A 54,449-nucleotide genomic window follows, 5' to 3' on the forward strand; every position below is an offset into this window, starting at 1 on the left:
CACGATGGACACCCTTGCTCTTGGCTAGTGGTTGGCCACTACAAGCCCCCACAGCGGACTTTCACCGCCTAGTTAATCGCCATGCGTGGCGCACTAAAACGAAGACCCGCTGACAGCGAGTCTTCAAATGGACAAAATCCCGGCTTGCCGCGCCTTCATCCGACGCTTTCCGCTGCGCCCGGACTAAGTGAAGAAGGACAAAACATGCGGTGCAACCGCCCTGATTCAGTTCGGCAACGAACGCCCGTAGCTACTCTTTCACGGAGCCGAGCATAATGCCGTGAATGAAATATTTTTGCAGGAACGGAGACAAAAATAGGCCGCTATTGGCAGCAGCCTATGATTCAAATAGGTATAGGCAGGGCGACGGATCGCCCTACTCGCCGAGCAGCTTGCCGGCGCCTATCGCTATGCACTCCAGCGGCCGGTCCGCAACGAACATCGGCACATCGGTTTCCGCCTGCAGCCGGCGGTCCAGGCCGCGCAGCAGCGAGCCGCCGCCGCTCAGCATAATGCCCCGCATCATGATGTCGCCGACAAGCTCCGGCGGGCAGCGCTCCAGGCAGACGCGTATCGCGTCGATGATGCCCTTCACGAAATCTTCGAACAGCTTATAAATTTCCCGCGCATGAAGCGTCATGCTTTGCGGCAATCCGTTCACCATGCTGCGCCCCCGGATCTCCATCTTCTCCTCGGGCTCAGGCTCGACGGCCGATCCGATCGTATGTTTGATCGCTTCGGCGGTACGACGGCCGATGACCAGATTGTAGGCGTGTTTGACGAAATCGACGATGCTTTCGTCGATCGACACCCCGCCCTTGGATACGGTATGGCTGACCACGATGCCGCCTAGCGACACGATCGCCGCTTGCGATACGCCTCCGCCAATATCGATCACCATGCTGCCTACAGGCTCTTCCACGGGCATGCCCGATCCCATTGCTGCTGCGAGCGGCCCTTCGACTGTCGTCACCTTTCTGGCCCCCATCTGCATCATCGTCACTTCTACCGCGCGCCGCTTTACCGGATCGATAAAGCACGGCACGGAAATGACATATTCCGGGCGTTGCACGAAGCGCAGCGGACCGCGCGACTTCCCCATCTTTTTGGCAAAATGGCGAAGCATCGCCAGCGTCATCGGCAAATCGGCGATTACCCCGTCCTGTAAAGGCGAAACGATCTCGAGCGAGGCGGACGTTCGCCCTACCATCGCCTGCGCTTCCGCCCCGACCGCGGCGATTTCCCCATTATCTTTTCTGACGGCAACAAGAGACGGTTCCTGTAGAACGATCCCTTTGCCCTGCTCGTAAAATAGCGTGCTGCACGTTCCCAAATCGATGCCAAAGCGGAAATTCCGCCCTTTCCACACGGCAGTTCACCCCTCTCGGTTTGTTCCGGGAAGCCAGATCGTCCCCGCAGGAAAGTCACAGCATGGTACATTATTCTGGCGTTCTCCGCATTTTGAGGGGGTACCGGCGGAAACGGCATCGTGCCGCAACGCAAGGGCTTACGGTTTTCGCTTGAGCGCTAAAGCCGCTTTCACTTGCGGATTGGCCCAATAGGCCGGGAAGTAGCCGGATAACACATCAACTACATTGCGGGCTACTTTTCGTTTCAGCTCTTGCTCGGACTCCTCGGAATACCACGCGACGTGCGGGGTCACTATGACTTGCTCGAAGCTCAGCAGCGGATGGTCCGGCCGAATTGGCTCCTCCTCCAAAACGTCCAACGCGGCGCCGGCAATGAGCCCTTGCCGCAGCGCCTCGATTAGCGCTTCCTCTGCAACGACCGGACCGCGCGACGTGTTGACGAGAAACGCCTCTCTTTTCATTAGCACAAACTGTTCGCGGCCGATTAAACCTATCGTTTGCTGCGTCAAAGGAGCATGGACGGATACGATGTCGGCGGTGCGGCACAAGGTGGGCAAATCGACCAGCTCAACGGCAAACTCGGCTGCGATTTCCTTCGTTGCGTACGGATCGAAGGCGATCACCCGCATGCCGAAAGCGGCGGCTTTGCGCGCGAGGTTTTGCGGAATGCGGCCGAAGCCGACGAGCCCCAATACGCGCCCGCGGAGACGGTAAATCGGCACGCCCCGTTTATAATCCCATACTCCTCGTTTCACGCTCGCGGCCAGCAGCGCCACTTTTCTGGCCATGCTCAGCATAAGCGCCATCGCGTGATCGGCCACCTCGTCGAGGCAGTAGTCCGTGCAATTGGCGACGACGATGCCTTTTGCCGTAGCGGCCTCTACGTCGATCGTGTTCACCCCTACGCCGTACCGGGAAATCACCTTGCACCTGGTCAAGCTGTCGATGACTCGTTTGGTGATCGGCGCGTATTGGTTCAGAATGGCGTCCGCGTCGTGCGCAGCGGCGATGACCTCTTCCTCCGTCCGGCACTGAGCTCGAACGAACTCCACATTCAGTTCGCTTAAAATGTCTTCTTCGACTTGCAAGCTCTTGTATTCGTAATCCGTAATGACGACTTTATATGCGGCCATGGACGTTCGCCCATCCTCTCATAGTCATTTTGGGATTTTCTATGTCCTTTACATGATTTATCCTCCGGCGGAGAAACTAAATACTACTTTAACCGCAAGGAGAGTCGATAAGTGAACAAGCGTTTGTATATGTCAGTCGGCATCGCCGTTGTTCTTTTGACCGCCTGCAGCGGGACGCGCGCTCCGTCCGCAGGGCAGGGCGCGCAGCAGTCACCCGGTACACCCGGGGCTCCCGGCACCGTAACCGCGCAATCGGCGGCGCAGACGCCGAATTTGGCGGCTGGCCCGGAGAAGACGGTGCGCAAGCCCGAGCCGTTAACGCTCGCGGAATTGCATCAGAAATATCGCAGCACCTTTTTGTTTAACGGGCCGTCTTCCAAACGCCAGGTGGCGCTGACGTTCGATGACGTGCCCGACACCAAGTTTACGCCGCAAGTGCTCGATGTGCTGAAAAAATACGGCGTGAAAGCGACGTTCTTCGCAATGGGCAGCCGTGCTGCCGCTCATCCCGAGATTGTGAAGCGGATCGTGCAGGAAGGGCACGTCATCGGCAACCATACGTACAGCCATCCGAATTTGCCTAAAGTGAGCGACGACGTGTTCCATAACGAAGTTCTCGGCACGGAGCGCATATTGGCCGATCTCGCCGGATATTCGCCGCGCTTGTTTCGCCCGCCGTACGGCAATATCAACGAAGGACAAATCCAGTGGCTCGCCAGCCAGCACTTCTACATTACGAACTGGAACGTCGATTCGCTGGATTGGGAAGGGCTGAACGCCAAGCAGGTCATGAGCAACGTGCTCGGCCATGTCGGCGCTGGCTCGGTCGTGCTTCAGCACGGGGCCGGCGGCACCGGCGAAGATTTGACGGGAACGGTGCAGGCGCTGCCCCGCATCATTGAAAGCTTGCAAAGCAAAGGCATACGCCTCGTGACGCTCCCCGAGCTATTCGACATTCCGAAGAGCAAATGACGATTTCGGCCGGACACTTTCTGTCCCGGCCGATTGTTATGTTCAGGTCTCTCTCACGTATGTAATATAATCGACGTTGACAGGCTCGCTGCCGGCCGCGCGCAGCATCGCATTGATCTGGCCGCGGTGATATTGTCCGTGAAGCGCCAGATGGGTAAGAATGTCGCGGATGGACGTCGTGAACGATTTTCCCGTTTGATTCGTATAAGAAATGACTTCTTCCCAGCTGCCGTTTGCCGAAACTTGCGCCAAATACTCGGTCAAGCTGGCTCTGTTGCGGCTGACGAGGGTACGGCAATCGTCGGCACTCGCTTCCGGCCACAGCGGAATATGCGAGCTATCCTTGCCGAGCAAGCGCGTCAGCCATACTTCCTCGGCTTGCAAAATATGAACGAACAGCCTTATGGCTTGCTCATTCCCATTGCTTCCGCCAAACGCTGCCAAAATGCGTTCGTTAGCCCAATGCAGATGGTCAAACATGCGTGCAATCGCTTCCATAAAGTTTCGCCTCCATTCGGTTCTCCTTCCACATTACTGCGCCGTATCCGCAAATGCAACAAGAGCCGCGAACGGTTCCGCGGCCGGATGGCAGCCGGAGCGTTCGCGGCTCTGCGGAACCTAAGAAGGAAGGCTGAGAGCGGTTTGGGCGTTCGCCAAGTCAAGCCGGATTTGCTCGTCGAGGAAGTACGGGCGGTACAGCCCTTTTTGCATCATGTAGTCGGTTATTTGTCCGTGAGTATCGATCGCTTCCGCCAACTGCTTGCGCAGCACCGTCTTGATCTCGGCTGAAGCGCACTCCGTCAATGCCGCGGAATAGTTGATGATGGACGTTTTGGCCGAAACGAGAAAATCCGCAGCAATGATTTGATCGGTGAGCTTATTCATGCCGGTCAAATGCTCGAGAATCGTGTTCATACCGCTTGCCTCCTATCGGACCGCGTCGGTCAGCAGCCCGCTCAGTTCTTGAATTTGCCTGTTCGACAGCTCCGCGTCCAGGTGCAGGATATGTTTCAGGTCCGGATCGGACACGAGCGCCTGCATCGTCTTCGATTTCGTCATGCATACCGTTTTGAACACGGCAAGTTCGCGGACCTCGCACGTCTCATGCAGTCCGTATGTCTTATTCATGGCCCGTCTCCTCCCGTTTTCAACATCGTGTTACGGCTTCAGTACGACTTTGATGCAGCCGTCCAGCTTGTCGTCGAACAGCTCGTATCCGCGCTTCGCCTGGTCGAGCGGCAGCACGTGGGTTACGACGTCTCCCGGATCGATCGCGCCGCGGCTCACCATATCGTACATCTGCGGCATATAAGGGATGACAGGCGCTTGGCCGGTGCGGATATTCACGTTGCGCTGAAAAATGTCACCCAGCGGGAAGGCATTGTAACGCGCGCCGTATGCGCCGGTAATCTGGATCGTGCCGCATTTGCGCACAGCTTGGACGGCGGCAACGACCGAACCGAGCGCACCGCCTTGCAGCTTAAGCCCCGTCGCCAAAAACTCCAGCGGCGTCATCTTGCCGTCCATGCCGACGCAATCGATTACGACATCGGCGCCGCCCTTCGTTATTTCTTTCAAATAATTGCCGACATTGCTTTCGCGCTCGAAATTGACGGTTTCCACCCGGTTGGTCCGCTCCGCGTGGTCAAGACGGTAGTCGATGTAATCGACGGCGATGACCCGCTTCGCTCCCTTCAGCCAGCAAAATTTTTGCGCAAACAGTCCGACCGGCCCGCATCCGAACACAATAACCGTATCGCCGTCCTGGACGCCGGCATTGTCGACCGACCAATAAGCTGTCGACATCGCGTCGGCGATGACGGCCAGCTTTTCGTCCGGCACCTCGCAGCTTTCCGGTACGCGAAACGGCGTGAAATTGGCGAAAGGGACGCGCATGTACTCCGCTTGTCCGCCAGGATAGCCGCCGGCCGTCTCGGAATAGCCGAAGAAGCCCCCCGATTCGCCATGAGGATTCGAGTTGTCGCATTGGCTCGTCAAATTGCGCTTGCAATAAAAGCATTCGCCGCAGCTTACGTTGAAAGGCACAATGACCCGGTCGCCTTTTTTGACCTTGGTCACCTCCGGACCTGTCTCCTCCACGATGCCCACCGGCTCGTGGCCGATAATGTAGTCTTGGGGCAAGTTCGGAACCATGCCGTGAACGAGGTGCAGATCGGAGCCGCAAATGGCCGTCGCCGTCAGCTTGACGATAATGTCGTCCGCTTTTTCGATGGAAGGTTCCCGGACGTTTTTGACTTCAACGTTTTTAATGCCTTGATAGGTTACGGCCTTCATGGCGTATCCACCCCCATGTTATTGATCCGGCGTCGCAAACAGGCCCAGCCTGGACGTATGGTCCGGGAACAGTTTCATTTGGGCAATCTGCACCGTCGTTATGGCCGATTTCAGATCGAGCGCATACTGTTCGCCGAGCTCGTACGGATGCAGCCAGCCTTTGTTCATCATGAGTGCGGCAGTCTCCTCATGCAGGGCAAGCGCTTCCTCCAACATATTGCGGATGAGCGCTCGAACTTCCGGCGTCACTGCTTCCGCTAACGCGTACGCGCAGCTGCGGACTCCGGATTTGATCGTCAGCAGAAACTCGAGCGCAAGGCTACTGTCGGCCATGTCGGGCATATTGACCGCATTGATCGGGTCTAAATAGTCGCCATTCATTGAATCTCCGCCTCCGTCCCGCGAAAAGGCACCCGCTCGTATGCTTGCCGCAATGCGGCAATGGCCTGCATCGTCTGTTCGACGTCTTTTTGCATCAGCGCTTTCAGCTCCTGATCAAATACGAGACCTTGCATCATTTTCGATTTCGCCAGGCATACGGTTTTGAAGTTCAGAAGCTCGTGCAGCTCCATCGATTCGTGCGGGGCCAATGTTGGCGTGCTCATAGCCGGTCACCTCCTGATTTGATCGACAATGCTATCGTTTCCTTCGATATGCAGCCTATACCGGTTTATGGCATGGAAATCAATACCTCGGCATAAAAAAACAAGCCGGAGACTATTCGTGTAAAAGTCTCGGCTTGTTTAGCTCGCAGATGGTTTTCGGCTAACGTTAAGGTCGGGTCGGGAGCACGCGCAAGCATACCGGTTTGGCAACGTCGATCCGCTGCCCGTTCGGCTGCGGCATCCCCGTTTCGGCTGACAGGCCGAAGATAACGATCGAATCGGAGTCCTGATTGGCCGCCAGAAGGAACGGAGCGCCAGGCACGAGGGTAAAATTGCGCGGCGTCCTCCCGCCGGTGGCAACATGGCCAAGCGGTTCCAATTGGCCTTCATCCAGCACCCGAAAGACGGCGATGCTGTCGTGTCCCCGGTTCGAGCCGTAGACGAACGAGCCGGTCCGGTCGACATGAATGTCCGCGCAAGTGGTTTTGGCTGGGTCGAAGCCGTCCGGAAGCGTGCTGGCGGCATGCGCCGGGGCCAGCGTCCCTTCAGCCCGGTCGTAACGGTAAGAAGCGACCGTCGAATCCAGCTCGTTGATGACATAAACGTAGGGCTGCGTCGGGTGGAACGCCGCATGGCGCGGCCCCGCTCCCGGCGCGGTGCGGACGCGGGCGTGCTCGATCAACCGGCCTTGCGCGGCATCAAGCCGGTACACGAACAGCGTATCCATACCGAGATCCGGAACGAGCCAATACGGCTATCCGGCACATTCACGATCGAATGCGGATGCGCCCTTTCTTGCCTGTCGCTCCTTACGCTGCTTCCTTTATGCTCGATTTGTTGCGCTGCCGGGCCGAGCGTGCCGTCGGCATGGACGGGATGCACCACGACGACGCCGCTCGTGTAATTTACCGTTAGCAGCCATTTGCCGCTTGCGTCCAAGCTGACGTAGCACGGCGCCGCACCGTGCGAACGCTGGCGGCTCAGCTCCGTGATCGTTCCGGTGTCCGGATCGTAGCGGTACGAGACGACCGCCCCGTCGTTCGTTTCGCTGACCGCGAACAACAGCCGGCGCTGTTCATCGGCTGCCAGAAACGACGGATTGTCTATGCCTGACGTGCTGCCGATCCGTTCAAGCCGCCCGCATCGGTATCGAAACGAAGCAAGTGAATGCCTTGTTCGTCTGCCGGCGAATATGTACCGACAAACAGATCGCGATACGTCATGAATCGTTTCCTCCCTGAAAGGAAATGTCTTTAACGTTAACTATACCACATTTCTCCAGCTTGCATCGCATGCATTGGGAGTGCGGATAAGCTATGATTAGGAAAAATGAACAAGTTTGGAGAAAGGGGCTTGGCGATGCTCACCATGCGTACGGTCAATCATTGGGACGAAGAACTGTGGCGCCTCGCGGAGCCTATTTATACGGCGGCGTTCCCGCCCGCTGCGAGCAAGAAGCCGGGGCTGATCCGCAACATGCTGGAGCGGCGCATCTGCTTCCTGCACGTTGCGCTGCGGGATGGCCGGCCTGTGGCGATGGCCGTCACGGCCAAAGATAAGCGTTACAACGCGCTCGTCATCGACTATTTGGCGGTAGCCGCATCAGTCCGCCGTCAAGGCGTAGGGCGCGACTTTGTTGAGCACATCGCTTCATGGGCTGCCGGGGAGCAGCTGCTTGGCGGCATCATCATCGAGGTAGAGGCTGATGCTAACGAAGCGAATGCGGAGCGCATCCGGTTTTGGCAGCGATGCGGGTTTACGCCGACCGATTATGTGCACACGTACATCTGGGTGCCCGAGCCGTACCGCGCCATGTACCGCAAGCTTGCGCCAGACGCCGAACTGCCTGCGGACGGCAAGGCCTTGTTTCGGGCCGTTACCGATTTCCATCAAAAAGCCTATCGGGGGTAGCCGGAGCGTTCCCGATAGGCTTTTCCGCGTCAAAACGCCCGTTCGTACTGCCGCGGCGGCTTCGCCTGCCCCGTCAATCGGCGCAGCGCATGCAGCGCCCAATACGGGTCGCGCAGCATGCCGCGGCCGACGGCGACGAGATCGGCGTCGCCGTTTGCGACCGTCGCTTCCGCGAGCGCCGGTTCGTCGATGATGCCGACGGCGATGACCGGCACCTGCAGCGACTGCTTGAAGGCGCGCGCGAACGGCACTTGATAGCCCGGATAATTGCCGGGCTTGCGGGCGCCGGCCGGCCCTTCGCCGCCGCTGGAGACGTGGAACGCGTCGACGCCGGCTTCGCGGTAGCGGGCCGCCAGCTGCAAGCTGTAATCCAGGCCGTAGCCGCCGTCCATATATTCGACTGCGGACAGCCGCATGAGTAGCGGCATGCCTTCCGGCATGACGCTTTTGACGGCCCGGATCACTTCGACCCCGAAGCGGCCTAAATCTTGCCCGTATTCGTCGTCCCTGCGGTTGAGAGACGGCGAATGGAACTGGTGGATCAAATAGCCGTGCGCACCGTGAATTTCAATCGTATCAAAGCCGGCTTCGACGGCGCGTCTTGCAGCGTCGCGGAATTTGTCCACCATGCCGGTCACCTCGGCCGTGGTAAGGGCGCGCGGCGTTTTTTTGCCCGGTGCTTCGGCGATCGCCGACGGTGCCACGGGAACTTCGGCATCCTGCGCTTTACGTCCCGCATGGGCGATTTGGATGCCGATTTTGGCGCCGTATTTGTGCACTTCCGAGACGATGCGCCGGTAGGCCGGCACATGCTCATCCGACCAAAGCCCGAGGTCGTAGTCGGAAATGCGCCCGTCCGGCTCGACATCGGTCATTTCCATAATGATCAGCGCCGCTCCGCCGACAGCCCGCGACACGTAATGGACAAAGTGCCAATCGTTCGGCGCGCCGTCTTTCGCCTCGACGGAATACTGGCACATCGGCGGCATGACGATGCGGTTTTTCAGCTGCATGTTGCGGATCGTAAACGGGGTTGAAAGCATGGCCATCACTCGTCTCTCCTCTGCCATCCGAATTATTTTCACGGTGTAATCTCCATTTGTATTATATCGGATTGAGGGAGAGCTATCCAATTGGGACAAGACAAGCCGTCCGGCATTCGGCTCACACAGGAAAGTTTCGCAAATCTCGGCTTGCCAGCCGGTACGTGCGTTCGTCAATCCAGACGGCGCCTTCGCGAAAAACCCGTTCGCGGTCAACCGGATTATAGTAGCGCACCTCAAGCGTAAACGGAGGCGCGAAGCCGGCAAACGGCGGAATATCCCGCATCCGTTTGACTGCGTTGGCGGCGCCATTTCTTATGACATCGCATGCCTCGTCCGGTCCCAGATGATCGGCCGCCTCAAGCCCTTCGCCCCATTTGGTAACGGCGGTTTCGATTTGCGGCACGAATAGCTTCGCTTCCATAATGGCTTTGTCGTCGCCGGCGATAAAGATGGTCGGCACGCCCTGAAGGCCGGCAACGAGCGCCCTGCATCCGAATTCTCCGATATAGACGCCGTTCAACTTGTAATAGGCGATCTCGAGCGAAGAATACGTATGGCACAGCGGGGCATGGAACGTGCCCGCCATCGCATGCTGGCCGACGAACAGGACGGCATCGTAGCCGTCAAGGTCGAAATAGGCGCCGCTGTCCCGTAAGTAGGAGCCGCAGGCAATATCTTCCGCCAGCAAGCCGCCGCTGCCGTGTCCGTCCCACACATCGATAACGGCCGCAGGATCGGCGCTGCGAATCCCTTCCGCGCAAGCGGTCACTTCCCGCGCCAGCTGCTTCATTCCGGGCAATTTGCGCTGCAGGTCGTGGCCCCTTGTCTGAGTGAAAGAATCAACGCCGGCTGCGCCCTCGAGATCGGTCAAGATGAAATATCTCATCGCTCCTCCTTGATTCAGGGCTTCGGCTAAGCCCTTCAATATGTCGGCCTTCCGCTCGGTGTGCGCTTTCTCTTTCGGCGCCGCCACTTCGTGCAAGTTCTTTGTTGCTAAATGGCGTGCCTAGTCGGCGGCCCATGCTTAAACTAAATACGTGTTGATGGAGTGCATAGTCAGATCATATGAAATCCGGGTTTTGATGGTCCTTTAAATGAATGCAAAATTATTCCGGTGCCGATGCGTCTTCTCCCCACCAGCACATTACCGGTGCACCGCATACGTATTGGCCTTGGTCAAGGAGCGCAGCTTGGCGGCGGCTTCTTCGGTTAGCGGCGGGACGGCTCCCGCTTCGAGGTTGCGGATCAGCTGCTCCGTTGAGCTGGCCCCCGGTATGGCGGCAGCTACGGCCGGATGCGCCAGCGCGTAACGGATCGCCGTCGTGGTCAGTGAGCCCGCGGCGGACGCTTCGTTCAGCGTGCGTATGACTTCCGTCAGTTCGTCGCGGCTGTAATCGAGATAGCCCTCGTCCGTCACTTTGCGGCTCCCCTGCCCGGACAGCAGCCCTTTGGCCACCGAACCGCGCGCGATCAGGCCGATGCCGCGCTCGGCCAAGAGCGGCAGCACCTGTTCCTCGGGCCTGCGGTCAAGCAAGCTGTACTGACTCATGACGCTGACGATACGGGAGCGCGCTGCATATTCGCGAATGACGTTCGGGCGGATCGAGGAAATGCCGTACGAGCGGATCACCCCTTCCCGCTGCAGCTCCTCGAACGCTTCGATCGTCTCGTCGACCGGATCTTCGATCGTTCCCCCGTGCAGCTGATACAAGTCGATATAATCGGTTTGCAGACGCCTCAAGCTTTCTTTGACCGCTTCTTTGATGTACGCCTTCGACGGATCCCAGACCCAGCCGGCTTGTCCCGGCACCCGGCGGTTGCCGACCTTGGTCGCAATAATCGCGTCGGAACGGCGCCCGCGCAGCGCTTTGCCGACGAGCTCCTCATTCAGCCCTCCGTCGTAAAGATCGGCGGTGTCGAACAAATTGACGCCGCGCTCGAGCGCTTCGTGGACGATTCGCACGGCCGTCCGCTCATCCGTCCCCAGCGACATGCAGCCAAGCCCGATTTCGGTTACGTATAAGTCCGATTGCCCCAATCGATTGCGTTTCATCGCAGCCTCCTTTTTGAATTTAACATAATATTTGTTATGTTAATTCTCTATGTAATTTCTCCTGCCATTCCATTTTATTCATTTTTTGCAGAGATGTCGAAATGCGCCTCGCGCGCTCGTTATTGTAACGCGGCGCTAGTGATGGTGCACGCATAGGCGCTAATATAACAATTTTAGGAAAAACGCAAACAGGTCAAATCACGGAACACGTGGTCCGTAATTTAACCTGTTTTACGTACGTGCCGGTTGCCGGTTACGTCCGATTTATTTCGCCGGCCTGCCTCATCAGAAACTCGCGTACGGACAGTTCCGCGCTGAGCCCGATGGCTCGGCTGTAAGCGTCCCCGGCCTCCTCATATTTTCGCATCCGTTTGAATAAGTGGGCAGCAAGCGCCCAGTACGGCTGGTAGCTCTTAACCGCTTCATTCGGGATCGCTTCCAGCAGCGACCATCCCGCATCTGCGCCGCGCACCTCGGCGACGGCGGCGGCTCGTCCGACCAGCGCCCCGATCGTAGGCGCAAAGCGCACAAGCCCCTCGTACAGCAGAGCAATTTCTTCCCACTCGGTGCGTCCTGTCCATGCGCGTTGGGCGTGCACCGATTGAATCGCCGCTTCGAGCTGGAAACGCCCGATGCGGCCTGCTTGCGCGGCACTCTGCAAACAGCGCTCCGCTTCCTCCATCATCGGCCTCAGCCAAAGCGATATATTCTGCTCCGAGAGCGGTACGTAGCTCCCCTTCTCATCGCGGCGCGCGTCACGGCGCGCCTCGCAATGCAGCATGAGCGCCAGCAGCCCTTGCACTTCCGGCTCGGCCGGCATGAGCCGCGCGAGCAGCTTTCCGAGATAGATCGCCTCTTCCGCCAACCCTTTGCGGCGCGGGTCTACTCCGTCAACGTCGTCCCAGCCGCTACCGTAGGCGGCGTAAATCGCTTCGAGCACGGCGTCGAGCCGCTGCGGCAATTCGTTCGTGCCGGGCAGCTCAAACTTGAGGCGGGCATCGCGTATTTTCGCTTTCGCGCGAGTGAGCCGCTGCCCCATCGCCGACGGCTTGACGACGAACGCGGACGCTATGCGGGCAGCGTCCAGTCCGAGCACAGTCTGGAGCATGAGCGGCGTACGCACGCTGGGGTCGATCTCGGGATGGGCGCATAGAAACAGCATTTTGAGCCGTTCGTCGGGGAATGCCGCGTCGAAGTCGGCGAACCGATCGGCTTCATCCGCCATAACGGAGAGCGACCGCACTGCATGGTCGTGCACGCGGGCCCGGCGGGCGCCGTCGACGAGCCGCCGCCGCGCAGCGGTGAGCAGCCACGCTTCGGGCTTGTCCGGCACGCCGGCGCGAGGCCACGTTTCCAATGCAGCGACGAAAGCGTCGGCCAGCGCGTCTTCCGCCGCCGCGAGGTCGCGCCAGCTTACGGCCAAATAGGCGACGAGACGGCCGTAGCAATCGCGGGCCGTCCGTTCAACGGCGTTATGGGCGTTCATAGCGGTTTGTCATTTGATCGGCGGAATATTTTGCCGTACTTCCACCGCATTGTTGGGACAACGGGAAGCCCACTCCAGCGCGGTGTCCAGATCGGGCACATCGATGACGAAAAAACCGCCGAGCTGTTCCTTCGTCTCGGTAATCGGCCCATCCTGCACAAGCATCTCGCCGCCCTGCCGCCTTAAGGACGCGGCCGTCTCCGGAGGATAAAGGCCGGAGCTGCTCACGACGATGCCGGCGTCGCGCAACGCTTTCACATAGTGGGCCCAGCCCGCCATATAGTCCTGCTGCTTGAGCGGATCGTTGCGGTGCGAGAACTCCTCCGGGGTTTCATAGAACAAAAGCGTGTAATGCATCGTAATTTCCCCTCTCAAAATGTTCTGAGTGCCCTGCTTGTTCACTCGATAACAAGACGATCCGGTTGGATCAATTTCGACAACGACCCGAAAATATTTTTTGCGTGAAGAGGAAGCGGCCTAGGCCGAACCAAGCATGAACGGCTCGGCCGGTTCCCGTCATGCCGCGCATTTTCCGCCAAACGTGGCGGCGCTACGGCGCTTGCGCGTCAGTAATTAGCTATCATATATGAACCAGTCTGCGCTATGCGATTACACGATCAAAACTCGGAAAACCGGAGCGAAGACCGTTCAAAACCGCTCGAAGCTTGCGAAAACGAACATTTTCTGTAAATTGCGACTTTCGTGACGCTATTCTGGGGCAGATTTATTAAAAAATCCGTTTAACGTCCGAGAGTTCCATATACAGCGAACAAAATTCGTTGTTTTCGCACTTTAGGGCGCTAATCCACACTGTACGCCAATTTGTTCCTACAGAGCGTCTCTGCATTCTCAGCATAGCGAACTTGGACTTTAAAAGGCAACGCTCGCGCAATAACGCGGGATGCCGCATTGCGAGCCGCCTGACTGGTAGGTGCAATTGATCCGCAGATTTTCAGGCTGCCCGAGAAAGGCGGAGCTGAGGATGGGAATGTGGTTCGACGAGCGCAGTGTGCGCCTTTGAACTCGTGTTCCCGCTATGTTTTCCCTTTCGACGGAACACGAGTTCAAGGAAGCCGGAGTCTCACATTCCCGATCCGCAGTGCTGCCATACTTTCTCGGGCGGCTTTAGATTTTGAAAGCGTTGGCTTTCCTCCCGAATCAAGAAGCGGCTCGCGGAATTGTGTACTCCGCTTAGTGAAACAATGGCTATTCCCACATTAACACGTCAACCGCATCGCATGCAAAACGGTTCCGAGCACGCGCCATGCGGGAAAAAATCGTTTCAGCCAAACTGCCCCGTGTCCGTTCGCGAGATGGCGACTATACTAAAGTCATCATCCTACCAAAGAAAGAGGCTATTACGTTGATATTGCGACAATGGGGCTGGAATCCCGAATGGAACGAGCGGTTCGAGCCGTGGCGGCGGCAAGGCTGTACGCCGGGCCGGGTTGCGCTTGAGCATAAACATTTATATACGGTCTATACCGAGCATGGCGAGCTGCTGGCGGAAGTGGCCGGCAAGCTGCGCTATGAAGCGGCGGGCCGCGCCGAATATCCGGCTGTCGGCGACTGGGTGGCGCTATCCGTCCGTCCCGAAGAAGGACGGGCGACGATTCGCGGCATCCTGCCGCGCTTCAGCAAATTTTCGCGCAAAGTGGCCGGCAGCGTTACCGAAGAGCAGATCGTCGCCACCAATATGAATACGGTTTTTATCGTGACATCGCTGAATCAGGATTTCAACGTGCGGCGGGTGGAGCGGTACCTGGTTCTCGCTTGGGAAAGCGGCGCCAACCCGGTCGTTCTGCTCAGCAAGGCGGACCTGAGCGACCGGATTGAAGAAGCCGTATCCGCAGTCGAATCCGTCGCAGTCGGCGTGCCGATCCACGTCATCAGCTCGCTGGAAAATAAAGGTCTGGACGCGCTCGCCCCTTATGTTGGCGAAGGCCAAACCGTGGCGCTGCTCGGTTCCTCGGGCGTCGGCAAGTCGACGCTCATCAACCGCCTTGCCGGCGCCGACGTGCAGGCCACCGGCGACATTCGTCTGGACGACGGACGAGGCAAGCATACGACAACGCACCGCGAGCTGATTGCGCTGCCCGGCGGCGGGCTGCTCATCGACACGCCGGGGATGCGCGAGCTGCAGCTGTGGGATGCGGACGACGGCCTTGGCGCCTCGTTCCAGGACGTGGAGCAGTTCGCCGCACAGTGCCGGTTTCCGGACTGCCGCCACGACCGCGAGCCGGGCTGCGCCGTCCGCACCGCCCTGAGCGACGGCTCGCTCGACCGGGCCCGTTATCAGAGCTACGTCAAGCTGCAGAAAGAGCTTGCCTACTTCGCCCGCAAAGAAGACAAGGCGCTCCAGGCAGCGGAAAAGAACAAATGGAAAAAAATTCATCAGGCCAATAAAAAGCGGCACATCCGCACGTAACCGCATTAGCGAAAAAACGTCTGCGCAGCTCCGGGGGAGCGGTCGCAGACGTTTTTTTGCGTAAGCCGAACGGTTATGGCGTCACAATCGCTTTCACGCGCCCTACTTGGCCGCTCTGCAGCCGCACTTTGATGCCGTGCGGGTGCGTCGGCGAATTCGTCAGTATATCTTTGACGACGCCGCGCGTCAGCTTGCCGGTCGGCTGATCTTGCTTGAGCACGATATCGACCGTCAGTCCGGGCCGGATGTTCGCTCTAAGCTGCCCGTTCATCGCGGATTCCGCTCCTTTCGCTTGCGTATGCCGAATTTCGGCTTCGGATTGGCGGCTCCGCGCCCGCCGGCCGTCCGCAGCCCGCCTTGTTTGCGCTGCTGCCCGCCGGGCCCGTTCCGGCGCTCGGGTCCGCCCCGCTCGCTCCGCTGCTCCGGCTCGCGGAACGCCGCAGCCGATTTCCGCTCCAGCGCTGTTCCGATGCCCTTCTCTATCGCCTGCACGAATGCGCTGTCGCGCGGCGCGGCAAGCGTAAAGGCGAAGCCGCGCTGGCCGGCTCTGCCGGTGCGGCCGATACGGTGAATGTAGCTGTCGGCATCGTGCGGGATGTCATAGTTGAACACGTGCGTCACCCCTTCGACGTCCAGCCCCCGCGCCGCCACATCGGTGGCGACGAGAAGCCGGATATCGCCGCTGCGAAACCGGCGCATGACGTCTTCGCGCCTCGCTTGCGTCAAGTCGCCGTGCAGCTCGTCCACGTTCAGTCCGTGTGCGCGCAGCGCTTCCGTCAGTTTCTTGGCGCGAATTTTCGTGCGGCAAAAAATGACGGCGAGGTAAGGCCTGTACCGTTTCAATAGATCGAGCAGCGTCTGCTGCTTGGCGCGGTCCGTCGTTTCGACGAGCGTTTGCCGGATCGCTTCCAGCGTGATGTCGCGTCCCCGCACACGCACATCGGCAGGCTGGCGCAAATAGGCTGCCGCCATGCGCCGCACAGGCTCTGGCATCGTTGCCGAAAACAGCAGCGTCTGCCTGCTCGTCGGCGTCATCCGCACAATGCTTTCGACCTCGTCCAAAAAGCCGAGCGCCAGCATTTGGTCGGCCTCGTCGAGAACGAGCACCGACAGCCGGGACAAATCAATCGTTTCCCGCCGCAAATGGTCGCCCAGCCGCCCCGGCGTGCCGATAATGACGTGCGCACCGCTGCCCTGCAGCCGATGCGCCTGTGCCACAACGTCCTGCCCGCCGTAGACGGGCAGCGAGCTGATGTCGAGCGCCGGAGCCAATTTGGCCACTTCGCCGTAAATTTGGATCGCAAGCTCTCTGGTCGGCGTAATGATGAGCGCTTGGCTGTACGGCTTATCCGGATCGACTCGCTGCAAGAGCGGCAGCACGAAGGCGAGCGTTTTGCCGGTTCCCGTCTGCGCCTGTACGATCGCATCGCGGCCGGCAAGCAGCTCCGGAATCGCTTGCGCCTGAACGGGCGTCGGCGTGGTCAGCCCTTGCTCGCGCAGCGCCGCAACCAGTTCGCCGCGTACGCCCAGCGCAGCGAAATTCATGTCCGTCATGATCGTTCACAACCTTTTCCTTTTGGCCGGCATATTGTTTCCTATTGTACCCGAGCCGCGGTCCGAAACCAAATCCGGGTCAAAGATTTCAAGCTGCCCGAGAAAGTATGTCTGCGCTGCGGATCGGAAATGTGGGTCTCCGGCTTCGCCACACTCGTGTTCCATCTACTATGAAACAATGGTTGGAACACGAGTTCAAAGGCGCACGCTACGCTCCAAGGCCTACATTTCCATCCTTCGCTCCGCCTTTCTCGGGCAGCCGGAAGCTCTGCTCCTCAAGCTTTGTCCCAGCTCGGATCGTATTCGTAAGCGATGGATTCGTTGTTGAAGTCGGGGTTGTCGAAATTGCGGTCCGGAACCCCCCGCAGCGTCCATTCGGCGCCGCGCCACGCGACTGATGTTTCTTCTCCCAGCACAACCCCCGCCGCTTGCAGCTCGATGAGCCTGCCGACGAGCGATGTGACGTTCGCTACCGACGCTTCGGGAACGGAGCGAATGCCGATGTCCGGACGGCCGAACTTTCTCATCCCGCGCGTATGCAGCCATGACGTGCCGGGCGCTTGCTGCGTAACGAGAAATGAAACATGGTCAAGCGGCTCCAACCGCTCAGCAAAGAAAAACGTGTCGGTCCATTCCTGCGGCGTATGCCAACGCAGCGCATTTCCGTCAAACACCGCAGCCGCGTTTTGTTCCAGCATGCACTGCACGATTCCGACCGTGTTGCGCAAATAGTCGAGGCTTCTATCGTGCTCCACCGTTCCGACCGCAACGAGGCAGGACGGCGCGCGAATGACGCCGCGGAACACGTCGTCGCCTTTTTCCCGCAGCAGCTCCCCGATCTGGTTCGAGTAAAAGGCGGACAAATACTCCCCGTGCTCCGCCGCATGATATTGCATGAATTGAAGTCCTGCCGGAATTTCGTTCACGCGGTGATGTTCTTCGGATATGCGCATCTGTTCGAAGCGGGCACCGAATACGGCAAAGAAGAAAAACGGCTTGCTGCCGCTCTGGTACAAAGGGCGTTCCCAATTCATGCAGTCGACTCTCCCTGGTTCTGTTATGCGATTATGCTACGCCTATTATATCGGTTATGAGCGACAACGCAAGCAGCGCGGCCATCAGCCCGCCTGCGGCCCACGCCGCCCGCTTGCGCCCTGCCGGGACGGAAGCGGCAATGTTGCGGCTGTACAGAACGGCTCCGGCGGCGATAAGCAGCACCTCCAATCCGGCGCTGACGGCCGGATACTTCCATAGTCCGAAGCCGAGCAGCGGCAAACCGTCCAGATGACCCGGCAGCAGCGGCAGATCGGCGCGGTGGACAATGAGGTCGAGCAGCCAATGACTAAACGTGACGCCGCCGATAATAAGGCCGCTGCGCTTTCGCCATTTCAGCTGTGCGGCGATGCCGGCAAGCAGTGCGATCAGCAGAGCTCCGACGAGGGAATGCGTGTAATCGGCGTGGATGACGGACTGCCCGTACCCTGCAGCATCTCCGGACACCGGCTCGATCGTTTCCCGGCCGGATAAAAGCAGCGGCACAAAAGCAACGTCAAGCAGCTGCGTGCTCAGCATGAGCGCCCAAAGCGGCACGTCCGGGGTGCGCGATTTGACGGCGGCGGCGATGCCAAAATGTCCTGCAAACATGTTACGCCCCCTCCTTCCCGGCTTTTGCGCGCAGCCTCGCATCGACCGTGCCGCATAAAACCGTAAACAACAATACGAAGACAATAAAGTTCATCGGAAGTCTCCTCTCCTTTTACACGAGCGGGTTAGAGTTAGACGCATGCTCCCGTTGCTTGTTCTGCAGTGCGCGCATGCCGGACACAAAGGCTTCCAGCAGCAGTTGCAAGGTGACGTTCAAATCGAGCGGCAAGCCGAAGCCGCCGCGCTGCTCCAGCGTCGCGAAGCCGTGGCACAGGCTGCGCAGCCCGCGCACCGCATGCAAAAGGCCGTCCGGGGTAAGACGGTATGCCTGGAAGCAGCGAATCGCCAGCTCCACGATGCGGCTTTGCGCCTCATCCAGCTCTTTATCGTCCGGGTCTGGGGGCAGCAGCGACGCTTCGTATTGCCCGGGATGCGCGCGCACGAAGCCGACGTATGCTTTACCGAGCGCTATGACGGCATCGTCGCCGGCTTTGCCGACAGCCGATTGTGCAAGCGCGTCGTACATCCGTTCCAATGCATGCAAGGCGAGTGCCCGGCGCAACCCCTTCAAGCCGTGCACATGGTTGTATAGCGACGGCGATTTGACGCCGAGCGTTTGCGCGAGACGGGCTAGGGACACTGCCTCCAGCCCCTCGCAGTCGGCGAGCTTCGCTGCCGTATGCAGCAATACCGTTCGGTCGATTCCCGCTCGTGGAGACATGATGTTCACTCCTTTTTGACAGCAATCAGCAATTGGAAAACTAATAATGTTAGTTTTTATTTTACTAATGTCATTAGTTTTCGTCAACGATATTTTCAGTTTCTTGTTTACACCGGAACATTCGTTCGTTATGATAGTGGGAGGCACCAGCACGACCTGCCAACCGATCCGTTCAAGGAGAGACAACCGTGTTCCGTACTTTTTCCTCGCTGCCGCCGCAAATCCGTTTTTTTGCCGTGCTCATCTTCATTTATCATACAGGGGTATCTTTTATTTGGCCGGTGTACATGCCGTATATGACGCGAAAGCTGGAGCTTTCGGTCGCGCTGGGCGGAACTTTGCTGTCCGTTCATTACGCGCTGCAGTTTGCCGGCAACTTGGCGGGCGGTCTCCTATTCGACCGCTGGAAAGCGAAGACGACGATCGCGCTCTCTTCCGCCATACCGATGCTGTGTACGGTCGCCATAGGCTTCGGCGGCGGCGTGGCGGCGTATACGGTTTGCTTTATGCTGCTCGGTTTTTTCAGCGGATTTTTTTATGCGGTCATTAACGCCTGGGCGATCCGCATGTGGCCTTCCGGCGGGCGCCGCAACGCCAATCTCGTTTACGTCGCTCTCAATGTCGCGGGAGCTGTCGGCACTGCGCTAGGAGGCGTTACGGCGGCGTTTTCGTACTCGTTGGCGTTTTGGATCAACGCTGCGTTTCATCTCGCCTTTCTCGCGCTGTTTTACGCGTACTTCAGGTCGCGCTCCCTTGCCGGCAAAACGACTAAGAAGCCGGACAGCCAGCTTCCGGCGCCGCCCGCGCCAAACGCTGCCCACGGCAATTGGACGGCGCTTGCGCTCCTGAGTACAGGACTCATGGTCACATGGTTTATGTATACGCAGTGGCTGACCGTCGTTCCGGCCATATTTCAAAAACTTCAGCTGCCAGCTTATTCGTACAATCTGCTATGGACCATCAACGCCGTTATGGTTGTCGGCGCTCAGCCGATCGTCTCGAAGCTCATCGCCAAATGGCGCTTGTCGCTCAAAGCCCAGCTAATCACGGGTGCATGCATCTTCATCGTTTCTTCCGTCGTCATGGCCGAGGCGGCAGATTATGCCGGCTTTGTCGCGGCGATGGCAGTCATGACGTTGGCGGAGATGCTCGTATGGCCAAGCGTACCCGCTCTCGCCGCCGACTATGCCGAATCCGGCAAAGAAGGCTTCGTGCAAGGCGTCGTAGCGGGCGGCCCTACTGCCGGCCGGATGCTCGGGCCGATTTTGGGCGGAATGCTGTTCGAACATGCCGGCCAAACGGCTTCTCTGTACGCCTCGACGGCGTGTACGCTGCTTGGTGCCCTGTGCTTCTTCACCTTCATAGCGCTTGGCAGGCGCACAAGGCAGGCGGCCCCGCAGGCTGCGGCGAATACCGAATCTGCCGAACGGCGAAGCGCAGCGCCATGATCGTAAGAGCTTTTATCGCCCGGCGCAGGACGCGCGGACAAACGGCAACCGGTTGACACGCCCGCCTCTCCCCGTCTATACTACAACTAAGTTCATAGCGTCCTCCAAAGGGGAGTAGCTGTACAGGAAACGTCGTCAATTCGGGAGCCTTCGGTTCCCCGGCGTTACTGGCAACGATCACGTTGTTAGCAAGACCTTTGCCTATCTCGGGTAAAGGTCTTTTTCATGCGCTTCTCTGCAAAAAAAGCGGCCTTTACCCGACGGTAGAGGCCGCTTCATTTTTAACCCAAAAGGAGTGTTGGACGATGGAATGGTTTTCCGTGGATTGGTGGGCCGCGCTGCTCGGTATTATCGTTATCGATTTGCTGCTGGCCGGAGACAACGCGATCGTCATCGGCCTTGCCGCCCGCAACGTGCCGAAAGAGCAGCAGCGCACAGTCATCGCGCTCGGGACGATCGGGGCAATCGTGATTCGCATTGCGGCAACGGTGGCCGTCGTCTGGCTGCTGAAGGTGCCCGGCCTCCTTATCGCAGGCGGCTTGCTGCTCGTCTGGATTGCCTACAAGCTGCTCAGCGAAGAAAAGAAGCATGACGTAGCGGCGAAACATACGCTCTGGGCAGCGGTGCGCACGATCGTGATCGCCGACGGCATTATGGGCCTTGACAACGTGCTGGCCGTAGCGGGAGCGGCTCACGGCGACTTTGAGCTCGTGATCATCGGCCTTGTCGCCAGCGTCCCGATCGTCGTCTGGGGAAGCACGCTCTTTTTGAAGCTGATCGACCGTTTCCCGGCGGTGCTCTATATCGGCGCAGGCGTACTGGCGTTTACGGCGGCGAAAATGATTACCGGCGAGCCGCTGCTCGATTCCGTGTTCGACTCCGTCTGGCTCAAATGGGCCATAACCGCCGCCGTCGTCGCCGGCGTCCTTGGCGCCGGCCGCTACCGGCAAGTGCGGCGCCGCCGCAGCCCGACGGCCGCATAAGGACCGCTTGTACTGCAACCTAACGCGTTTGGACGAGCTTTTGCAGCTTTTTCGGCGCGACGATCATGTAGCTTTCGACAATGAGCTCGCTCAGCTCGGCCCAATCGGGCTCGCCGTGCATCGACACCCAGCCGTGGTGGCCGATGTGCGGCGTTTTCGAGTAACGGCCGGAAGCGATGAGCAGCTCCTGCGTCTCGCGGTCGGTTTTGACGGACAGGCCGGGCACGCCTTTCTCCCCGTTCTCCCCGGTAAAAATGAATGTTTTTCCGTTCACCCGGAACACCGTATGATCGAAGCCGTCGATTTCTTCCGTCACCTCCGGCAGCTTGGCGCAAATCGGCCGAATGCGGGCGAGCATCGCTTCGAAAGCCGCGGAGCGCGGACGATGGGGATGAGGCATATAACTTCCTCCTTTTTTTGCTGCAGGGTTACAGCCAAACCGCGGCGACGATGCCGCTGAAGACGCCAAGCACGACGACGGAGGCGGCGACGAACGCCAGCACGCGCGGCGGGAACGCCTTGCGCACCATGAGCAGCGACGGCAGGCTGACCGCCGGCAGCGTAATCGACAATGCCGCAGCCGGACCGGCGCCAAGGCCGAAAGCCATCAGCGTCTGGACGATCGGGATTTCCGCAGCCGTCGGGATGACGAACAGCATGCCGGCAATCGCGAAACCGATAATGACCAAAATGCTGTTCGACCATGCTTCGCCTACGACCGGGAACAGCCAAGCGCGGGCCGCCCCCAGCACAAGCACGGCGATGACGTACGCCGGGACGATATGCAGCGTCAGCGACCATAGCGTTTTCAGCCACCGCATCAGCAAAGGTCCTTCGCTTGCTTGCAGCCGCTCTTCCTGCTGTTTCTGTATCGCCTCCGGCAGCACAGTCGGCCCGGAGAGCCTGTTGGCGGCATAGCTGACGCCAAATACGAGCAGAATGCCGAGCAAGACGCGCAGCACGGCAAACGGCCACGGCAGCACGAACACCATGAACAGAATCGTGGCCGGGTTGAGCGTCGGGTTGCCGAGCCAGAAAGCGAGCGCCGCTCCTGGCGATACTTGCTTCTTGCGCAATCCGACGGCGAGCGGCGCGGCGCAGCACGTGCACATCATGCCCGGCAGCGAGAACAGGCCGCCGAACAGCGTGCTGCCGAAATTCGTGCGGCCGAGCGTGCGGCTCAGCCAGGCGGACGGGATGAGCACCTGCACGAGCGAGCCGAGCACGATGCCGAGCACAGCCGCTTTCCAGACGGAATTGTAATACGCTTTCGCATAATCCCAAGCCGCGGACCAGGACGGATCCGGGGCCGCCGGCTTCGCTCCGGTGACGATGGAGCCGCCGATCGAATGTTTCGCAGCGGCTTGAAGCGCCTTCAGGTAGTACGGGTACCACTTCACGTAAGTTAAACCGGCCGCGGCGATCAGGACGAACACCAGCACGGAAATGACCGTTTTGGCGTTGCCGGATTTGCGGCCGTTGATGGCTGCATTGTTCATGAGTTTGGTTCTCCTTTGCACTTTCATTCTCGTTTCCGGGGCGGGGGCTCGGCCGAAAGCGCGCCGGCCGCGGGGCGATCCGCCCTATCGTCGGTCCGGACCGGCTTCAGGCGAGCTCGCGGATGTGCTCGTGCAGCTCGCGAATGCGGTCGACAAGCGCGACGCCGCACTGCAGCACAGTGCTGTCCATCTCGACTACAGCACCTTGCCGTACGGCCGGGAGCTGGGCAAAGCCTGTACGGGCTTCCAGCTGAGCCCTTTCGAACGGCTTGCCGCACCATGAAGCGACGATCAGCTCCGGTGCGGCGGCAAGCACTTCCTCCGCCGTTACGACGCGGTTTTGCGCTTTGCGGCCTTGTAAGGCGCGGGTCCGGAAGACGTCCTCGCCGCCGGCGATTTCGATCGCGTCGCTGATCCACCCGGTGCCGCAAATGAGCGGGTCCATCCACTCTTCAAAATATACTTTGGGCCGGCGTCTCAGCTTCGCGGCGGCAAGGCGGACAGCGTCGAGTTCGGCCTGCAGCCCGGCAGCCAGCGCCTCCGCTTCGCGGCGCTTATCGAGCAGACCGCCGAGGATGCCGATCGTCCGGAACAAATCGTCCAGCCGGTGCGGATGAAGGTGCAGCACCGGAATGCCAGCTTCCGCCAGCTTCAGCGCCAGCTCCTTCTGCACGTCAAAACTTAAAATCGCCAGATCGGGCTCAAGCTTGGTCAGCTGGGCCAGATTGGCGGTCTTGAAGCCGGTCACTTTCGGCAGGCTCAGCGCAGCCTCCGGACGGGTCGTGAAGGCGGAAATGCCGACAACTCTGTCCAGCGCGCCAAGCCGGTCCAATAGCTCAGGCAGTTCGGCAACCGTGCAGACGATGCGTTGTACGGAAGTTGTCATGCTGCGGGCCTCCCCTTTCGTTTTCGGCTTTGTATGCGGGCGGCGGCAGCGGCGCTGCGCATCATATCGGCATGGTTCAAACGTCGTCTCTCCTCTATCGTACCGTTTCCCAAAAGATCTCTAACTATAATAAAACACTCTACCGGAAAAGGGTAGAGTGTTATTTTGCAACATTCGCAGTTTCAGCTTCCTCTCCGCTTCATGATGCCGCGGGCGATCCAGACGCCGGCCGCCCCTGCCTGCGCCAGTCCGCGCGTAATTCCGGCGCCGTCGCCGCCGCAAAACAGCCCCTCGATGTCGGTCTCGAGCTCCGTCGTCAGCTTCGGCCGCGCCGAATAAAACTTCGCTTCGACGCCGTAAAACAGCGTATGCTCGGAAGCGATGCCCGGCGTCACTTTGTCCAGAGCCTCGATCATTTCGATCAAGCTTTTCATCGTGTTGTACGGCAGCACGAGGCCGAGATCGCCCGGCACCGCTTCTTTCAGCGTCGGCTCGAGGAAGCCTTCGCGGATGCGCGCTTCCGTCGAGCGGCGGCCGCGCTGGATGTCGCCGTACTTTTGCACGATGACCCCGCCGCTCGACAAATCGTTGGCCCGCTTGCAAATTTCCCGGGCGTATTCGTTCGGCTTGTCGAACGGCTCGGTGAACGTATGCGAGACGAGCAGCGCGAAGTTCGTATTGCTTGAGCCGAGCGCCGGATCTTTGTACGAGTGGCCGTTCGCCGCCATGACGCCGCTATGGTTTTCCACGACGACGTGGCCCGACGGATTGCTGCAAAACGTGCGCACGCGAGTGCCGACGGACGTGTTGAAAATGAACTTGCCTTCGTACAGGTGCTCGTTGATTTCCCGCATGACAACATCGGACGTCTCGACGCGAACGCCGACGTCGACCTGGTTGTTCACCATCCGCACTCTGCGCTTCTTCAGCAGCTGCGTCAGCCATGCCGAGCCGTCCCGTCCCGGAGCTACGACAACGTGGTCAGCGTACAGCGTTTCGCCGTTTTTCAGCGTCACGCCTTGCACGCGCAGCTTGCCTTCCGTCTTCGCGGTGACGAGGTCTTCCACTTCCGTCTTGAACCGCATCTCGATGTTTTCCGCGAGATACGCGTAGATCGATTTCAGGATTTCCAGGTTTTGCTCCGTGCCGAGATGGCGCACTTGCGCCCGCAGCAGCTTCAGCCCGGCGGAATACGCCCGCCGCTCGATGTCGCGCACCGCGTCCGTCGTCGGATCGGTGATCGAGGTGGTCGCCCCGTGCCGCAAGTTCAACTCATCGACGTAACGGATCAGATCGAGCACCTGCGACGGAGGCAAATAGTCGGTCAGCCAGCCGCCGAATTCGGTCGTAATGTTGAATTTGCCGTCGCTGTATGCGCCGGCGCCGCCGAAGCCGCTCGTGATGGAGCATGCCGGCAAACAGCCGGCGAACTCCTTTTTGCCTGCCGGCGGCGGACACAGCTTGATTTGCTCCTCCAGAATCGGACAGCGGCGGTGGTGAATGTCGTGGCCTTTATCGATCAGCAGCACGCGCAGGTGCGGCGCCTTCAGCGTCAATTCGTAGCAGGCAAAAATGCCGGCAGGCCCGGCACCCACCACAATAACGTCGTAAGATTGCATCCGGTTCAAGCCTCCCTATACCTTGGAATGAAAAAAACCCGACTGCGGCGGGGTATGCGAAACCACCGTCGTAGTCAGGAATTTACGGTTCCTGGTAGAGACCCCCGATCCGATTATCGGGGATATACGAACATCCACATGTCATATCGACAAATGTAATCATAAGTGAAGGATTGCGATACGTCAAGATGTGATTGTTCGTTAATTTTCGATTTATACAATTCATCCATGAAAAATATCAGCTGGAACCTGCCATTTTCCGAACATTCTAGTCAGGTGTCGGTTTCTCTGAAAAACTCGTTGAAGTACGTCCCGCTAACGCCGGGAATGCGAAATCCGAGCGCGAACCCCGCCTCCGTAAGCATGACGAGACGCAAATGCAAAGAGCGTACACGGCAGCGTACGAGCCGCTCCAGCATCGCCCTGTCGCGGCGCCGGACGGCGGCGGACAGCGCCTCCGCGAACGGCTTGCTGCCGGCAATCGTGCGGTATAAAGGCAGCACGGCTTGCGCGATAAGCCGGTGCGCACTGGTGTTGAAACGGAATTGGGCCGTTCCCGGCTGCTGGCTCGTGCCGTTCGTATACTGCGCAATCGGCTGCGGGAAACGTACTTCGACGAAATAGCCGATGCCGTTTGTAGCGAAATCGTACCTTCTCCCCGCCCCCGGCAGCTCCTTTTGCAGCAGCTTTAGCAAAGCGTCGGGATCCGCTTGCCGTACTCCGCGCGACCAGCGTGCCGCATATTGCGGGTCAGCGGCGATTCGAACGTAGAACGGCACCATCAGCCGCGCCGTCAAACGAAGCATAGCCGCCGTCGGTACCCGTTTTGGCGATTGCTGAATTTTCTTTTCGTTGGGTCCGCCTCCTTTTCCGGCAGCTTGCAGAACGGTTTCATAAACGCGCAAATAGGCGGCAGTCATTTTGGCGGTCGTAAAGCGGCTGATCACATAGCGCCGCAGCCGCGCCGGCGACGGAAACCGGCCGGCCTTCACTTTGCGCGCCATTTCGCCGACGGTGCTGCATACGAGCTCCGGGAAACCGACCATCACTTCCGGCACAGAGCCTCTGCGCAGGGCGACGACCGGCGTCCCGCACGCCATTGCCTCGATCATCACCAGACCGAATGGCTCCTCCCAATTCGTCGGAAACAGCAAGCAGGCGGCGTGCTTCAGCAGCGACTGCTTGCGTTTGCCGCCGACCGCGCCGACATAGCGGATGTTCGGATTGCGGCGCAGTCGCGGGGCGATTTGCTCGCGGTACAGCCGCCGGTCTTTGATCGGACCGCAAATGATCAGCTTCTTCTTCGTCAGCTCGGCGATCCGGATCGCGCCCATAATTCCTTTTTGCCTCAGAATGCGGCCCATAAACAGCAAGTAGCCGTCCTTCCTGGCGCTGAACTCGTATTCGTGGGGATTGATGCCGTTGTATACGTAAAAGCCTCGCCCGCGGCCCATCATTTGACGGGCTCGTCTGGATACGTAGACGGGATTTTTGACCAGGCGCCTGACCGGCAGATGAAATGTGCAAACCGTCGGTACCGGCAGCCGCGCTTTACCGACGGACGAGCTGAACGTATGATCGTGGATGATCGTCGTGCCGAGCGGCAGCCGCTTCGCGACGAATTCGCCGATGCTCCGTTCGCGCAGCCCTGTTGGATACGGAATGAGATTGGCATTGGTCCGGCTTCCCTTGGGGGCGAACAGCGTCACCTTGAACCCGCGGCGGACGAGCTCTTCGGTCAGCTCGTACACGATCTTCTCCGTGCCGCCTTGGTTGACGGGCGGCAGCGGCAGCGCCTTCGGAGCGTTCGATATGACCTGCACGATGCTCCACCCTTCCATCTCACGTCCCTCCCTCGCCGCAAAATGAGTACAATTTCCACTCAGCATATGCCGCGAAAGTTAGCGAGAGCTGGATACTTACCCGTTGCATCGAAAAATGGACGCAGTCCCACGGGTGGAGAGGGAACCTCTTCATTTGAAAGGGCCGCTGGTACGTCCAAGGGACGCGAGGTTAGCAGAATGCAATACGGACTGGTCTCAAAAATTGAGGAAAATGGAGAAAGTAACGGGAGGTGTTCAAGCAGGCCAACCAAGTCGGATCGGAGGCTTGAACAGGAGAGTGATTTCATTTGGGGAACGCCGGCTGGTTGGCAAAGCATAGGCTAAGACGCGGATATCGCTGGGCAACTTTCTCCGCAGGCCTTAACGGAAGGCTGTTCCGCTATTGCCCGGGTGGAGGGGCGGCCGATCGTTCTTAACGGAACGTAGTTCCGCTATCGGCCCGAAACATGGGCAGTTCTCGCCAAAAATGCGGAGATAACGCACTCGCGTTCCGCTAATTTCGGGAAATATCCGGGAAATGTCCCAATAACGGAACAAATTTCCGCTAACCGCAAGGAAGGAACGAGCTGATTCCGGTACAACCGAAAGCAGACTTTCCATGCCCTTCGAAGCAGCATCCCAAAATGAGCAATCGATAAGAAATCATAGCCGCTGTGTCAAGCTATAATCGAGAGGAGCGTACATTCATCAGTTTATGAACATAACCCGTTTTTCCGGAGAAAGGAGAATCGGCATGACCAATAACAAAGAACTGCAGCCTAATAGCGACCTTCCGGCTGAACTAGCCAAGCCGGCACAGCGGGCACTCGCCGGGGCCGGATACTTCCGGCTTGAGCAGCTCGCGCAGGTTACAGAGGCAGAGGTTTTACAAATGCATGGCATGGGACCTAAAGCTCTCGTTCAGCTCCGTCGCGCACTCGCCGACAAGGGACTCTCCTTCGCCGACAAGCCTTGAGGGACATGGGCCCATTCGCGGCGGACGCCGCCTACGCAATGTCCCGGCCGTCTTAACGTTCCCGGCTCTGCAACAGCCCCGGCAACTCGCACAGCCGTTCGATCGAGTAAGCAGGCCGATGCTCGTCTCCTAGCGGCGAACGCCGCCGGTTGTACAAGCAAAAGTCGATTCCGGAGCGAACCGCTCCGGCGTAGTCGTCGCGCAGCGAATCGCCCACGAACAGCACTTCGTGCGGCTTCAGCCCGAAGCGTTCCAGCGCCGCATGAAAAATGCGCGGATCGGGCTTGGCACAGCCTGCCTCATCGGAGACGACGAGCGCCTCAAAATAATGCTCCATCCGCCCGGCAGCAAGCCGCTGCCGCTGCGCTTCGCCGATGCCGTTGGAGACGATAGCCAGCTTGTACGCGCCATGCAGCTGCGCTATCACCTCTTGCGCCCCTTCTTCCGGCACAAACAATCGGCAAAAATGACGCCAATACGACTCGGCCAGCGAACTCGCCTCATAACCGTCCAGCTTCAGCTCGGCAAACGCATCGCGAAACGACAGCTCCAGCACTTTGCTGATGTGCAGCTTCCGCTCGAACCGTTCGAGCCAGTACACGGTGTTGCAGCGGATAAAATGGTGCCGGAACTGCTTCCAGAACGAAGCGTTATCGGGATCGAGCCCATGCTCCGCGAGCGCCTCACGCATCGCAATTTCCTCAGAGCGGTCATAGTCCAGCAGCGTATTGTCGAGATCGAACAAAATCCCTTTGTAGACGATCGCCTTCTCCCCCTGCCCTGTCATTTACCCGCGGAAAAACACCGCTCCCAAAACAAGCGCTCCGACGATCCCCCATACTGCATTCACCTGCAAATATTGCACGGCGATAAAGTAAGCGGCGGCGATCAGAAACGGCAAAAAGCCGAATTTGCCGAGCGCCGGGGCCGATTGGAACGCATATTTGGCAAAATCGTAGGCGAGCATGGCCATCATGACGAAAATGACCGGCTGCACGCCCCGGACCATCCCTTTCACCACCGGATTGCCGCTCAGCTTGTTCATTACGCCGACAAGCGCCACCATGATGAGCGCCGTCGGTACGACGACGGCGGTAAGTGCGGCGCACGCTCCGAGCCAGCCTGCTACCTTAAAGCCGATATACGCCGCAAGCTTCGTTGCGATCGGACCCGGCAGCGCGTTGGCCATCGCCAGCGACTTGCCGAATTCCTCGTTGGACATCCAGTGAAAGTTGTTCACCACTTCGTTTTGATAAATCGGAATAATCGAAGGCCCGCCCCCGAAGCCGAGCATCGTTCCCCGGAAAAAGGCCACAAACAACTGCCAACATTGCAAAAGCATCGCGGTCAACCCCATCCCCGCCTAAATTCGCTTGAGCACTCGGGCTATCGCCGCATCCGCGCGGCGTAGCACGTTCGCTTTGTCGATGGTCGTATGCTGTCTGCCATCCAGCACGACGCGGCCGTCGATCCACACCGTGTCGACGTCGCCCCTTGTCGCTGCATACACAACCCGCGAGAACGGGTCCGCCTCATATGACGGATAGGTGTGAAAATCGGTCAAGTCCAGCAGCTGCAAATCGGCTTTTTTGCCGACCTCGATGCTGCCGATTTCGCTCTCCATGCCAAGCACCTCGGCCCCGCCCATCGTCGCCATGCGCAGTACCGTGCGCGCATCCATCACCGTCGGACCGTGCTGCACTTTCTGAATGTAGGCGGTCAGCCGCATTTCTTGGAACATGTCGAGATTGTTGTTGCATGGCGCTCCGTCGGCGCCGATGCCGACGCGCACGCGGCGCGCGAGCAGGTCCGGCGTTTCGGCAAGACCGGAAGCCAGCTTCAGGTTCGAGCCCGGGCAATGCGTTACCTTTACACCGCGCTCGGCGATAATCCGCTTCTCTTCGTCGTTTAGCCAAATCGAGTGCGCCAGAACGAGGCGCGGTCCGGCGAGGCCGATATGATCGAGGTAAACGACGTTGCGCATGCCGCGCTCACGCTCAACGAGCTCGATCTCGCCGCGGTTTTCCGAGGCGTGCGTATGTACGAGCACATCATATTTAGCGGATAAGTCGCGCACGCCGACGAGCAGCTCCTCCGTGCACGACACGACGAAGCGCGGGCAAAAGGCGTAGCGGATCCGTCCGTTCTCCTTGCCGTGCCACGCCTCCAGCAAATCGACGCTCTCCTGCAGCGAGCGGTCGGTGCGCTCCTGCAGCGCAGTCGGGACGTCCGTACCGTAATCCATCATCACTTTGCCGGAAATCGCCCGAATGCCGGTTTCACGGATCGCCTCGAACGCATGCTGCGTATGATGCACCGTCTCCATGTCGAGAATCGTCGTCGTTCCGCTGCGGATCAGCTCGCCGATGCCGAGCAGCGCGGACACGTATACGGATTCCTCGTCGTGCGCCGCTTCCAGCGGCCAGATTCGCCTCCTCAGCCAATCGAGCAGCTCGAGATCGTCGGCGCGGCCGCGAAACAGCGTCTGGCACAAATGAATGTGCGTCTGCACGAAGCCGGGCAGAAGCGTTTTGCCGCGCGCTTCGACGACCCGGTCTGCCGCCTCTTCTTCGAGGCATGCGCCGATGCGGGCGATGCGGTCTCCTTCGAGCAGCACATCGCCGACGAATGTGTCGAGCCGGTCATTCATCGTCATGACGGTCGCTTGGCGGATTAACGTTTTCAAGCAGTTCCCTCTCTCTATGTCCGTACTCTTCTATCGCGGTGTTTCGCCGCGGCTTGCGACGTCCGGTCACACCTTCAAGTCGTCTTCCAGCGCCAAGTCGAAGTCGTCGATATCGAACAGCTGCACCGGCACATCGGCTTCGAAGCATTTGTCGAGAAAATCGAGCTGGTCCGTTAGAAGCGGCAAATCTTCCTGCTGCGCCGTCAGCAGCAGCTCCGTCTCGACCGGATCGAACATTTCGCCGTAATAGGCGTTGTCGATCGCGTTGACGACGGTCAGCGTGACATGGTCGCTAATCAGGAACGGCGGGCTTTTTTTCCACGGCAGAGCGAGCGAACGCTCCAGCTTCTTCTTGTTGAACGATTCTTCGAAGAAAGCGATCAGCTCGGCGATTTTCTGCTTCACATGAACGTCCTCTTTCGGATCGGGCATGACCGGCTCGCCGCTGTCGCGCATGTCGTACAGCTCCATCACCGTGGAATACGGAATGACATATTCAACCGGTTTGCCCGGCACGAGCAGCTGCCCGTAAGTTGTCAGCATTACGGCTTCTATTACTATGCGTCGAGTCACCCTACGCAAATCCTCCTTGTTTGCTCATCGTGTTGCTGCAACACAAATATTGGCGTTATACCCCTTTCAGTTGCTATTATAGTATAGTCGCAACGAAAAATCATGCACCGCCCGCCGGTTATGGAAAGGAAGATCCGATGTCTTTCGTCATTATTTTGCTCGGCGTGCTGCTCAGCGGCTCGCTGTTCAGCCTGGGTTTCATGTCGCTCGTGAAGAGGCAGCGCTTGCTCGGCGTTGTGTTTATCGTGCTGTCGGTCGTTTTGTTCGTCTCCATGTTCGTTTTCATCAAGGAAGCGCCGCCGATTCAATCGCTCGACTAACATGTTTAACGCAGAGGTGAATTGCCGTCATGAACGCAAGCAGCGTCGATTTGTCGCAGTACCGGTTTTCCTCGCCGGCTAAAGTCCGATTTTGCGAAACGGACGCCAACGGCCATATGAACCACGTTACGGCCGTTATTTACATGGAGCAGGCGCGTACCGATTTCCTGCTCGGGCTTGGCCTGTTCGGCCGCGAGCAAGCGGAACGCAGCGGCAACACGTTCGTGCTCGCCGGGCAATCCGTCGCCTACCGGTCGCAAGCGTATTTCGGCGATCCGATTGATACGTACGTGCGCGTCTCCCGCATCGGCCGCTCGTCGCTCGATATGGAGTATGTGCTGCTCCATCGGCAGACGTCCGCCGTCATTGCGACGGGCACAAGCACGATGGTTCATTTCGATGTAAAGGAGCAGCGCAGCACGCCGCTCCCCGGCGATTTGGAGGGCCGCATTGCCGCGTTCGAAGCGTCGCTTCCGCCGGCGAAGCCGAGCGGGACGAGCTAGGGGCAGCCATTTTCATCCAGTGCCAATCTTTCTCTTACTTGCTATAATATATCAGTTGCTGACATAGTTACATAGGCACATCATCGTTTGGGTGAAGGAGAAAGGGGAAGCATGGCTGTGATCGTTGTCGGGGGTATGATTGGCCTGGGCAAAACATCTGTGGCAACGCTGCTCGGAAAAGCGCTGAACAGCGAAGTGTTTTACGAAAGCGTGGAAGGCAATCCGATATTGCCGCTGTTTTATACGGCTTCGGAGGAAGAGATCGAGCGCAAGCGGTATCCGTTCCTGCTGCAGCTGTATTTCTTGTCCGCGCGATTCAGTTCGATCAAGCAAGCTTTGGCGAATCGCCGCAATGTGCTCGATCGAAGCATTTATGAAGATTGGTATTTCGCGAAAGTAAACAAAGAGCTCGGACGCATCAGCGACCTGGAGTTCACGTTGTACGAAAATCTCGCGAACAATATGATGGAAGAGCTCGCGGAACTGCCGAAAAAAGCGCCGGACCTGATGGTCTACCTAAAAGGCTCGTTCGAAACGGTGCTGCAGCGCATCGCCTTGCGCGGCCGCAGCTACGAGCAGGACCCGGCTCTGGTCGAATATTACCGCACCCTCTGGTCCGGGTATGACGATTGGGTCATGAACTACTATGACGCTTCCGACGTTCTCGTCGTCGACATGGACAAAACCGACGTCGTGAACAACCCGGACGACGCCAAGCGGCTCGTCGCCGATGTGGAAGCGAAGCTTGCGCAGATCGCCGGCACGCAAGCGTAACCGGTTTCAAGGCAGCACCCGCTATAATCGCCCGGAATCCCCGTCTGCACGGATTCCGGGCGATTTTGCGTTCGTCCTTGTCATCGTCCGCCTTCGTCTCGTTCTTGCTCCTTAAGAGCAATGGTTCGCGGGGCGCCGCTTGCCGCCAACGCTTCGCCCAGCTGGCGGAAAATCGCCGCCATTTCTTCCACCTTCATCCGCACGAGCCCGCTTGACGAAGGGGCGACGAACTCGCGCACGCCGGCAACTACCGGCTCGGGCTGAAAGCCCCAGGCGACATTGCGGCGTCCGCTATATTGTTCGTACACGCCTTTGCCGACGAAGCATACGGCATAGGGCCGGTACGTTTCGATTTTGTGCCGCAGCTCCACCCTTCCCTGCTCGTACTCGTCCTTCGTAATCTCGTCAGCCGCCTTGGTCGGGCGCGCCACAATGTTCGTAAATCCGAATCCGAGCTCCAGCAGCGCTGCATCTTCCTCAGGCCTGTACAAACGCGGCGTTAGCCCAGCGAGATGGAGCAGCTTATAAAAACGGTTGCTCGGATTGGCGTAATGGTGCCCCGTCTCCGCGGAACGCAAGCTCGGGTTATAGCCGACGAACAGAACGCGCAGCCCTTCGCGCAAATGATCCGGTACTTCGGGCAGCATTTTGGCCCCCTCCTTCTATTTCCTCTGGTGCATCTTGGCTCTATGTTCTACAATATATGAGATACATACGCAAAATGCCGGGAGTGCTGACTGCATGGATGCCGTACGCGCGATGCTCAGAACCAATGTGAAGAACAACTTGCTGAACGGAATCGCATGGTCGATCGGCTTCAACTTCGTGACCCCGTTTATTCCGGTGCTCGCCGGCAAGCTTGGGGCGACGAACACCCATTTCGCTATGCTCTCCTCAATCCCCGCCTTGCTGACGATTATCGTCACGCTGCCGGCGTCGTACGCGCTTGACCGGTTTCGGCGGCAGAAGCCGATCGTCGCCGGTCTCATTTTGTTCAGCCGGCTTTGCTACTTGCTGATGGCTTTCATTCCGCTGCTCAAGCTCTCTCCGATCGAAGCGCTCATCGCCCTTGTCGGCGTTTACACGGCGACAAATTCCGTCATCAGCGTCGCCTATCAATCGATGATGGGCGAAATAATCCCTGTGTCGAACCGCAACCGCGTTTTCGCGCAGCGCAATATGTGGACCGGTTTCACCGGAATGGCCGTAGCGCTTGTGGCCGGTTGGGGCATCGACGAGCTGCCTTATCCTTACGGCTATCAGGCGGCTTTCCTGCTCGGTTTCGCCTCGTCGCTTGCCGAAACGTGGTACTTCTACAAGCTGCGCATTCCGAGCGAGGAGCGCCCCGTTTCTGTTGCCGCGCTGGCCCCTGCCGCAAAAGCCGGGCCGATCGCCGCGCCTGCAGGCGAAATGCCGGCCCGCCCGGGCAAACCGGCGTTGCTGCAGCGATTTTCTCACGGCGCAGGCAAGCCGTTTTACCTGTTTTGCTTGAGTGCGATTGTGTTCATTTTTGCCTGGCAGGCGGCGTGGCCCGTATACAATAAAGTCAAGGTAGTCACCCTGCAAGCGTCCAATTCTTGGATGAGCATCGATGCCGTTGTCGGCGCGGTCGGATCCATGCTTTCCTTTCCGCTGTGGGCGAGGCTTGCCGACCGCAAAAGCAACGGCTACGTGCTGTTTCTCTCGGCGCTGCTGCTGGCGACTAGCCCCTTCAATTGGATTTACGTCCCGTCCATGGTATGGGTATGCATCTACGATTTTGTCGGCGGCATCGCGACAGCCGGCTTCAATCAGTCGATTTTCAACCGTCTGCTCGAGCTCGTGCCGACAGATGGCCGCCAGCGGGCTATCGCGCTTTATACGACGGTGTCGCAAGTGTCAGCCATCTTTGCGCCGATTGTCGGCATGCAGCTGTACAGCCATATGCCGTATGCGGGCTGTATGGCTCTTCTGGGCGTCACGCGCGTCATTGGCTCCCTATGTTTCCTGCTCATCCTGCTGCCTATCCCGGTTCTGCTGGGCAAGAGAAAAGCGGCGAACCGCAAATCGATGCACGGCTAATGGAAAAAAGAGGTCCGCTCCGCACCGTGTGCGGCGTCGCGGCCTCTTTTTGTATGATCTACTCCGTCTGCACGATGTGCATGCCCGCATACTCGGTAATGAGCGCCAGCAAGTCGGGCAGCACCGGCATAATGAATTGCGCGCGGCCGAGCTGGAAAATGCCGCTGCGGTTATGCACCGTCGCTTCCCGCACGAAAAACTTGTAATGCTGAGGGCCGACGGCCACCGTTAAAATTTCGCTTTCGGCGCGTCCCCGGCCTGAGAACGTCATCGTCTGCGCTCCCTTCACCTCGAACGGGACGATGCCGGTAATGTCGGCCAGCTTGACATGATAATTGACATGAGGCTTTTGCAGCACGAACTCTTTCGTCGAGACGGTCAGCCCGAATTCATGTTTCTTGTGCGACATTTTCAGTTCGCCTTCGAGCGCCTTGATCCGGATAAAATTTTCGTTCATGCCGCTTCCTCCCCGTCGCTTTAGTTTTCGTCCGGCTCGCGTCTCGCCATTGCCAGGAAAACGATGATGAGCGCAAAAGCCGTCAGCGCCATCATCGGGATCGTCACGAATCCGTCCAAATAGTCGCGGTTGCAAGGGACGCCTACGGTGCACGGAGCCAGCCTCGCCAGCGCCGGGATTTTTTGCTCCAGCGTGTGATAGAGCGCGATAGCGCCGCCGATGACGGCGAGCGGCAGCGTGTACGGGATAATGCCCCGTTCCCCGCGGTAGGCGGCAATGCCAAGCAGGAGCGGCAGCGGGTACATGCAAATGCGCTGCAGCCAGCACAGCTTGCACGGCTCGAAGCCGCGAATTTCGCTAAAATACAAGCTGCCGAGCATAGCGACGACGGATACGACCCAAGCGAAGTAAAGCCCGTAGCGGCGCATCACGCTATTCACCCCGCTCACTTCGCTTTCTTCTGCTGCTCGATCAGCGACTTGAGCGCATTGTAATCGGAGAATTGTTCAAACTTAACGCCGTTAACAAACAGCGTCGGCGTGCTGTTGACCCCGTTGGACTCCCCGGAGCTGTACTGCTTGTCCACTTCCGCCTTGTACGTCTTGTTGTCGATATCTTTCCGGAGCTGATCCAGGTTGAGTCCGAGCTTCGCCTTGTCGGCGATGTCGACGAGCACGTCGGGCGTAGCCCACGTTTTCTTCTCGTCCTGCTGATATTTGTAAATCAGGTCGTAGTACGTCCAAAACGCGTCGTTGTTTTGATGATACACCGCTTGCGCCGCGTAAGCCGCCGTTAACGAATCGGGACCGATAAACGGAAAATTGCTGAAATACAGGGCGACTTCGCCGGTGTCGATGTAGTCCTTCTTCAAGCTGGGGTATACGTTTTGGCTGAAATACCGGCACGACGGGCATTTGAAATCGCCGTACTCGATAATTTTGACGGGTGCGTCGGCTTTGCCGATGACCGGCATATGCTCCGTCGAAATGTTCGCTTTCGCCGCCGAGCCGCCGGCGTTGCTGCCAGGCCGCGCAAACGCGACGAGCGCTGCAATCGCGACGACGACCGCCGCCGTAATCCAGATCAGCCTCTGCATTTGTTTGCGCTGCCGCTGCTCTTCGATTTTTTTGCGTTCGCCGTAGCTTAATTTCGGTTTCCCCTGCTGCTTTTTGTTGCCCACTTCGTCTTCCCCTCTCCTGGAATTTCCTTGCAGGAAAAAAGCTCCTTATGCGGAGCTTCGCGCCTTGCTTATGCCCGCTGCCCGGAAATCGCCTTGCGCAAGCCGCCGATGGCGCCCTGATGCAGTCCTTCGTGATACAAGCTGTGCAGCAAAATTTGCCCGATCGTCGCCAGCTCGAAGCCGAGCCGGACAAACGGCTTCTTCACCTGCTCCGCCAACCGGTCGCCGAGGTGTTCCCGAACGTAAGCCGGCTGCGCAGCGAGGCGCTCTTTGATCTCGGCCAGGCTCGGCGGCTGAACCGTCCATTCGGACGGGCGCGTCCTGCTGCCGAACAGCTTCAAGTAAGACGCCGGCAGCTGAGGCTGCATACCGGCGAAATTGACAGCCAGCTGCTCTTGCGTAATGAGAATGTGGCCGAGATTCCAACGAATCGTGTTCGGGAAGCCGTCCGGCTGCACGTCGGCCTGCGCTTCGTCGAGCGTATCGAAAACGGCCAGCGTAATGGCGCGCACCAGATCGACGTGCACGAGCAGCTGATCGCGGTTCATGCCAGCACCATCCCGCAAAGAACATGACGATGCTGACCGTGAACATGCGGCCCATTTTTGCGCAGCTGTTCGCGGCCGCGGTGCAGCCTGCTCTTTACTGTCGTTACCGGCATGCCGAGCAGCTCGCTGATTTCCTGCAGCGACAGCTCGTGCAAATAGTACAGCGTCACGACTTGCTTGTACTTATCGGACAGCTTGTCGATCACTTTGCGCATTTGCTCTTGCAACTCGCTTAACAGGATGCGGCTCTCCGGCGAAGCGTCGACGCTGGAGAGCTTGTCGTAAAACGGCTTCTCCAGATCGCCCGTCAGCCCGGCGTCGAGCGAATGGTCGACTTTCTTTTTGCGCAGCAGGTCGATGCACAAGTTTTTGCCGATGCGGTATATCCATGTCGAAAATTTCTGGTTTTCGTCGTAATGATTCAAATTCAAGTAAACGCGCATAAACGTCTCCTGCACGATGTCTTCGGATTCGTGGAGGTCGTGCAGCATCCGGTACGCGAGCCGGTGCAGCTTATCCTTATACAAATTGACCAGTTCCCTGAACGCCGCCCGGTCCCCGGTCCGCGACATCTGCACGAGCTGAACTTCGGCTACATTCATGACAATCCCTCCGTCATCGGGTTCTTCCTGTAACCCTCATCATATCATGTTTCCGGCGCTTTTGCGACCAAGGCGCCGCTTGCTGCGTATATAACTAAAGGGGAGGTAGTTCTCATTGGGGAGCAAACGGAATACAGACACGAAGAAGTGGGCGATTTCCGCCTTCTTTCTGTTTATCATTACGAAGCTGAAAGGGCTTTTCGTCCTGTTCAAATTCAGCAAAATCGGCGGCACGCTGCTCACGATGCTGCTGTCGATCGGCGCGTATGCGATCATGTCGCCGCTCTGGTTTGCGGTCGGTTTCGTCGTCCTCATACTCATTCATGAGCTTGGCCACAGCATTGCCGCCAAACAAAAAGGGCTGCCGGTGTCGGCACCGATCTTCATCCCGTTCATTGGCGCGCTCATCAACATGAAGCGCCATCCGCGCGACGCCGTCACCGAAGCGTACATCGCCTTCGGCGCCCGCTGCTCGGCTCGCTCGGAGCTGCGGCATTTTTGGCGATCGGCCAGTGGTCGGGCAGCAAGCTGATGATCAGTTTGGCGCACACCGGATTTTTACTTAACCTCATTAATTTGTTGCCGATCCATCCGCTCGACGGCGGCCGCATCGCTACGGCGGTGACGCGCTGGCTATGGCTCGTTGGTCTTATCGGCGGACTGCTTGTCATTTACGACCTCGGCAGCTGGCTGTTTTTGCTGATTTGGGCGATGTTCGCCTGGGATTTGTTCCAGAAGTACGTATGGAAGCGGCATAAGCCTGGGCAGGCGGTGGCGCATGTGTATTCGCTTTCCGTGCCTTATGATGAAATATTGGCACAGGGGCTGCCGCTTCCGGGCGAGCGGCACCGCCGCGACTTGCCGTTCGCCACGTGGTCCGACCTGGACGGCAAACAAAGGCTGCGCATAACGTGGGAAGGGTATTTGCCCGAAGCGACGCTGGAGCTTCCCGGCCAAGGGCTCGTGAGGCGCGTGGAGACGATCGGATCGGGCCGCGACGATGCTGCCCGCAAATTATCGATCCATGTCCGCGTCGAGTGGGTGCCGCACGTGAACGACGCTTACTATGACGTGCCGGTCCGCACCCGCTGGGGTTACGGGGCGGCCTACGCCCTGCTCGCTGCGGCGCTGGGCGTGCTGCTGTATGCGACAAAGCACATGCTTTTGCCCGTATAAAAAAGGCCATCCGTCCCCGCTGCGCATTCAGCGCCGGGAGCGGATGGCCTTTTTTACCGAATCGGAAAGTATAAGCTTCCTAGAGCAGTTCCCTGATTCGGCAAGAAGCTATCTCCTCACGCAGGGGTCATGCATCGTGGAAAGGTATCCGAATAATAGCTTTTCTTACTTGCCGTGATAATTATAGCATGTGGCGATATGGTCGTTGACCATGCCGGTCGCCTGCATGAACGCGTAGCATATCGTCGAGCCGACGAATTTGAAGCCGCGCTTTTTCAAATCCTTGCTCATCCGGTCCGACTCCGGCGTCGCGGCCGGCACTTCGCCGAGGCTCGTCCAACGGTTCAGTATCGGCTCGCCGCCGACGAAGCTCCAGATGTAGCCGGAGAACGATCCGAACTGCTCCTTCACCCGCAGGAACGCTTTGGCGTTGCCGATGACTGCCTGCACTTTAAGCCGGTTGCGCACGATCCCTTCGTCCTGCAGCAGCCGCTCTACGTCGCTCTCGCCATATTGCGCCACGATTTCCGGATCGAACCCGGCGAAAGCGCGGCGGTAGTTGTCCCTTTTTTTCAAAATCGTGTACCAGCTGAGCCCCGCTTGCGCGCCTTCCAGACTCAGCATTTCGAACAGCTTGTTGTCGTCGCGAACCGGAACGCCCCACTCTTCGTCATGGTAACGAAGGTAGAGCGGATCTTCATTCACCCAGCCGCAGCGCTGCCGCTCCTCAGTCATGAGAAAATCAGCTCCCGTTCGCGCGAAGTGAGCGTCCGCGCCGGAATGTCGAGGGCGATGCGCCCGTCTTTGACGCCGAGAATGCGCGTCGCATAGCGTTCCGCGAAATCGAGCTTATGCAGCGTTGTCACGATCGTGATGTTCTCGCGCTTGCCGATCGCCTTCAGGTCGCGCATGACGCTGTGCGCCGACTCCGGGTCGAGGCCGGATACCGGCTCGTCGGCGAAAATCATCGTCGCGCCTTGAATCAGCGCCTTCGCCACAGCAATTCGCTGCTTCTCCCCGCCGCTCAGCTGGCCGACCTTCTGATGCGCCTTGTCGAGCAGGCCGACCCGTTCCAAATAGTCCATCGCTTCCATATGCTCGTTCTTCGATACGAGCCCTGCGAGCGCCCGCACCGGCGAATGAAACAACAAGCTGCGCGCGACGTTTTTGAGCGCGGAGCTGCGTACGTCGAGCTGCGGCTTCTCCTCGATGTATACCCAGCCGCGGCGGGTGAGCCGGCGGGCGATGGGGCCTAGCTTGCCGACGTCTTCGCCGTTTACGATCAGCTGGCCGCTATCCCACGGCTCCTGCAGCGCCAAGCAGCGCAGCAGCGTCGTTTTGCCGCTGCCGCTGCCGCCGACGATAGCGACGAGCTCTCCGTCGTCAATTTGCAGGCTGACTTTGGACAGCACTTCCCGCGGATCGGGCTTGTACGTCTTTGTAATGTTCCGAGCGATGATCAAGAGTCTCAACCTCCCGATAGGAAAAAAACACAAACACCGAGAAGATGTTTGTGTTTTTGTTCGATGCCGTTGAAGGGACTTGAACCCCCAACCTGCTGATTACGATTCAGCTGCTCTGCCAATTGAGCTACAACGGCTTAATTGACCTCGTAAATTATATCACGATTCGCACTGTTTGGGAAGAACCACTACATAATCGGCGTCCGTTTCAACCAAGCTAGTAGAAGCTACAGCCATTACCCGAAAAGGAGGAATCGCAGCATAATGACAACAAGCCGGAATCATCAGGAAGCGCACGGCATCGGCCAAATCGAGGAGCAACTATCCGAACAGGCCGACGCCGTGCAGCAGCTGCAGGGCGGCGAAAGCGAGCTTGACGAAGAAGTGGCGGCGGCAGCCGACGCCAGCGACTCCGAGCTCGACGACATTATCGTATTGTAAGCGGCAGACCGTAAAACCGCACCGTATTGTTGTACAAAATGCGGGCCGCTTCCTCTGCCGGCATTCGTTTTCGCGCGGCGATCGTTTCGATCGTCGCGCGAATCATATGCGGCCTCGTCTCCTGCCCGGCAAACGGGCCTTCGAACGGCCACGGGCCGTCCGTCTCCGCCATCATCAGCTCCAGCGGGTAGCGGCCGATCAGCTGCTGAATTTCTTCCTCATACACCGCATCCGGCGTCACCGAAATAAAGCAGCCTCTCTCGATCATGCGCTGTATTGCCGCTTCCGAGCCTTTGAACCAGTGAAAATGCGCTTTCACCCGCGGGTAGTCCGCCAGCATATCGCAAACGGTTTCCGCATCGTCGTACACGGCATGCAGCACGACCGGCTTCGCCAATTCGTCCGCGAGCGCGATCATCCGCTCCAGCAGCCGGACGTACGGCGCCAGCTCGAATTGCTCGCCGCGCCACTCGGCCTCCTGCCTCGTGTAATAAGGGAGCCCGACTTCGCCTACGGCGATCGTTCGCTCCGCACGCTGCCGAATCCAGGCGACGAGCTCCTCCAACTCTTCCCCGCCGATCGGCTCCTGCTCCGGATGATAGCCGTAAGCTGGATAAACGAGCCGGGGGTACTTTCTATCCCAACTCTCAACCGCCTGACACGACGGCAAGTTCATCGACACTGCGATGCAGCCGGCCACTCCGTCGTGGCCGTACGAATGCAGCAGCGCTTCCGTACGAAGGGGCTCGTAGGAATCGAGGTGCACGTGCGCATCGATAATCGGTATCTCGCGGTTCAACGTTGCGGCACCTCCTTCGCTTTGCGCAGCACGTCGTACAGCTGCTGGCGCAGCCGCACGAACTGCGGCTCGGCCATATTTGCTTCGCTGCGCGGATGCGGCCACGGCACCTTGACTTCCTCCAACACGGTGGCCGGTTTCGCCGACAGCACGTAGACGCGGTCCGCCAGGAGCAGCGCTTCGTCGATGCTGTGCGTAACGAGCAGCACCGCGCGTCCGCTTTCCTGCCACAAGCTGCCGAGCCACAGCTGCATCTCGAGCCGGGTCATCGCATCCAGCGCGCCGAACGGCTCGTCGAGACAGAGCAGCTGCTGCGGCCCGAGCAGCGCCCGCACGAACGAGGCCCGCTGCTGCATGCCGCCGGACAGCTCATGCGGGTAGGCGCTCTCGCAGCCGCCCAGCCCGGCTCGCACCAGCCATTCCCGCGCCTTAGGTTCCGCCTCCTTACGGCTTATTCCGGCTATTTCCGCCGCCATCAGCACGTTGTCCAGCACATTGCGCCACGGCAGCAGCGACGGCTGCTGCGGCATGTAGCCGATGCGGCCGCGCTGCCCGGCGATGTCCTCGCCGCCGAGCCGGATCGCGCCGCTGTCCGGCTGCAGCAAGCCGCCGATCAGCCGGAACAGCGTCGTTTTGCCGCTGCCCGACGGTCCGAGAATGGCGACAAATTCGCCGCTGCCCACCTGCAGCGTTACGCCGTCCAGCACCTTGACAGCCGCGTCGCCTTTTCCCGCCCCGGGAAACGATTTCCGAATATGCTCAAGAGCAAGCAGCGGCTCTCCGCCGGTGACTGCACTCACATGCGCCCCCTCCTTCATTCGCCTCGCCCCTGGTTCCAGCCGATCAGCATTTTTTCCAGCAGCGCGACAATACCGAACATGATGAACGCTAGGATAATGATGACGAATAACGCGACAAAGACGCGCGTCGTTTGAAACTGGTTGCGGGAAAACTGAATGTAGTAGCCGAGCCCTTTGTCTCCGCCGAGAAATTCGGCGACGACGGCGCCCATGATGCTGTACGTGGCGGCAATTTTCAAGCCGGAAAACAAAGACGGCAGCGCGTGCGGCAGCTCCAGCTTGCGGAACAGCTGGGCTTTGCTCGCGCCGATCATCCGCATATAGTCCGCCATGCCCCGGTCCGTCCGGGCAAGGGCGTCCGTAAGCGCTACCGTGACCGGAAAAAAGCAGTACAGGGCGATGACGATAATTTTCGGCGTCGGCGACAGAAAGCCGAACCAGATCATGAGCAGCGGCCCGAGCGCGGCCGGATGAATATTTTGCGAAATGATCAGGAGCGGATACAGTCCCGACTTGACCGCAGCGATCATATGCATCGCCAGAGCCAGGCCGATCCCGACCGCGACGCCGCACGCGAAGCCAATGAGGGAAATGTGCAGCGTCGCTTCCGTATGCATCCAGATGCGGGGAAACGACGCTACGGCTTCACGGCCGATATCGGCGGGGCTGGGCAGCTTGAACTTCTCGATGCCGCTGAGCTGCACGCCGATTTGCCATGCAAGCAGCAAAAGGAGGACGGCCGCTGTCGGCGGCCATCCCCTTTTCCACCACGACGTCCCGGTCTTCATCGATATTTCTCGATGAGCCGGTCGATCGAAGCGCCTGACTCCGGATTGTAGTAAATTTTGATTTGCGAAATGACATTGGGCGAGCCCATCTCGATCATCGCTTCGTTCATCCGCTTCACGACGTCCAGCAGCGCATCCAGCTCGCCCTCCATCGTCGTTTCGAGCGGCCCGACCAAATGCTTGACGCCGGACTGCGCAATCACCTCAATCGCCCGGTCCACATACGGAATGACGTCGCCGCCGTCCGGCGTTTTCGGCAAAATTTGAATGCTGACGAGCGCATTCGCCATATCGGTTCTCCTCCGCTACTTTTTGGCCGGCAAGAAATCGTTCGTGAACGCCTTCGACGCGTCCAGCTTCTTGTCCAGCAGCTTATGATCGTACATCCAGTTCGCATAGTTTTCGAAAATGACTTGCTTTTGCTCGCCCCAGCGCGGCGCGTCGTCCTGATATTTCGGGCTCAGCCACTTTTGGCTCGCCTTCACCAGCTTCGGATCGAGGTCCGGCACCGCTTTGATCAAGATGTCCGCCGCTTTGTCGGGCTTACCGATCGCATATTCGTACCCTTTGGACGTCGCAGCCATGAACTTTTTCACGAGTTCCGGGTTTTCTTTGATCATCTTTTCGCTCGTTTCCAGCAGCGGCGTATAGTAGTCCAGCTTATCCGAATACTTGGTCAAATAAATCATGTTGATCGGCTCGCCGCGCAGCTCCGCCTCGACACCCGTCCAGCCGTAGTAAATCCAGGCGAAATCGATATCCTTCTTGACCGCTGTGAAATAGTCCGCTTCGCCGATGTTGACGATTTTCACCTTGCTCGCGTCCGCATGCTCCTGCTGCATGAGCGATTCGATCATGGCGTTTTCGGAAGGCGAGCCCCAGCCGCCGTACGTTTTGCCTTCAAAATCTTTCGGCGACTTGATATTTTTCGCCGCCGGCGAGGCGAAGCCCGACGTATTGTGCTGAATGATGGCGCCGATCGAGACGAGCGGAACGTCCTGCACGCGCGCTTGCGTCAACCCTTCCTGGTAACCGACGCCGAACTGGGCTTCGCCTGTCGCCACCATCGTATCCGCACCGCTTTGGCCCGGCTGCACGATGTCGACGTTCAGGCCTTCCTGCTCGTAGTAACCAAGCTGCTTCGCTACATATAAACCCGTATGGTTCGTATTCGGCGTCCAATCGAGCACGACTTTGACGTTCTGCAGCTGCTTCGGCTGCGCGGCAGGCGCGCTTGCCGCCGCATTCGGCGTGGCTCCCGCGTTAGATGCCGCCGCTTTCGTCGCCGGCTCGCTTTTGCCGCAGCCGGATGCCGCCAGCATGATGACGCACAACGCCGCCATTCCTTTCATTCCCCAAGCTTTCATCCGTATGGCCTCCCCTTTTCTATTGCCACGTTTCGCGCACGCAAAAAAACGCCCCCTGATCCGGAGGCGCATGCATGCTCAGCAAGCGAAAAGGTAGGCGTCCCTACGCCGGCATTATCCGGATCAGGTTAAAGGGTCAGTATCTTACGGGATACACTCTCAGCCGGCCGTTAGTTCCAGCACCCCTGCGTTGATATGCGATTGGAATTGCATGACCAGGCGTTAAGCTGGGTGTGTAACGTTGAGCAACGTGCTGAGCGTCCCACGGCCAGCTTAACGCCTAGGCGTTAAGCTGGGGGTGTAACGTTGAGCAACATGCCGGGCGTCCCACAGCCAGCTTAACGCCTAGGTGAAGTATAGCACCGTCAAGTCCAGCTTTTCAATACATTTTTTTTTGCCGCTCGGCGTCCCGGTAACCGAGCTCGTACATGGCCGCCAGCTTGGCCGGATTTTTCTCCATGCGGCTTACTTGCAGGTCGGCCGTCGGGCGGATGACGATCGCCTTGCCGTCCTGTTCGAGCTCGTCGACATAATCGAGCGTGTCGTTGTACGTATGATGCCTCCTGCTCATGACGTCGATGAGACCGCGGTACTGGGGATATAGCTTGCGCGCCAGCCAGCCCCAGCGGAACGGGCGTTTGCGGTATGATTTCACTTGCGTGAGAATAATGACGTTGCGCTCGTTGCCGTCGGCGATCGATTTGCGGATCGGGATCGGATCGCAGATGCCTCCGTCCAGCAGCTCACGCCCATTCTGGACGACTGGCCTGGAGATGAAAGGAAGCGAGCTCGAAGCCTGTACGATCGTCAGCAAGTCATCCTTCACCGCTTCTTTCGTATAGTAGACTGCTTCCCCCGTGCGGGCGTCCATCGTGCCTACAACGAACTGCTGCGGCGAAGCGTGGAACGCGTCGAAATCGAACGGGACGAGGCGGCGGGGAATTTCGTCGAAAATAAACTTCATCCCGAACATGCTTTTTTCTTTCAGCAAGTTGCGGTAGCTTAAATAGCGCGGATCCGTGATGAAATCGACGGTCACCTTGCGATTGCGGCCGATTTGCCGCGATATGTAGGAAGTCGCGTTGCAGGCGCCGGCGGATACGCCGATAACATATGAATAGTACAGCTCATGCTCCATTAAATAGTCCAAAGCTCCGGCCGTATAGGCGCCGCGCATCCCTCCGCCCTCCAGCACCAATCCAGTCCTCATCCGGGTTCACCGTCCTTATCTCTCTATGTCCCTATGCGGGAACGTGCATTCTTCATTATACTGCGAAATGGAAATAAAGAAAAATAACGAATACTGTTGCAAAATGCCCGCAGCGGAAATAAGCCGCGGGCATTTGCCGTTTATACCTGGTTATTTTTGTTGATTCCGTTCAAGCTGGGCGGCCGGTCTTTCGCTTTGCCCGCTTTGACCGTTATTGCTTCTTCCTGCATCGAATCGTGATTTTGCTGGCTGTTGATCGTTTCGCTCTTGTTGTGCGGCACCTGTCAATTCACCTCCGTTATAGGCTTAGGCTTCCATCTGCCGCCCGTTCTATGCGCTGCGAAAGCTATCCGGGCGTTAAGCTAGAGGTGTAACGGCGTACAATGCGCCAACGCATCTCAGCCAGCTTAACGCCTTGGCGTTAAGAGGAGTAACGGCGAGCTATATGCAGAGCGCCCCACAGCCAGCTTAACGCCTAGAATGGAACGGCAACGGTTGGCGCATGTTAAGAAACGATACGAACGAAGGAGGACAGCTCTCATGACAGAAGTCGATCAGCACCAGCAGCCGATGATGCATGCGCTGGAGCGTGCCAAGCAAGCGATTACGATGGCGAAGGAAGCCCGCTGGAGCCTGGAGCAGGCGCAAATCGTTGCCGACCCGGGGATTCTCCGCCGCGCGCACGACAGATTGCAGGAAGCCGAGCGCGAGGTGGCCGACGCCACGAAGCAGCTCGAGCATCACGATACCGAAAGCCATCATCAGCAAATCGCCCAGACGATGACGCAGCTGCGCGCGGCCGCCCAAGACATCGACATAGCGACGCAAGCTTATACGACCCCGAAACAAATCCGATAAAAGCTTAGTTATCGAAAAGTGACTCGAGCCGCACCGCTCTGTCACTTTTTTTGCATACCGGCATTAGGCATGCGGGCAACACGTATCGTGTATAGAAGCTTCTGCAAAAAGAGGAGGATCCTCATGATCCGTTCGATACAAATCGATCCCGCCTTCCCTTATTACAGGAGCCGTTCCCCGGAAAGCGTCGCTGAAGAGCTCAAGCTGGCGGGCTACGGCACGGTCCATATTTTCGTGACGAATGAATGCGCTGTCGACCGGACGCTGGTCATGGCGCTTCGCCGTCAAGACATTGAAGTGTGGGCGCTGACGCTCGGCAACGGCACGTTCGTCACTTCGCACTTGCCAACAGGATGGCAACAATGGCGGATGGGACTGCTGAAAAAGGTCGATGACGGTTACACGCGTCTTTCCCCCTTTTGCCGCGAATATGTCGCTTGGAAGAAGCAGGCTCTCGCCCGCCTCGTCGCCACCGTTCCGTTCGACGGGCTGGAAATCGCCGAGCCGTATTTGCCGGAATGGAACGGCCTTGAATCGGGAACATACGGCGATATCGGACCGCATGCGCAGCGCGAGTTCGAGCGGGAATACGGCGCCGCGATTCCGGACTTGCGGGATCCTTCCGCACCCACCTATTACGCGAAGCAGCCTGAGCTATACGGCAAGTGGGTCGAATTTCGCGTGCGGGGCGTGAACCGGTACGTTGCGGAAATGATCAACGGCGCTGGCGGCGTGCGCGAGGCGAGGCCCGGCATCCGCATCGCGACGTGGACGCTGGCCATCGACGCCGGTCCCGATTCGCTCGCCAAACTGCGCGAGCTGCAGGGCAACGATGCGGTGTCGATGGCCCGCGCTGTCAAGCCGGATGTCCATTATTTGCAGACGCATTGGCCCGACTGGGGACGGGCCGATTTGCCGCCGTCTTACGTCCGCGGTTACAAGCCGTTCATAGAATCGCTTCGCGCCGCAAATCCACAGCTGCCGATCGGGATTCAGACCGATATCGGTTCGGCCAAGCGGATGATCCGCTCCCGGGCGTGGCTCGATTCGTTCGAGCAAGAGGTTCGGCTGCTCGGCTGCGAGACGTGGACCGCGTACGAATACCAGCTTGGCGGAGCGCTTTACGACGAGGCGCCACGCCTGCTCTGGGCCGTGAAGTTCGGCACCGACAGTGCCGTGCTGTCGTTCCATAAACGAATCTCCAAACCGGACGCTATGACGCTGCGGTTCGCCGTACGGACCGGCAGCCGGGTGTTGGAACTGCAGCCCAGCCGGCTGCATACGGACGGGAATCGGCTGTTCCTTTACGGCGTTAAACTGCCGGAACACAGCTGCGAGCTCGGGGTTCAAGGCGTATGCGATACGCCCGAATTGCTTCACTTCCCTCCGGCCAAAACGAACCGATGCGATGCGTACCAATGGATTTTTCTCGCTTAAGGCTCCCTTTTCATTGCCGAGCCCATGTGCTACACTAGTCGGGAATGACGTTCGCTAAGGCGCAGGGAGGCATTTTTTTACATGTTGGTTATCGGCATCGCCGGCGGCACAGGCTCCGGCAAGACGTCCGTCGCCCGTAACATTATGAACAAATTGGGCAAAGACAACGTTACGCTGCTATCGCAAGATAATTATTATATCGATCATTCCGAACTGGCGCCGGAAGAGCGCGAAAAAATCAATTACGATCATCCGAACGCGTTCGACAACGCATTGCTCCTCGCCCATTTGCAGCAGCTTCGCGAGGGCCGGCCGATCGATTGCCCGAAGTACGATTTCACAAAGCATGCCCGGTCCGCGCAAACAATCCGAATTGAAGTCAAGCCGATCGTTCTGATCGAAGGCATTCACGTACTGACCGACGAGCAAGTGCGCGGCGCCCTCGACATTAAAGTGTTCGTCGATACGGACCCCGATGTGCGCATATTGCGCCGCGTCGTTCGCGACATTCAAGACCGCGGACGAACGCTCAAATCGGTGTACGAGCAGTACTTGACTACCGTCAAACCGATGCACGACGCTTTCATCGAACCTTCCAAAAAGTATGCAGACATCATCATTCCGGAAGGCGGGCACAACGAAATCGGCATCTCCCTGCTCACGTCGCTGACAGAGCGATATATGGCCGAAAGCGCCAGACCTGGCTGACCGCCCCGCGGCCCTAAAAAAAGCAGCTTATCCTCAATCCGGATAAGCTGCTTTTTTCGTAGCCGGTACGCCGCCTCCGCGGTAAACGGCTTCAGCCGTTCACACGCTCACGATTTCCCAGCGGGAAGCCGCTTTCTCCAAATTCGGATGCGGCTGAAAACCATCGTGCGCGAGAATGAGCAGCCGAACGCGGCGAATCCATTCGCCGAACGACGAATACGACGCGAAGGCTTCGCATACAATTCCGGCAGCGCTACAATATGCGGCGCTTTATATTTGTCCGTCGCGAATCGGAGCAGCGTATCCAGGGGAGTATATTTTTGACGCTTCCCTTCCCAGGCGTCCACCGTAACGGGTATGTCCGGCTGCGCCTGCTCGACCCATGCCTCGAGCTGTTTGATTCGCTCGTGATAAGGGCGCATCGCTTTCAGCTTCATCCGGCGCAGCGTCTCGTCATGCTGCGGCAGCAGCGCCAGCTTGACGAAGGAGCGCCCCTTCGCCAGCTTCGCAAGCAGCGGGACGTGCGCCGCCAGCGGGTCGTCGAAAATGCCTACGGCCAGCAGCGTTCCCTTAGCGGTGTCCGGACCGGGCTCATAGCCGTACGGCATGAGCGTATTTCCTCTGGACAAATTCATCGGCTCCTTTCGTATTGTCACCATAGCAATTCCCTGCGGAATGGGTTATAATGCTAATTGAGCATTAAACCGACTGACCATTCTATTTTGAGGAGAAGACGTTTTCATGAGAGACCCTCGTTTACAGGTGTTTGCCCGCAATGTGGTGCGCTATTCCGTCAACCTGCAGCCTGGCGAAAACATTTTGCTGGAAATGATCGGACTCAAAGATCTGGAGCTCGTGAAATGCTTTGTTGAAGAAGTGTATGCCGTCGGCGGCCGTCCGTTCGTCGATTTGCGCGACCCGGTCGTAACCCGGGCGCTGGCTCTCGGCGGAACGCGCGAGCAGTTCCAGCAGCTGGCCGAGCTGGAAGTAGCCCGCATGAAACAGATGCATGCGTACGTCGCCGTGCGCAGCTCCGACAACATTACGACGTTGTCCGACGTGCCGGAAGCGCAAATGAAGCTGTATACGGGCGTTTACCAGCGCCCCGTATTCGACCAGCGCATTAACTTCACCAAATGGTGCGTCATGCGCTACCCGAGCCCTTCGATGGCGCAGCTCGCCAACACGAGCACGGAAGCGTTCGAAGATTTCTTTTTCCGCGTGTGCAACCTCGACTATTCCAAAATGGACAAAGCGATGGATCCGCTGAAGGCGCTCATGGAACGCACCGACAAAGTCCGTCTCGTCGCCCCAGGCACCGACCTGACGTTCTCGATCAAAGGCATTCCGGCGGTCAAGTGCTCCGGCCACCGCAACATTCCGGACGGCGAAGTGTATACCGCACCGGTGAAAAATTCCGTCAACGGGGTCATCAGCTACAATACGCCGACCATTTATGAAGGCACTTCTTTCGACAGCGTCAGGCTGCGCTTCGAGAACGGCAAAATCGTCGAAGCGACGGGCAGCGATACGAAGCGCATCAACGACATTCTCGACGCCGACGAAGGCGCCCGCTACGTCGGCGAGTTCGCGATCGGTGTCAATCCGCACATCAAGCATCCGATGAAAGATATTTTGTTTGACGAGAAAATCGACGGCAGCATTCACTTCACTCCTGGGCAAGCGTACGCAGAAGCCGACAACACGAACCGCTCCTCGGTGCACTGGGACATGGTGCTCATCCAGCGTCCGGATTACGGCGGCGGCGAAATTTGGTTCGACGACGTGCTGATCCGCAAGGACGGACGCTTCATGCTGAAAGAGCTCGAAGGGCTCAATCCGGAAAACCTGATTTAAAGCGAAGACCTCGCACGTCCCCGACAGGGGTGCGAGGTCTTTTTTGCGCGCTTGCGATTTATCCGACCTGCTCGTTTGTCGCAGCCGACTGATTCAGCTTGAAGGAGTACTTGTCTTGCAGCATGCTGATGAACGAGTTGACAAGGTCCGGATCGAACTGGGAGCCGGAGCAGCGGCGCAGCTCGACGATCGCTTCGTCGAACGTTTTCGTCGGCTGGTACGGCCGCTCCGTCGTCATGGCGTCGAACGAATCGACGATGCACAGCATGCGCGCCAGCTTCGGGATTTCGTCGCCGCGCAGGCCGTGCGGATAACCTTTGCCGTCGTACCGTTCATGGTGGAACTGCACGAGCGGCACCAGCTCCTTGTACTTGTCCATCGCCGAGACGATGTCCTTCCCCCACTCGACATGCTTCTTGACCGTTTCCCACTCTTCGCTCGTCAGCTTGTCCTTCTTCTTCAAAATCTCCTTCGGCACTTCCAGTTTGCCGATATCGTGAATGAGGGCGCCGAGCACGAACGTCTTCTTCTCCGCATCCTGCAAGCTTGTGTAATCGCAAAAATCGATCGCGTAGCCGAACACCCTTTTGCTGTGTTGAAACGTGTAGACGTCCTTGGCGAGAAAAATGTTGAGCTGCTGCTCGATCTCGTGAATGTCCTGCTCAATGTCGATCGTCTTCTGGATGATCGATTGCTCGTTGTAAATATGAACGAGGTTTTTTCCTTGCGCTTTGGCGTAGTACAGCGCCTGGTCCGCCTTGTCGAGCAGCTGCGACTTGTCCGTAATCCCCTTGCGGTATTCCGTCACGCCGGCCGAGAACGACAAACACCCGTGCGGCAAAACGTCTACGCCTTCGTAATACGAATCGTTCAGCTGCTTGCGCAGCTCGTTGACGAACTGGTACGCCGCCTTCTCGTTCTGATCCTGCAGCAAAATCGTAAACTCTTCGCCGCCGTAGCGGGCTACTACGTAATTGTGGGGCTTGCACTGCTTTTGCAGCTGTTTGGCCACAAATTCGAGCAGCTTGTCCCCTTTCAAATGCCCGAACGTATCGTTAAACCGTTTGAAGTTATCGAGATCGAGAATGGCCAGGCTGAACACGGTCTGCTGAGCTCTTGCTTTCGCGAGCTCTTTCTCCAGCAAATCCTCGAAATAGCCGTGATTGTACAGTCCCGTACGCTGATCTTTGATAGCCTTATACGCGACCTCGCTGTATAGTTTGGACAACTCCCGAAATCCCAAAGACAGCAGCACGCATATTCCTGTTATCAAGGTAAGGCCAAAATACCGATTGTTCGTTAGCAGAATGCTAAGAACTAGAGATAGCAGCAAGGTGCTGGAATAAGCGATAACGGCATCTTTGAACATTTCCTTTAAAATTTGCACTAAACTGTTTTGGGTCGTAATGATGTGAAATATAGCTATGACAGCAATGTTTACCAAAAAATAGGCGATCATGGATGCGAAATACGCTATAATGAGCGTCTGATCAATGGCGCCCGTTTTCCCTCCGAATGAGGCAAATACGTACGAAGCGAAGCATATCATCAACGTATAATCGCTGAAATTAAAAAAATGCGCCCACCACACATATTTTTTTCGGCGCATGAAGATCGAAACAATAGAATTCAAAAATAACGCCCAAAGTGCAACTTGTAATCCGAACGTATAAATAATCGCTAAATACACTGCCGAATCCATCGACTGGATATTGCCTTCCGGCGGAATCCTAAAGGTGAAGTAATTCAACAGCAGCAGTACGCCTGTCAAAGCGTAGATCAGAACCCAATCGGAATAACTTTCAACATGAAAGCGGAAAAATGAAAGAAACACCCCGATCCCCAGCAGCGATACGAGCGAAATATATATACGTTTGGATTGAATCATCGGGCCATCTCCTTATGCAAAAAATGAAAGGAAGAAGCTGATACTTCTTCCTTTCATTTTGATCAAACCGCTAAGAAAAATCAACTAATACTTCTAAATATTTTCAATCTCACGGTCCGGTTAATTGTATGCCGGATGTAAATGCAACGACTGCACATGCCACAATCACAACGTTCAAAGCAATTGTAAGTACTTTGCTTAGCTTCATTAGAATTTCACCTCCTGTATGAATTTACAATTACCTATTTATAAAACTTTTTCGATGATAGGCAGCTTTTGTTTCTTCGGCCTGTCGAGCACCATCAGGTTCTGAATGTATAAGAAAATGCCGATTCCGCATACGACGTCGCCGATACTGATAACCTGCTGCTTGTAATATGGCTTGTTCAGTGGAATGATATCGCCCAAAAACGCTAGCTTCGTCTCCGCCGTCAGCACCATGTGTTTACCGTACAGCGTTCCCTCTTGCAGCGCCTGAGCATAGTCCTTGCCGATCGTGGAAGCGGCTTCAAGAGAAACCGGCATTCTACCGCCGTTGATCAGCATGACCAGGAAGTTCAGAAAAACTCCCGCCATTAATACGAGGAAGCCCTTTTCCTTGCGGTTCATCCACAAAAACACGAAACCGACGATATAAACTGCCATAAACGTAAAATTGCTGATCGCCGCAACCCAAGCGTATCTTGTTTCAAATATGTAAACGAGAAACTGAATCGCAAGCAATATAGGGAAAACCCAGCCGTAACGAAGCTTGACGTTCAAAAACCCTTTCAAGCTGCCGCGGCGAAGAAGTCCTACCAAAATGCCGATAATTACACCGTCAAACGCCATGTTAGCGATCTCTCCAATTTATGGGTTGGTGGTGGAGCTAGTAAATTTTATACATCAACCTTGTACCATATGTCACGTTCTTTTTTGTTTACTTTGGAAAAATCGGTCTTAAGTCGTATACGTTCGTTATATATCGACAAAATAGGCAGGTGGAGGTGATAAATTATGACAGGACGAAACAATCAGCCTAAAAATAATGGGCCGTCGTCGAAGCCTTCGCGCCTCGATCAATTCGGCGACCAACTGGCCGATAACGGCCCTTCCGCGAAAGGCGGCAACAACGAGACAGGCAAACGATAAGCGCACAATGCCAAAAAAGCTCTTTCGGCGGCAGTGCCGGAAGAGCTTTTTTAATTCGCACCGTCAAGCTGGCATCCCCAGTATACTTAGCCTACTGCAAACATATAAGAAACGAGTCCGGATTCATTTCACAATATTTTTTGGCGAAAGCGAGTGATCATTCATCGATTCGTGCTGTTCAATAAGTAGAGCCTAGTCTCTCTGTGTCGCTCACGAAAATTTCGTTGTCGAGGTGTGCCTGAATGATTTACGGAACGATGTTGTTGGATACGGATATGGAATTGTTCGTTGCGGCTTTGTCGCAAACGCCTGTGCTTGTGTGGCAGCTGAACGAGCACGATATGTATGTGCATGTGGATTCCGGAATCAT

Annotated in this window: 67 protein-coding genes, 1 tRNA gene and 2 riboswitches (1 of these 70 running past the window's edge); of the genes, 19 read left to right on the forward strand and 49 right to left on the reverse strand. The window is 57.9% G+C overall.

Features of this window, described 5'->3' with window-relative positions; translation table 11 throughout:
* Positions 1-376: 376 nt before the first annotated feature.
* Entirely contained in the window at positions 377-1,369 is a 993-nt protein-coding gene (mreB, locus tag SD70_RS16725; RefSeq protein WP_041048679.1) for a rod shape-determining protein, read from the reverse strand.
* Between the two features lie 138 nt (positions 1,370-1,507).
* Positions 1,508-2,503 (reverse strand): C-terminal binding protein, encoded by a 996-nt coding sequence (locus tag SD70_RS16730; RefSeq protein ID WP_041048680.1) that lies wholly within the window; start codon positions 2,501-2,503, stop codon positions 1,508-1,510.
* Between the two features lie 111 nt (positions 2,504-2,614).
* Here SD70_RS16730 and SD70_RS16735 point away from each other — a divergent pair, with 111 nt between their 5' ends.
* The gene (locus tag SD70_RS16735; protein ID WP_041048681.1) at positions 2,615-3,475 is read left to right on the forward strand and encodes a polysaccharide deacetylase family protein; all 861 of its coding nucleotides are present in this window, start codon (positions 2,615-2,617) and stop codon (positions 3,473-3,475) included.
* Positions 3,476-3,517: 42 nt separating this feature from the next.
* Here SD70_RS16735 and SD70_RS16740 read toward each other — a convergent pair whose 3' ends face one another.
* The 9 genes from SD70_RS16740 to SD70_RS38175 form a co-directional block, all read right to left on the reverse strand.
* Positions 3,518-3,973: a DinB family protein gene (locus SD70_RS16740; RefSeq protein ID WP_041048682.1), complete on the reverse strand. Its 456-nt coding sequence runs from the start codon at positions 3,971-3,973 to the stop codon at positions 3,518-3,520.
* 120 nt (positions 3,974-4,093) lie between these two features.
* Positions 4,094-4,390, reverse strand: a complete 297-nt coding sequence (locus SD70_RS16745) for a spore coat protein (protein ID WP_041048683.1) — start codon at positions 4,388-4,390, stop codon at positions 4,094-4,096.
* Positions 4,391-4,402: 12 nt separating this feature from the next.
* Positions 4,403-4,603 carry a hypothetical protein gene (locus SD70_RS16750; RefSeq protein WP_041048684.1) on the reverse strand — a complete coding sequence of 67 codons (201 nt, stop codon included), beginning with the start codon at positions 4,601-4,603 and terminating at the stop codon, positions 4,403-4,405.
* A 30-nt stretch (positions 4,604-4,633) separates the two neighbouring features.
* Positions 4,634-5,770, reverse strand: coding sequence for a zinc-dependent alcohol dehydrogenase (locus SD70_RS16755; RefSeq protein WP_041048685.1), 1,137 nt, complete (start codon positions 5,768-5,770; stop codon positions 4,634-4,636).
* 18 nt (positions 5,771-5,788) lie between these two features.
* On the reverse strand, positions 5,789-6,151 hold the full coding sequence (locus tag SD70_RS16760; protein ID WP_041048686.1) for a spore coat protein: 363 nt from the start codon (positions 6,149-6,151) through the stop codon (positions 5,789-5,791).
* Complete coding sequence (locus SD70_RS16765) at positions 6,148-6,375, reverse strand: hypothetical protein (protein WP_041048687.1); 228 nt, start codon at positions 6,373-6,375, stop codon at positions 6,148-6,150. Before SD70_RS16765 ends, SD70_RS16760 begins: the two co-directional genes overlap by 4 nt.
* Positions 6,376-6,541: 166 nt before the next feature.
* A complete protein-coding gene (locus tag SD70_RS39290; protein WP_052487546.1) occupies positions 6,542-7,102 on the reverse strand; it encodes a lactonase family protein in 561 nt (186 codons plus the stop codon).
* The gene (locus SD70_RS39295; RefSeq protein WP_331436800.1) at positions 7,054-7,500 is read right to left on the reverse strand and encodes a lactonase family protein; all 447 of its coding nucleotides are present in this window, start codon (positions 7,498-7,500) and stop codon (positions 7,054-7,056) included. Before SD70_RS39295 ends, SD70_RS39290 begins: the two co-directional genes overlap by 49 nt.
* Positions 7,479-7,598, reverse strand: coding sequence for a lactonase family protein (locus tag SD70_RS38175; RefSeq protein ID WP_231571256.1), 120 nt, complete (start codon positions 7,596-7,598; stop codon positions 7,479-7,481). The genes SD70_RS39295 and SD70_RS38175 overlap by 22 nt, the downstream gene beginning before the upstream one ends.
* A gap of 136 nt (positions 7,599-7,734) precedes the next feature.
* Here SD70_RS38175 and SD70_RS16775 point away from each other — a divergent pair, with 136 nt between their 5' ends.
* Positions 7,735-8,286, forward strand: a complete 552-nt coding sequence (locus SD70_RS16775; RefSeq protein ID WP_041048747.1) for a GNAT family N-acetyltransferase — start codon at positions 7,735-7,737, stop codon at positions 8,284-8,286.
* 29 nt (positions 8,287-8,315) lie between these two features.
* Here the strand turns inward: SD70_RS16775 and SD70_RS16780 are convergent, their stop codons facing one another.
* The 5 genes from SD70_RS16780 to SD70_RS16800 all read right to left on the reverse strand — a co-directional run bounded on the left by SD70_RS16780 (position 8,316) and on the right by SD70_RS16800 (position 13,228).
* Complete coding sequence (locus SD70_RS16780) at positions 8,316-9,335, reverse strand: NADH:flavin oxidoreductase/NADH oxidase (protein WP_041048688.1); 1,020 nt, start codon at positions 9,333-9,335, stop codon at positions 8,316-8,318.
* A 115-nt stretch (positions 9,336-9,450) separates the two neighbouring features.
* Positions 9,451-10,218, reverse strand: a complete 768-nt coding sequence (locus tag SD70_RS16785; protein WP_041048748.1) for a M55 family metallopeptidase — start codon at positions 10,216-10,218, stop codon at positions 9,451-9,453.
* A gap of 258 nt (positions 10,219-10,476) precedes the next feature.
* On the reverse strand, positions 10,477-11,385 hold the full coding sequence (locus SD70_RS16790) for an aldo/keto reductase (RefSeq protein WP_041048689.1): 909 nt from the start codon (positions 11,383-11,385) through the stop codon (positions 10,477-10,479).
* Positions 11,386-11,638: 253 nt separating this feature from the next.
* Positions 11,639-12,871, reverse strand: a complete 1,233-nt coding sequence (locus SD70_RS16795) for an RNA polymerase sigma factor (protein WP_041048690.1) — start codon at positions 12,869-12,871, stop codon at positions 11,639-11,641.
* Positions 12,872-12,880: 9 nt separating this feature from the next.
* On the reverse strand, positions 12,881-13,228 hold the full coding sequence (locus SD70_RS16800; protein WP_041048691.1) for a YciI family protein: 348 nt from the start codon (positions 13,226-13,228) through the stop codon (positions 12,881-12,883).
* 1,006 nt (positions 13,229-14,234) lie between these two features.
* Here SD70_RS16800 and rsgA point away from each other — a divergent pair.
* Positions 14,235-15,299 (forward strand): ribosome small subunit-dependent GTPase A, encoded by a 1,065-nt coding sequence (rsgA, locus tag SD70_RS16805; RefSeq protein WP_394297980.1) that lies wholly within the window; start codon positions 14,235-14,237, stop codon positions 15,297-15,299.
* 73 nt (positions 15,300-15,372) lie between these two features.
* Here rsgA and SD70_RS16810 read toward each other — a convergent pair whose 3' ends face one another.
* The 5 genes from SD70_RS16810 to SD70_RS16830 all read right to left on the reverse strand — a co-directional run bounded on the left by SD70_RS16810 (position 15,373) and on the right by SD70_RS16830 (position 19,218).
* Entirely contained in the window at positions 15,373-15,570 is a 198-nt protein-coding gene (locus SD70_RS16810) for a YwbE family protein (protein ID WP_041048692.1), read from the reverse strand.
* Positions 15,567-16,853, reverse strand: coding sequence for a DEAD/DEAH box helicase (locus SD70_RS16815; protein ID WP_041048693.1), 1,287 nt, complete (start codon positions 16,851-16,853; stop codon positions 15,567-15,569). The genes SD70_RS16810 and SD70_RS16815 overlap by 4 nt, the downstream gene beginning before the upstream one ends.
* 275 nt (positions 16,854-17,128) lie before the next feature.
* A complete protein-coding gene (locus SD70_RS33480; protein WP_052487548.1) occupies positions 17,129-17,887 on the reverse strand; it encodes a hypothetical protein in 759 nt (252 codons plus the stop codon).
* A gap of 31 nt (positions 17,888-17,918) precedes the next feature.
* Positions 17,919-18,497, reverse strand: a complete 579-nt coding sequence (locus tag SD70_RS16825) for a hypothetical protein (protein WP_041048694.1) — start codon at positions 18,495-18,497, stop codon at positions 17,919-17,921.
* A 112-nt stretch (positions 18,498-18,609) separates the two neighbouring features.
* Positions 18,610-19,218, reverse strand: coding sequence for a TetR/AcrR family transcriptional regulator (locus tag SD70_RS16830; RefSeq protein WP_041048695.1), 609 nt, complete (start codon positions 19,216-19,218; stop codon positions 18,610-18,612).
* A 188-nt stretch (positions 19,219-19,406) separates the two neighbouring features.
* Here SD70_RS16830 and SD70_RS16835 point away from each other — a divergent pair, with 188 nt between their 5' ends.
* Entirely contained in the window at positions 19,407-20,666 is a 1,260-nt protein-coding gene (locus tag SD70_RS16835) for an MFS transporter (RefSeq protein ID WP_041048696.1), read from the forward strand.
* A 305-nt stretch (positions 20,667-20,971) separates the two neighbouring features.
* Positions 20,972-21,649 (forward strand): TerC family protein, encoded by a 678-nt coding sequence (locus SD70_RS16840; protein WP_041048697.1) that lies wholly within the window; start codon positions 20,972-20,974, stop codon positions 21,647-21,649.
* Positions 21,650-21,668: 19 nt separating this feature from the next.
* On the opposite strand, the gene SD70_RS16845 is transcribed toward SD70_RS16840, so the two are convergent.
* The 5 genes from SD70_RS16845 to SD70_RS16870 form a co-directional block, all read right to left on the reverse strand.
* On the reverse strand, positions 21,669-22,049 hold the full coding sequence (locus SD70_RS16845; protein WP_041048698.1) for an MmcQ/YjbR family DNA-binding protein: 381 nt from the start codon (positions 22,047-22,049) through the stop codon (positions 21,669-21,671).
* Positions 22,050-22,077: 28 nt separating this feature from the next.
* Positions 22,078-23,148 (reverse strand): permease, encoded by a 1,071-nt coding sequence (locus SD70_RS16850; protein ID WP_041048699.1) that lies wholly within the window; start codon positions 23,146-23,148, stop codon positions 22,078-22,080.
* Between the two features lie 106 nt (positions 23,149-23,254).
* Complete coding sequence (locus SD70_RS16855) at positions 23,255-24,034, reverse strand: ABC transporter substrate-binding protein (RefSeq protein WP_041048700.1); 780 nt, start codon at positions 24,032-24,034, stop codon at positions 23,255-23,257.
* Positions 24,035-24,216: 182 nt separating this feature from the next.
* Complete coding sequence (locus tag SD70_RS16860) at positions 24,217-25,653, reverse strand: NAD(P)/FAD-dependent oxidoreductase (protein ID WP_041048701.1); 1,437 nt, start codon at positions 25,651-25,653, stop codon at positions 24,217-24,219.
* 51 nt (positions 25,654-25,704) lie between these two features.
* A riboswitch (purine riboswitch) is annotated at positions 25,705-25,803 on the reverse strand.
* Between the two features lie 122 nt (positions 25,804-25,925).
* A complete protein-coding gene (locus SD70_RS16870) occupies positions 25,926-27,494 on the reverse strand; it encodes a glycosyltransferase (RefSeq protein WP_231571257.1) in 1,569 nt (522 codons plus the stop codon).
* Between the two features lie 736 nt (positions 27,495-28,230).
* Here SD70_RS16870 and SD70_RS16875 point away from each other — a divergent pair.
* Positions 28,231-28,452: a DNA-binding protein gene (locus tag SD70_RS16875; protein ID WP_041048703.1), complete on the forward strand. Its 222-nt coding sequence runs from the start codon at positions 28,231-28,233 to the stop codon at positions 28,450-28,452.
* Between the two features lie 52 nt (positions 28,453-28,504).
* Here the strand turns inward: SD70_RS16875 and SD70_RS16880 are convergent, their stop codons facing one another.
* From SD70_RS16880 to SD70_RS16895, 4 genes are all read right to left on the reverse strand, one after another.
* Positions 28,505-29,239, reverse strand: coding sequence for an HAD family hydrolase (locus SD70_RS16880; RefSeq protein ID WP_041048704.1), 735 nt, complete (start codon positions 29,237-29,239; stop codon positions 28,505-28,507).
* Complete coding sequence (locus SD70_RS16885) at positions 29,240-29,794, reverse strand: chromate transporter (RefSeq protein WP_041048753.1); 555 nt, start codon at positions 29,792-29,794, stop codon at positions 29,240-29,242.
* A 21-nt stretch (positions 29,795-29,815) separates the two neighbouring features.
* Positions 29,816-31,138, reverse strand: a complete 1,323-nt coding sequence (locus tag SD70_RS16890) for a 5'-deoxyadenosine deaminase (RefSeq protein ID WP_082053435.1) — start codon at positions 31,136-31,138, stop codon at positions 29,816-29,818.
* Between the two features lie 66 nt (positions 31,139-31,204).
* Complete coding sequence (locus SD70_RS16895; protein WP_041048705.1) at positions 31,205-31,711, reverse strand: hypothetical protein; 507 nt, start codon at positions 31,709-31,711, stop codon at positions 31,205-31,207.
* 137 nt (positions 31,712-31,848) lie between these two features.
* Here SD70_RS16895 and SD70_RS16900 point away from each other — a divergent pair, with 137 nt between their 5' ends.
* From SD70_RS16900 to SD70_RS16910, 3 genes are all read left to right on the forward strand, one after another.
* Complete coding sequence (locus SD70_RS16900) at positions 31,849-32,031, forward strand: hypothetical protein (protein ID WP_041048706.1); 183 nt, start codon at positions 31,849-31,851, stop codon at positions 32,029-32,031.
* A gap of 29 nt (positions 32,032-32,060) precedes the next feature.
* Complete coding sequence (locus SD70_RS16905; protein ID WP_041048707.1) at positions 32,061-32,534, forward strand: acyl-CoA thioesterase; 474 nt, start codon at positions 32,061-32,063, stop codon at positions 32,532-32,534.
* Between the two features lie 111 nt (positions 32,535-32,645).
* Positions 32,646-33,308: a deoxynucleoside kinase gene (locus SD70_RS16910; protein WP_041048708.1), complete on the forward strand. Its 663-nt coding sequence runs from the start codon at positions 32,646-32,648 to the stop codon at positions 33,306-33,308.
* Between the two features lie 80 nt (positions 33,309-33,388).
* Here SD70_RS16910 and mug read toward each other — a convergent pair whose 3' ends face one another.
* Positions 33,389-33,952, reverse strand: a complete 564-nt coding sequence (mug, locus tag SD70_RS16915; protein ID WP_052487556.1) for a G/U mismatch-specific DNA glycosylase — start codon at positions 33,950-33,952, stop codon at positions 33,389-33,391.
* A 97-nt stretch (positions 33,953-34,049) separates the two neighbouring features.
* On the opposite strand from mug, the gene SD70_RS16920 reads away from it, so the two are divergent.
* A complete protein-coding gene (locus tag SD70_RS16920) occupies positions 34,050-35,369 on the forward strand; it encodes an MFS transporter (protein WP_041048709.1) in 1,320 nt (439 codons plus the stop codon).
* A 58-nt stretch (positions 35,370-35,427) separates the two neighbouring features.
* Here SD70_RS16920 and SD70_RS16925 read toward each other — a convergent pair whose 3' ends face one another.
* The 5 genes from SD70_RS16925 to sigW all read right to left on the reverse strand — a co-directional run bounded on the left by SD70_RS16925 (position 35,428) and on the right by sigW (position 38,156).
* Positions 35,428-35,826, reverse strand: coding sequence for a hypothetical protein (locus tag SD70_RS16925; RefSeq protein WP_041048710.1), 399 nt, complete (start codon positions 35,824-35,826; stop codon positions 35,428-35,430).
* Positions 35,827-35,846: 20 nt separating this feature from the next.
* Positions 35,847-36,254 (reverse strand): disulfide oxidoreductase, encoded by a 408-nt coding sequence (locus SD70_RS16930; protein WP_041048756.1) that lies wholly within the window; start codon positions 36,252-36,254, stop codon positions 35,847-35,849.
* A gap of 17 nt (positions 36,255-36,271) precedes the next feature.
* Positions 36,272-37,006, reverse strand: coding sequence for a DsbA family protein (locus SD70_RS16935; protein ID WP_231571258.1), 735 nt, complete (start codon positions 37,004-37,006; stop codon positions 36,272-36,274).
* A gap of 68 nt (positions 37,007-37,074) precedes the next feature.
* Complete coding sequence (locus SD70_RS16940) at positions 37,075-37,554, reverse strand: DinB family protein (protein WP_041048713.1); 480 nt, start codon at positions 37,552-37,554, stop codon at positions 37,075-37,077.
* Positions 37,551-38,156: an RNA polymerase sigma factor SigW gene (sigW, locus tag SD70_RS16945; protein ID WP_052487549.1), complete on the reverse strand. Its 606-nt coding sequence runs from the start codon at positions 38,154-38,156 to the stop codon at positions 37,551-37,553. Before sigW ends, SD70_RS16940 begins: the two co-directional genes overlap by 4 nt.
* A gap of 115 nt (positions 38,157-38,271) precedes the next feature.
* Here sigW and SD70_RS38180 point away from each other — a divergent pair, with 115 nt between their 5' ends.
* Complete coding sequence (locus SD70_RS38180; protein WP_231571259.1) at positions 38,272-38,688, forward strand: site-2 protease family protein; 417 nt, start codon at positions 38,272-38,274, stop codon at positions 38,686-38,688.
* The gene (locus SD70_RS38185) at positions 38,655-39,332 is read left to right on the forward strand and encodes a hypothetical protein (protein ID WP_231571260.1); all 678 of its coding nucleotides are present in this window, start codon (positions 38,655-38,657) and stop codon (positions 39,330-39,332) included. The genes SD70_RS38180 and SD70_RS38185 overlap by 34 nt, the downstream gene beginning before the upstream one ends.
* Before the next feature lie 165 nt (positions 39,333-39,497).
* Here the strand turns inward: SD70_RS38185 and SD70_RS16955 are convergent, their stop codons facing one another.
* The 3 genes from SD70_RS16955 to SD70_RS16965 all read right to left on the reverse strand — a co-directional run bounded on the left by SD70_RS16955 (position 39,498) and on the right by SD70_RS16965 (position 40,932).
* Entirely contained in the window at positions 39,498-40,067 is a 570-nt protein-coding gene (locus tag SD70_RS16955; protein ID WP_041048714.1) for a DNA-3-methyladenine glycosylase I, read from the reverse strand.
* Positions 40,064-40,795 carry a phosphonate ABC transporter ATP-binding protein gene (locus SD70_RS16960; protein ID WP_041048715.1) on the reverse strand — a complete coding sequence of 244 codons (732 nt, stop codon included), beginning with the start codon at positions 40,793-40,795 and terminating at the stop codon, positions 40,064-40,066. Before SD70_RS16960 ends, SD70_RS16955 begins: the two co-directional genes overlap by 4 nt.
* A gap of 64 nt (positions 40,796-40,859) precedes the next feature.
* Positions 40,860-40,932 (reverse strand) — tRNA-Thr (locus SD70_RS16965).
* A gap of 127 nt (positions 40,933-41,059) precedes the next feature.
* On the opposite strand from SD70_RS16965, the gene SD70_RS37020 reads away from it, so the two are divergent.
* Positions 41,060-41,236 carry a hypothetical protein gene (locus SD70_RS37020; protein ID WP_197081066.1) on the forward strand — a complete coding sequence of 59 codons (177 nt, stop codon included), beginning with the start codon at positions 41,060-41,062 and terminating at the stop codon, positions 41,234-41,236.
* On the opposite strand, the gene SD70_RS16970 is transcribed toward SD70_RS37020, so the two are convergent.
* The 7 genes from SD70_RS16970 to SD70_RS37025 all read right to left on the reverse strand — a co-directional run bounded on the left by SD70_RS16970 (position 41,223) and on the right by SD70_RS37025 (position 46,481).
* Positions 41,223-42,035 (reverse strand): TatD family hydrolase, encoded by an 813-nt coding sequence (locus tag SD70_RS16970; RefSeq protein ID WP_041048716.1) that lies wholly within the window; start codon positions 42,033-42,035, stop codon positions 41,223-41,225. The genes SD70_RS37020 and SD70_RS16970 overlap by 14 nt on opposite strands.
* Positions 42,032-42,835: an ABC transporter ATP-binding protein gene (locus SD70_RS16975; RefSeq protein ID WP_231571261.1), complete on the reverse strand. Its 804-nt coding sequence runs from the start codon at positions 42,833-42,835 to the stop codon at positions 42,032-42,034. The genes SD70_RS16970 and SD70_RS16975 overlap by 4 nt, the downstream gene beginning before the upstream one ends.
* A gap of 14 nt (positions 42,836-42,849) precedes the next feature.
* On the reverse strand, positions 42,850-43,623 hold the full coding sequence (locus tag SD70_RS16980; RefSeq protein WP_041048718.1) for an ABC transporter permease: 774 nt from the start codon (positions 43,621-43,623) through the stop codon (positions 42,850-42,852).
* Positions 43,620-43,913, reverse strand: a complete 294-nt coding sequence (locus SD70_RS16985; protein ID WP_041048719.1) for a thiamine-binding protein — start codon at positions 43,911-43,913, stop codon at positions 43,620-43,622. The genes SD70_RS16980 and SD70_RS16985 overlap by 4 nt, the downstream gene beginning before the upstream one ends.
* 15 nt (positions 43,914-43,928) lie before the next feature.
* Positions 43,929-44,990, reverse strand: coding sequence for an ABC transporter substrate-binding protein (locus SD70_RS16990; protein WP_041048720.1), 1,062 nt, complete (start codon positions 44,988-44,990; stop codon positions 43,929-43,931).
* Between the two features lie 82 nt (positions 44,991-45,072).
* Positions 45,073-45,187: riboswitch (TPP riboswitch) on the reverse strand.
* Between the two features lie 182 nt (positions 45,188-45,369).
* Positions 45,370-46,200 carry a patatin-like phospholipase family protein gene (locus SD70_RS16995; RefSeq protein WP_041048721.1) on the reverse strand — a complete coding sequence of 277 codons (831 nt, stop codon included), beginning with the start codon at positions 46,198-46,200 and terminating at the stop codon, positions 45,370-45,372.
* A gap of 140 nt (positions 46,201-46,340) precedes the next feature.
* Positions 46,341-46,481: a hypothetical protein gene (locus SD70_RS37025; RefSeq protein WP_197081067.1), complete on the reverse strand. Its 141-nt coding sequence runs from the start codon at positions 46,479-46,481 to the stop codon at positions 46,341-46,343.
* A 259-nt stretch (positions 46,482-46,740) separates the two neighbouring features.
* Between SD70_RS37025 and SD70_RS17000 the strand changes: the two genes are divergently transcribed.
* The 3 genes from SD70_RS17000 to udk all read left to right on the forward strand — a co-directional run bounded on the left by SD70_RS17000 (position 46,741) and on the right by udk (position 49,203).
* A complete protein-coding gene (locus SD70_RS17000; RefSeq protein ID WP_041048722.1) occupies positions 46,741-47,058 on the forward strand; it encodes a hypothetical protein in 318 nt (105 codons plus the stop codon).
* Between the two features lie 123 nt (positions 47,059-47,181).
* Positions 47,182-48,495 carry a hypothetical protein gene (locus SD70_RS17005; RefSeq protein ID WP_052487550.1) on the forward strand — a complete coding sequence of 438 codons (1,314 nt, stop codon included), beginning with the start codon at positions 47,182-47,184 and terminating at the stop codon, positions 48,493-48,495.
* 81 nt (positions 48,496-48,576) lie between these two features.
* Positions 48,577-49,203, forward strand: coding sequence for a uridine kinase (udk, locus tag SD70_RS17010; RefSeq protein ID WP_041048723.1), 627 nt, complete (start codon positions 48,577-48,579; stop codon positions 49,201-49,203).
* A 107-nt stretch (positions 49,204-49,310) separates the two neighbouring features.
* On the opposite strand, the gene SD70_RS17015 is transcribed toward udk, so the two are convergent.
* The gene (locus SD70_RS17015) at positions 49,311-49,862 is read right to left on the reverse strand and encodes a hypothetical protein (protein WP_156158067.1); all 552 of its coding nucleotides are present in this window, start codon (positions 49,860-49,862) and stop codon (positions 49,311-49,313) included.
* 82 nt (positions 49,863-49,944) lie between these two features.
* Here SD70_RS17015 and SD70_RS17020 point away from each other — a divergent pair, with 82 nt between their 5' ends.
* A complete protein-coding gene (locus SD70_RS17020; protein ID WP_041048724.1) occupies positions 49,945-51,060 on the forward strand; it encodes an aminopeptidase in 1,116 nt (371 codons plus the stop codon).
* Positions 51,061-51,118: 58 nt separating this feature from the next.
* On the opposite strand, the gene SD70_RS17025 is transcribed toward SD70_RS17020, so the two are convergent.
* Both SD70_RS17025 and SD70_RS17030 read right to left on the reverse strand, forming a co-directional pair.
* Positions 51,119-52,948 carry a bifunctional diguanylate cyclase/phosphohydrolase gene (locus tag SD70_RS17025; RefSeq protein ID WP_041048725.1) on the reverse strand — a complete coding sequence of 610 codons (1,830 nt, stop codon included), beginning with the start codon at positions 52,946-52,948 and terminating at the stop codon, positions 51,119-51,121.
* Positions 52,949-53,194: 246 nt separating this feature from the next.
* Complete coding sequence (locus tag SD70_RS17030) at positions 53,195-53,779, reverse strand: DUF5317 domain-containing protein (RefSeq protein ID WP_041048726.1); 585 nt, start codon at positions 53,777-53,779, stop codon at positions 53,195-53,197.
* Positions 53,780-53,944: 165 nt separating this feature from the next.
* On the opposite strand from SD70_RS17030, the gene SD70_RS39300 reads away from it, so the two are divergent.
* Positions 53,945-54,079, forward strand: a complete 135-nt coding sequence (locus SD70_RS39300) for a hypothetical protein (RefSeq protein ID WP_269432483.1) — start codon at positions 53,945-53,947, stop codon at positions 54,077-54,079.
* A 242-nt stretch (positions 54,080-54,321) separates the two neighbouring features.
* Positions 54,322-54,449 carry the 5' portion of a hypothetical protein gene (locus SD70_RS17035; RefSeq protein WP_041048727.1) on the forward strand. Its footprint extends 124 nt past the window's final position, so the window shows 128 of its 252 coding nt (coding positions 1-128); it begins with the start codon at positions 54,322-54,324; its stop codon lies off the right edge, out of view.

Source organism: Gordoniibacillus kamchatkensis (assembly GCF_000829455.1).
Lineage (GTDB): Bacteria > Bacillota > Bacilli > Paenibacillales > NBRC-103111 > Gordoniibacillus > Gordoniibacillus kamchatkensis.

Bases quoted from the DNA above. Each gene is read 5' to 3' on its own strand.
- SD70_RS16730 (WP_041048680.1), bottom strand. From the start codon at position 2,503: ATGGCCGCATATAAAGTCGTCATTACGGATTACGAATACAAGAGCTTG.
- SD70_RS16740 (WP_041048682.1), bottom strand. From the start codon at position 3,973: ATGGAAGCGATTGCACGCATGTTTGACCATCTGCATTGGGCTAACGAA.
- SD70_RS16745 (WP_041048683.1), bottom strand. From the start codon at position 4,390: ATGAACACGATTCTCGAGCATTTGACCGGCATGAATAAGCTCACCGAT.
- SD70_RS16750 (WP_041048684.1), bottom strand. From the start codon at position 4,603: ATGAATAAGACATACGGACTGCATGAGACGTGCGAGGTCCGCGAACTT.
- SD70_RS16755 (WP_041048685.1), bottom strand. From the start codon at position 5,770: ATGAAGGCCGTAACCTATCAAGGCATTAAAAACGTTGAAGTCAAAAAC.
- SD70_RS16760 (WP_041048686.1), bottom strand. From the start codon at position 6,151: ATGAATGGCGACTATTTAGACCCGATCAATGCGGTCAATATGCCCGAC.
- SD70_RS16765 (WP_041048687.1), bottom strand. From the start codon at position 6,375: ATGAGCACGCCAACATTGGCCCCGCACGAATCGATGGAGCTGCACGAG.
- SD70_RS39290 (WP_052487546.1), bottom strand. From the start codon at position 7,102: ATGGATACGCTGTTCGTGTACCGGCTTGATGCCGCGCAAGGCCGGTTG.
- SD70_RS38175 (WP_231571256.1), bottom strand. From the start codon at position 7,598: ATGACGTATCGCGATCTGTTTGTCGGTACATATTCGCCGGCAGACGAA.
- SD70_RS16775 (WP_041048747.1), top strand. From the start codon at position 7,735: ATGCTCACCATGCGTACGGTCAATCATTGGGACGAAGAACTGTGGCGC.
- SD70_RS16780 (WP_041048688.1), bottom strand. From the start codon at position 9,335: ATGGCCATGCTTTCAACCCCGTTTACGATCCGCAACATGCAGCTGAAA.
- SD70_RS16785 (WP_041048748.1), bottom strand. From the start codon at position 10,218: ATGAGATATTTCATCTTGACCGATCTCGAGGGCGCAGCCGGCGTTGAT.
- SD70_RS16790 (WP_041048689.1), bottom strand. From the start codon at position 11,385: ATGAAACGCAATCGATTGGGGCAATCGGACTTATACGTAACCGAAATC.
- SD70_RS16795 (WP_041048690.1), bottom strand. From the start codon at position 12,871: ATGAACGCCCATAACGCCGTTGAACGGACGGCCCGCGATTGCTACGGC.
- SD70_RS16800 (WP_041048691.1), bottom strand. From the start codon at position 13,228: ATGCATTACACGCTTTTGTTCTATGAAACCCCGGAGGAGTTCTCGCAC.
- SD70_RS16810 (WP_041048692.1), bottom strand. From the start codon at position 15,570: ATGAACGGGCAGCTTAGAGCGAACATCCGGCCCGGACTGACGGTCGAT.
- SD70_RS16815 (WP_041048693.1), bottom strand. From the start codon at position 16,853: ATGACGGACATGAATTTCGCTGCGCTGGGCGTACGCGGCGAACTGGTT.
- SD70_RS33480 (WP_052487548.1), bottom strand. From the start codon at position 17,887: ATGAATTGGGAACGCCCTTTGTACCAGAGCGGCAGCAAGCCGTTTTTC.
- SD70_RS16825 (WP_041048694.1), bottom strand. From the start codon at position 18,497: ATGTTTGCAGGACATTTTGGCATCGCCGCCGCCGTCAAATCGCGCACC.
- SD70_RS16830 (WP_041048695.1), bottom strand. From the start codon at position 19,218: ATGTCTCCACGAGCGGGAATCGACCGAACGGTATTGCTGCATACGGCA.
- SD70_RS16840 (WP_041048697.1), top strand. From the start codon at position 20,972: ATGGAATGGTTTTCCGTGGATTGGTGGGCCGCGCTGCTCGGTATTATC.
- SD70_RS16845 (WP_041048698.1), bottom strand. From the start codon at position 22,049: ATGCCTCATCCCCATCGTCCGCGCTCCGCGGCTTTCGAAGCGATGCTC.
- SD70_RS16850 (WP_041048699.1), bottom strand. From the start codon at position 23,148: ATGAACAATGCAGCCATCAACGGCCGCAAATCCGGCAACGCCAAAACG.
- SD70_RS16855 (WP_041048700.1), bottom strand. From the start codon at position 24,034: ATGACAACTTCCGTACAACGCATCGTCTGCACGGTTGCCGAACTGCCT.
- SD70_RS16860 (WP_041048701.1), bottom strand. From the start codon at position 25,653: ATGCAATCTTACGACGTTATTGTGGTGGGTGCCGGGCCTGCCGGCATT.
- SD70_RS16870 (WP_231571257.1), bottom strand. From the start codon at position 27,494: ATGGAAGGGTGGAGCATCGTGCAGGTCATATCGAACGCTCCGAAGGCG.
- SD70_RS16875 (WP_041048703.1), top strand. From the start codon at position 28,231: ATGACCAATAACAAAGAACTGCAGCCTAATAGCGACCTTCCGGCTGAA.
- SD70_RS16880 (WP_041048704.1), bottom strand. From the start codon at position 29,239: ATGACAGGGCAGGGGGAGAAGGCGATCGTCTACAAAGGGATTTTGTTC.
- SD70_RS16885 (WP_041048753.1), bottom strand. From the start codon at position 29,794: ATGCTTTTGCAATGTTGGCAGTTGTTTGTGGCCTTTTTCCGGGGAACG.
- SD70_RS16900 (WP_041048706.1), top strand. From the start codon at position 31,849: ATGTCTTTCGTCATTATTTTGCTCGGCGTGCTGCTCAGCGGCTCGCTG.
- SD70_RS16905 (WP_041048707.1), top strand. From the start codon at position 32,061: ATGAACGCAAGCAGCGTCGATTTGTCGCAGTACCGGTTTTCCTCGCCG.
- SD70_RS16910 (WP_041048708.1), top strand. From the start codon at position 32,646: ATGGCTGTGATCGTTGTCGGGGGTATGATTGGCCTGGGCAAAACATCT.
- SD70_RS16920 (WP_041048709.1), top strand. From the start codon at position 34,050: ATGGATGCCGTACGCGCGATGCTCAGAACCAATGTGAAGAACAACTTG.
- SD70_RS16925 (WP_041048710.1), bottom strand. From the start codon at position 35,826: ATGAACGAAAATTTTATCCGGATCAAGGCGCTCGAAGGCGAACTGAAA.
- SD70_RS16930 (WP_041048756.1), bottom strand. From the start codon at position 36,254: ATGCGCCGCTACGGGCTTTACTTCGCTTGGGTCGTATCCGTCGTCGCT.
- SD70_RS16940 (WP_041048713.1), bottom strand. From the start codon at position 37,554: ATGAACCGCGATCAGCTGCTCGTGCACGTCGATCTGGTGCGCGCCATT.
- sigW (WP_052487549.1), bottom strand. From the start codon at position 38,156: ATGAATGTAGCCGAAGTTCAGCTCGTGCAGATGTCGCGGACCGGGGAC.
- SD70_RS16955 (WP_041048714.1), bottom strand. From the start codon at position 40,067: ATGACTGAGGAGCGGCAGCGCTGCGGCTGGGTGAATGAAGATCCGCTC.
- SD70_RS37020 (WP_197081066.1), top strand. From the start codon at position 41,060: ATGACAACAAGCCGGAATCATCAGGAAGCGCACGGCATCGGCCAAATC.
- SD70_RS16980 (WP_041048718.1), bottom strand. From the start codon at position 43,623: ATGAAGACCGGGACGTCGTGGTGGAAAAGGGGATGGCCGCCGACAGCG.
- SD70_RS16985 (WP_041048719.1), bottom strand. From the start codon at position 43,913: ATGGCGAATGCGCTCGTCAGCATTCAAATTTTGCCGAAAACGCCGGAC.
- SD70_RS16990 (WP_041048720.1), bottom strand. From the start codon at position 44,990: ATGAAAGCTTGGGGAATGAAAGGAATGGCGGCGTTGTGCGTCATCATG.
- SD70_RS16995 (WP_041048721.1), bottom strand. From the start codon at position 46,200: ATGAGGACTGGATTGGTGCTGGAGGGCGGAGGGATGCGCGGCGCCTAT.
- SD70_RS17000 (WP_041048722.1), top strand. From the start codon at position 46,741: ATGACAGAAGTCGATCAGCACCAGCAGCCGATGATGCATGCGCTGGAG.
- SD70_RS17005 (WP_052487550.1), top strand. From the start codon at position 47,182: ATGATCCGTTCGATACAAATCGATCCCGCCTTCCCTTATTACAGGAGC.
- udk (WP_041048723.1), top strand. From the start codon at position 48,577: ATGTTGGTTATCGGCATCGCCGGCGGCACAGGCTCCGGCAAGACGTCC.
- SD70_RS17015 (WP_156158067.1), bottom strand. From the start codon at position 49,862: ATGGTGACAATACGAAAGGAGCCGATGAATTTGTCCAGAGGAAATACG.
- SD70_RS17020 (WP_041048724.1), top strand. From the start codon at position 49,945: ATGAGAGACCCTCGTTTACAGGTGTTTGCCCGCAATGTGGTGCGCTAT.
- SD70_RS17025 (WP_041048725.1), bottom strand. From the start codon at position 52,948: ATGATTCAATCCAAACGTATATATATTTCGCTCGTATCGCTGCTGGGG.
- SD70_RS17030 (WP_041048726.1), bottom strand. From the start codon at position 53,779: ATGGCGTTTGACGGTGTAATTATCGGCATTTTGGTAGGACTTCTTCGC.
- SD70_RS39300 (WP_269432483.1), top strand. From the start codon at position 53,945: ATGACAGGACGAAACAATCAGCCTAAAAATAATGGGCCGTCGTCGAAG.